The sequence below is a fragment of the Sphingobacterium puteale genome (genome assembly GCF_003627955.1).
In the GTDB taxonomy this organism is placed as follows: Bacteria; Bacteroidota; Bacteroidia; order Sphingobacteriales; family Sphingobacteriaceae; genus Sphingobacterium; species Sphingobacterium puteale.
Window position 1 is genome coordinate 346,029 of sequence record NZ_RBWS01000004.1, and the last position, 45,245, is coordinate 391,273.

Below are 45,245 nucleotides of genomic sequence, written 5' to 3' on the forward strand. Positions count from 1 at the left end.
TTTTGTCTCCGAAACTTTTAAATCCCTTTATTTCTAGTTTGGTTAACTGCATTTATACCAAATTTGTTTGTCGTTATAAGCTTGCGAAAATAGTAAATTAAACTAAAACTTTTTTCTTTCTTTACTCACATTTTCCGGTTTCAGGATCACAAGAAGATCCATCTTCGCCTCGTTGCTGCAGTGGGGTGACTTGGCTGGCCAAACATTCTTGAATCGTGTTGTGAAAAACTTCCATGGGTTGCGCGCCCGGAATCACGTATTTCCGGTCAAACACAAAGAAAGGTACGCCGCGGAGGCCGAGGTTGACTCCTTCCTGAATGTCCTGACTGACATCATAAGCATAATTGTCGGAGGCCAGAAGTTCCCGGACACCCTGCTCTGGCACGCCTGCAAGTCTGGCAAGCTCAATTAGGGTAGGATTATCATTGACATCCAGACCATCGGTAAAATGTGCTTTAAATAATGCTTTTTTTAATGTTGTTCCCTTGCCTTGTGCCTGTGCAAAATGGAGAAGGCGATGTGCTTTTTTGGTATTCACAACGATTGCTTTATCGAAGTTTAACGCAATACCTAGTTCTTTCCCCTGCGCACTGAGCTGTCCTGTCATTGCCACGATATCGTCCATGCTCATTCCCTTTGTCCGGACAAGATAATCGTATGTTGGCATTCCTGCAGCATCTTCCGGAAACTCAGGATTGAGCTGATAGGATTTCCAGGTCATTTCTGTCTGAACCTCAGGCGCAGATTCCTGTAGTGCCAGCTCCAGCTTTGTCAAACCAATATAACAAAACGGACAAATGATGTCCGACCAAATTTCTATTTTCATAATTCTTAATTTACTCCGTATATTGTAATCAAAAATACATATTATAACGATGATTATCGGATTACATTGTTGGGCCAATGTCAACATCATTATAATGCAGGTTTAAGCATATGTCAGAGAAAGATTTTTTGAACCGCAAGGTAACACTCGTCCTGGGCGGTGGTGGAGCAAGAGGATTGGTGCATATCGGTGTTATCCGTAAATTGGAGGAAATGGGCTTTGAGATAGATGAGATTGTCGGTTGCTCTATCGGAGCACTGGTGGGAGGGATCTATGCCCAGGGAAAGATGGATGTACTGGAAGACTGGATGCATAATCTCACAAAAAAATCAGTTTTCAATATGATGGACTTCAGTTGGAAGGGATTGGGAATGATGAAAGGTATCAAAGTTTTCAATGCGTTGAAATCGGTGATTCCCGATGCAAATATTGAAACGTTTCCCATTTTATTCAAAGCTGTCGCGACAGACCTGAACTATGAGGAAGAAGTAGTCCTGGATTTTGGGAGCATGTATGATGCGATTCGGGCCTCCATTGCCATACCAGCTGTATTTACTGCTGTCGAGGATGATACCCATGTCTATGTGGATGGTGGAGTGCTCAATCCTTTGCCGATTAACCATGTCACAAAAAAAGAGAATTTAATTATCGCGGTCAATCTGGAATCGAAGCCCGATAAACAATATTCTGTTATCAAAAAGCTGGATACCAAGACCTCAAATTCCCTGGATATTCTTCAGACATCCTATTATGTCATGCGCCGAAAAATGAGCCGTATGATTATTGATCTCTACCGTCCGGATGTCGTTGTTGATATTCCTTATAACATTTGTAACTTGTGGGATTACCACCGTGCCGAGTTTTTAGTTGAAAAGGGTAGGGAGTATATCGATAAGGCCCTTAAAAATAAAACCAAAATAAAGTAGCCATTGGCATTGTACTGCTTTATTTTGGTCTATGCAATTTAAATCGCCGTCTATTTCATACGGCGATTTGTTGGGCCATTAAAATATCAGGATTTTAAAAGAGATTCGGATAATCACTGATTATTCCGTCTACCTTCAGTACTTTTAGTTGTTCTATCTCCGCTTTTGTATTTACCGTCCATGGAATAACTTTAACATTTGCTTTGTGGTATTGCTTGACAAAGTCGCGATTTACCAACTTATACTGTGGGCTGATGATGAAAGGTGTAAAGCCCAACGCTTCGATTGTCTCCGTTGCATTTTTTGCATAATTGGCATCAATCAGATACGACACTTTTATTTGAGGGTAAGCTTTATTTAGATACTTGACTGCTCGAATATCAAAGGACTGAATAACAGTGCGGGCAGCAATCTTTTTCTCAGTAATCACCTGTACCACTAAATCAACAAATTCTTCCACTCTAGGGTGATAAATACCATCCTTGTTTTCGCTGCTTTTTACTTCGATGTTATAAAACAGGGGGGCATTACGCTTTTGAAGGGCATAGGCTTCTGTACTATCGATGAGGTCAGCGAGTTTTGCAATGCGCGTGACTTGTTTTTTTTGCTCAGGAAATTCTTTGTAAAACTTCGAACCGATATCATACTTAAGGAGATCTTTATAGTTTATTGCGAAAATTTTCAAGGATTTGTCCTTCTCCGCGAGCTCACTGCCATCTGGCTTCAGTACAAATTTTGGATTGAGATAGTCGTCGTGAAAAACAACAACTTTACGGTCTTTGGTGATATGGCAGTCCATTTCCAGTGTCGTTACTTGTGGTAAGTCAATGGAATTTTTCATTGCAGCAATGGACTCCTCGGGGTACAGACCTCGCCCTCCACGGTGGGCTTCCAAACTAAGTTTAGGGAAGCTATTTTCTGTTTTTGCTGGATCTTTCATAACTGAACAAGAAGCAAACGGTAATAATAGGCCCAAAATGGCTATTCTAAGAAAAAATATTTTCATTTATTTATTGTATTTAAAACAAAATAAGGGTAAATTATCCCGTTTTGAATAGGCGAATATACATAACCTATTTTATTTTTGACGATTTTGAATCACTGATTCATTCCCTTTTAAGTGTTTTCGAAAGAGAATAAACTAAAATGAATGGTCGAAATTGTTGAAATGAAAAAAGCGATGTTTTTGAAGGTCTGTTAATATCTTTTCTTAGAAGAGGTAAGAGGCTTAGAGGACGATTGTAGCGTGACTGAGAATAATACAATACACATATATATAAGGAGGAAATCTATTTTTTTTGTCTTTTTTGCAAGAAATTATTGTCATTCCTTTTAGAATTCCCTTTATTTGCACAAATCTCAAATTAGATGGCGAAAAATTTATTGATAGTTGAGTCTCCCGCGAAAGCAAAAACGATAGAAGGATATTTAGGAAGCGATTTTTTGGTAAAGTCGAGTTACGGGCATATCCGTGATTTGGTGAAAACCGATGATGCGATTAATACAGAGAAGAATTTTGAACAGAAGTATGAAGTTCCCTCTGATAAAAAAGCAGTCGTGAGTGAGCTGAAGAAATTAGCTAAGGCAGCGGAAACTGTTTGGCTTGCATCCGATGAGGACCGCGAGGGAGAGGCTATTTCCTGGCATTTATTTGAGACATTGGGATTGAAAGACGAAAGTACAAAACGCATTGTGTTTCATGAGATCACCAAACCAGCGATATTGAAAGCTATCGACAATCCCCGTAAAATAGATTATAATCTTGTCAACGCACAACAGGCGAGACGAGTTTTAGATAGATTGGTAGGTTTTGAACTGTCTCCGGTTTTATGGAAAAAGGTGAAACCTTCTTTATCGGCAGGTCGTGTACAATCTGTTGCAGTTCGATTAATTGTAGACCGCGAACGTGAAATTAATAAGTTTGAACCGGAGGCGGCTTTTAAGATTGTTGCGTTTTTCCATACGGGCAAGATTAAAGATAGTTTTAAAGCCGAGCTTCCGCAAAGATTTGCGACGGAAGCAGAAGCGACACGGTTTTTGGAAGATTGTAAAGCAGCGCTGTTTGCGGTTAAAAATCTGGAAACAAAACCGTCAAAACGCTCACCGGCTGCGCCATTTACCACATCTACTTTACAGCAGGAAGCAAGTAGAAAACTCGGCTTCTCGGTCGCACGGACGATGCAGGTTGCTCAACGTTTATATGAGTCGGGGCGTATTACTTATATGCGTACGGATTCCGTCAATTTGAGTGATACGGCTATTGAAGCGGCGGAAAAAGAAATTAAATCGGCTTATGGCAATCAATACCATAAAGTAAGAAAATATAAAACAAAAACTTCTGGTGCGCAAGAGGCACACGAGGCTATACGTCCTACCTATTTTTCAGAACATACCATTGAAGGTGATTCGGCAGAAAAGAGACTATATGAACTGATCTGGAAGAGAGCAATTGCTTCGCAGATGAGTGAAGCAGAATTTGAACGTACACTGGCGAAGATTTCCATTTCTACACGTCCGGAAGATCTGAATGCTTCAGGAGAGGTGATGAAATTTGACGGTTTTCTGAAAGTATATATGGAATCCGTCGATGATGATCAGGAGACAACACTGGATGAAGATAGCGATAACGCCATCCTTCCACCATTGACCGTCGGATTACAACTGACATTGAAAAGCATGTCAGCGACGGAACGCTTTACAAGACCTCCGGCACGTTATACGGAAGCGGCATTAGTGAAAAAATTAGAGGAACTAGGTATCGGTAGACCGTCTACTTATGCGCCAACCATTTCTACAATTCAAAATCGTGGTTATGTTGTTAAAGAAGAACGAGAAGGAAGAGCACGCGACTATCGGGTATTGACCCTCGAGAATGCCGAACTGAAAGCCGTTACAAAAACAGAAATTACAGGTGCCGAAAAAGGGAAAATGTTCCCCACTGATATCGGTATTGTCGTGAATGATTTCTTGGTAGAGCATTTCAATGGTATTGTTGACTTTCACTTTACGGCGAATGTCGAGAAAGAGTTTGACGATATTGCGCATGGATTGACCGAGTGGACAAAAATGCTTCACGATTTCTATGGCCCTTTTCACTCCGAAGTTGAAGATACGCTGGAAAATGCTGATCGTGCCAATAATGAACGTGAACTGGGTATAGATCCAGTTTCCGGAAAACCTGTTTCCGTGCGTATCGGAAAATTTGGGCCTCTGGTTCAGATCGGTTCGCCAGATGATGAGGAAAAACCTCGATTCGCATCTTTACGCAAGGGGCAGATGATTGAAACGATTACCTTTGAAGATGCCATGGAATTATTTAAACTTCCAAAAAAAGTTGGTGTATTTGAAGATAAAGAAATGACAGTTGCCATCGGTCGATTTGGACCTTATATCCGTCATAATTCCGCTTTCTATTCCTTGCCAAAAGGAGTAGATCCATTGGACGTTACCGAAGAGGAATGCATTCAGATTATTCAGGAGAAACGTCAGAAAGATATTGAAAAAGTGATCCGTGTTTTTGATGAAAATCCGGATGCTCAGATCGAACAGGGCCGTTGGGGACCATTCATTCGTTTTGGAAAGCAGAATCTGAAAATTCCGAAAGGAACAGAAATTGAAAAGATCAGCTATGAAGATGTGCTGAAGTGGGCGGAAGCGGATGCACCGAAAGGTAAAACTTTTAAAGCAAAAACTGCTGAAAAGAAAACAGTTGCTAAAAAAGCACCGGCAAAGAAGGCTCCAGCAAAGAAAACGACAAAGTCTAAATAAGGATGAAAGCAGATTTGCCAGAAAATATAGTAAAAGATATTATGATTGCCGTGGTTTTGGAAGGCGAGACCGTGGAGACGAAAAACTGGACAGTGTACGTTATTAACGATAAAAATGTAGCAATACAGAACGTGCTGATCAGTTCAAAAGGCTACGGTGAAAAAGATGGTCGGCAAGTAACCACCACCACTTTGCGGCATTTCATCGGAAATATCGAAGCAAAATCCTTTGATCGGGTGGAGGCAATCGACGAGCAGGTATTTGGCCTGACCAATGAATATTGGTTGAGCTTTTATATTGACAATATTATTTACGATAAAAAGTATATCTTTTTGCCCGAAAGCATAGTCGATGGTAACCTGACTAAGGTTCCCTTGGTAAATAAACCCGGTGTCATCATAGGAGGAAACGAATAATGAGCACAAGACACAATTTTATCATTGCCATAGATGGTTTTTCTTCCTGTGGAAAGAGTACGCTGGCAAAAGCTCTGGCTAAAAAATTAAAATTTGCCTTTATTGACAGTGGAGCAATGTATCGAGCCGTAACGCTCTATTTTATACGCCATCATATTGCTTTGGACGATCAGCAAGCGATTGATAATGCTCTAAATGATATTCATATTGACTTTATTCCAAACGCTCTAAAAACGGAGATTCACCTGAACGATGAGGATATCTCGGAAGAGATTCGTCAAATGTATATTTCCGATAAGGTGAGCGAGGTCAGTGCGATTAAAGCGGTGCGTACCGCCATGGTTGCGCAACAGCAAAAGTTAGGCAGCCGCCGAAATATCATTATGGACGGTCGTGACATTGGTACCACAGTTTTTCCGGATGCCGATCTCAAGATCTTTATGACGGCTGATCCTAAAGTTAGGGCTGCCAGGAGATATCTGGAACTAACGGAAAAAGGGGAAGATGTAACACTTGAAGAGGTGGTGGAAAATCTTGCCAATCGGGACCGAATTGATAGTACCCGTGCAGAGAGTCCTTTGCGGCAAGCTGAAGATGCCATCGTGCTGGATAACTCAAATTTGACTCCGGAACAACAGCTGAATTTTGTCGAAGAAGAATATCTGAAAATTAAAGCAGCCAGGATACAAGCATAAATATGTGCAAGAAAAAAGATGCCGATTGAAAAATCGGCATCTTTTATATTTTAGCCCCAGCTATTTAATACTATTGATTTGCTGTTGCTCCAGTAATTTGTTTACATTGTTTTTCTCTCCAAACTCTGCGGTCTGCTCTTGAAATGATTCCAGTAGCGTTTTGATAGCCTCTGAATTATCCGCTGTACGTTGATAAATCTCAGGAATTGTCTTTTCAATATTCTTATCTCCAAGTTCGATGTTATCTACTTCGATTTTGCCTATTTTTTCTAAAACAGCTTGTTGACTGTTTCTGACATCTTCTAACTCTCTTGCTATTTTTTCCATCAATTGGAACTTCTTCAATTTATCCATATGCAATATCTTTAGTTATACTGTAATAAGAACAATGCTGTTCGAAACTTTGTTTTGTTTTTTTTCAAAACTAAAAAAAACAGGCTGTATCTCTTGGTATGATACAAAAAAAGCCAGTCCTTATTTTGGGCTGGCTGCAAGCAAAGTTACGCTTTGCTTTTTAATTTGTTCTTCCGGGATATATTTCTAACGCTTTCTCCAGACAGATCAATGCGTTTTTAAGATCATTCTGATTTAGTACATAAGCTAAGCGAACTTGATTTGTTCCGGCACCTTCTGTACTATAGAAGCCAGTTGCTGGCGCCATCATGACTGTTTCATTATTGTAAGAAAACTCTTCCAACATCCATTGGCAAAATTTATCCGCGTTATCGATGGGCAGCTTGGCAACCACATAGAATGCACCGCCGGGGTTAGGAGAGTAAACGCCTTCAATTGCATTTAATCCATTGACTAAGACGTCTCTTCTCGCTGTATATTCTTTGGATACTGCTTCAAAGTAGCTATCTGGTGTATCTACAGCAGCTTCTCCCGCAATTTGACCTTCCATCGATGGACTTAAGCGCGCCTGCGCAAATTTTAATGCAGTCTGATAAAGCGCTTTGTTTTTGGTAATGATACAACCAATACGAGCACCGCATGCTGAATAGCGTTTTGAAACGGTGTCAAAGATGACGACATTATTTTCAAGGCCCTCCAGATGCATAGGGGATATAAACTCCCTACCATCGTAACAGAATTCGCGGTAAGCCTCATCCGAAAATAGATAAAGATCATATTTAAGGCAAAGTTCACGCAGAGCTTCCAGTTCTTCTCTCGAATAAAGGTAACCTGTCGGATTGTTGGGGTTACAGATACAGATTGCTTTTGTTTTTTCTGTAATTACTTTTTCAAATTCAGCTATGGAAGGCAGTGCAAATCCATTTTCGATGTAGGACATGATCGGTTTGATCACAATATCAGATGAGCAGGCAAAGCCGTTGTAATTCGCGTAAAAAGGTTCCGGAATAATTACTTCTTCACCTTCATTCAGACATGCTTGCATGGTAATTGTGATTGCCTCAGAGCCACCATTGGTGACCAAGATGTCCGTAGGTTCAATATTGTAATTTAGCTTGTTATAGTATTCGGCTAATTTTTTACGGTAGGAGGCCGTACCTTCAGAAGGTGTATAAGCCCATACTTTGAAATCAATATTTTTCAAAGCATTAAGCATAATTTCAGGTGTCTGGATATCAGGTTGCCCGATATTTAAATGGTATATTTTTTTACCGTCTTTTTTTGCTTGATCAGCATAAGGCGTCAGTTTTCTGATTGGTGACGCAGGCATATTCAGCCCTTTTTCTGATATTACTGGCATTATAGTTTTTTTAAAATTAGTTGTGCAAAGCTAACCAAAATAAAACGAAAAAAGCCACATCAGGATGTGGCTTTTTTCGTTTTATCTGTCGGATTTTTATTCTACAATCCCTTTAATATAAAGTGTCTTTACAGGTGTTTTTGTATTTGATTGTACCGTAAAACTTTTGGTAAAAGGTGCTTTCGCCGCAGCGTTATAAGTAACCTTAATTGTTCCTGTTTCTCCCGGCTTGATAGGCGTTTTGGTAAATTCAGCCACAGAACAACCACAAGTAGGGACTACGTTTGAAATGATAATAGGCTCACTGCCTGTATTTGAAAATTTAAAATTATATGATACAGGTGTTCCGGCCGGAATTTTGCCGAAATCATGTGTCTCTTTTTCGAATTTAAATTCCCCTTGACCTGCCTGCATAGATGATAAACCGATAAAGGAAATGATCACTGCTAAGATTGTTATATACTTTTTCATGCTTCTAAGATATTACTTTGTGATTAAAATAGTACAACTGATATGCCAAATGTAGTATTTATTGCGAATTTATTACTCATCTAACAACTTTATTACAGTTAGATTATACCTTCTTTGAGCAGGTCTTGTATATGAATGACGCCATCATAGTTCCCCTGATCCGCTACCAGCAATTGGGTGATATTGTTTTCCCGCATGATATGGAGTGCATTGGCAGCAAGTTCGTTTTTGTCGATCACCTTTGGCGATTTGCCCATAATATCTGCTGCGCTGATTGTCGCCAGATCAGTGTGTCTCTCGAGCATACGGCGGATATCACCATCGGTAATAATACCTTGAATCTGTGTGTCCTTTAAGACAGCCACTGCTCCGAGCCTGAAGTGTGTGATAGTGATGATGATATCTCTGACATTTGCATTCAATTGTACGCTCGGTTTGCCGTTTTGATCAGATAGGTCTCTGACTTTTAGGTAAAGTTTCTTGCCCAGGGCACCTCCGGGATGGTATTTTGCAAAGTCCTGGTCTGTAAAATCCCGGCATTCCTGCAGGACAACTGCTAAGGCATCACCCATGGCCAATTGCGCTGTTGTACTTGACGTTGGCGCTAAATTGTTTGGACAGGCCTCTTTCTCCACCGTGGTATTCAGGATATGATCCGCATTTTTGGCCAAGTAGGATTCTGTATTTCCTACCAAAGCCACCAATGTGTTTTTCGTTTGCTTCAGAAATGGAACCAGCACCTTGATTTCTGGGGTATTGCCACTTTTGGATATGGCAATAATCAAATCATACTGTTGAATAATACCTAAATCTCCATGGATGGCGTCGGCAGCATGCATAAAGATGGACGGTGTTCCTGTGGAGTTTAAAGTTGCAACAATCTTTTGTGCTATGATTGCACTTTTTCCAATACCTGTGACGATTACCCGGCCCTGGAGATGGAGGATTTTATTTATCACGGTAACAAAATCATCATCAATATATTGAGCCAGAGCAGCTACTGCTTTTGCTTCTTCCTGAATAGCCTGAATAGCTATATTTTTTATTTCGTAGTTGTTTTTCACAAAAAATACTCTTACTTTTATCTATTAGAATAGATTGCAAAAATAGATTATTTTTCAGGATTATTTCTTCATTTATCTATCTTATTTTTGCCCAAGGCGCAATGGAAATAGAAAAATCACTTTTCGACAATTTACAGGATTTTTTTGGTTTTGATACTTTTAAAGGAGATCAAGAGGCTATTATAACCAGTATTCTTCAAAAAAAGGATACGTTTGTTATTATGCCAACCGGGGGAGGGAAATCAATTTGTTATCAACTGCCAGCACTCATGAGTGAGGGAACCGCAATTGTAATTTCCCCGTTGATTGCTTTAATGAAAAACCAAGTTGATCAGCTTCGTGCATTCGGTGGCGAAGATAGTATCGCTCATTTTTTGAACTCCTCACTGAACAAGAGTGAAATCACTCGGGTAAAGGAGGATGTGCTTGCGGGCAAGACCAAGTTACTGTATGTAGCTCCGGAATCACTTGCAAAGCAAGATAATGTCGAGTTTTTGCATCAGATAACGGTGTCTTTTGTGGCCGTGGACGAAGCGCATTGTATCTCCGAATGGGGGCACGACTTTAGACCGGAATATCGCAAAATACGTCAGGTTATCAATGAGATAGGAGCGAATATTCCCATTATTGCCCTGACAGCAACTGCGACTCCGAAAGTACAATCCGATATTCGCAAAAACTTACAGATGAATGATGCTGTATTATTCAAATCATCATTTAATCGAAGCAATTTATACTATGAAGTACGTCCCAAAAAAGACGTCGTCAAAGAAATTGTACGGTTTATCAAGACAAAATCCGGTAAGACAGGTATCGTCTATTGCCTGAGCAGAAAAAAGGTGGAGGAAATAAGCGAGGTATTGAACCTGAATGGGATCAAAGCGCTGCCGTATCACGCAGGACTTGATGCGAAGACCAGGGCTGATACACAAGATAAATTTCTGATGGAAGATGTAGAAGTGATTGTTGCCACAATTGCTTTTGGAATGGGGATTGACAAGCCGGATGTCCGCTATGTTATTCACCACGATATTCCAAAATCCATGGAAGGTTATTACCAGGAAACTGGCCGGGCGGGTCGGGATGGAGGAGATGGCTACTGTTTGGCTTTCTACTCAGAGAAAGATGTGGAGAAGCTGACGAAATTCATGAAAGATAAACCTGTGGCCGAACGTGAGATCGGTACACAGATACTCAAAGAAGTTATTGATTATTCCGAATCAGCGGTCTGCCGCCGTAAACAGATTCTTCATTATTTCGGTGAAAATTTTGACGAACAGGGCTGTAGCAACATGTGCGACAATTGCCGTTCGGAAAAAGAATATTTTGAAGCCGAAGAGTCCTTGAAAGACATATTAGGCTTCATTAAGGAACAGGGTGAGAAATTTGATGATCATCATGTCATCAATGTGATGATCGGCCAGAACAATCAACCTGTATCTTCCTACAAGCATGACGAACATCGCTTGTTCGGTTCAGGAAAAGACAAAGGCGTTATTTATTGGAAATCTTTGGTAAGACAGGCTGTGTTGGATAATTTCATTGAGAAAGATATTGACCATTATGGCTTACTGAAACTGACCGACATCGGCCGACGTTATCTGGACAATCCATATCAGTTAAAGTTTGTTTTAAACCGGCCTATTGAAGGCGGAGAGAGTACAAGTGGAGAAGATGCCGGTCATGGTACCGGAGCGCTTGATACCACTTTACTTGGTATGCTCAAAGACTTGCGTAAAAAGATTGCCAAGAGTAAATCCCTGCCACCTTTTGTTATCTTTCAAGATCCTTCTTTGGAAGAAATGTGTACACATTATCCCGTCAATATTGACGAATTAAAACAGATTCAAGGTGTAGGAAATGGTAAAGCGATTAAATTTGGCGCTTCCTTTATTGCGCTGATCAAAGACTATGTGGAGGAAAATGAAATCGACCGTCCTGTAGACCTGATTATCAAAAGTACAGCAAATAAATCCGCACTGAAAGTAGCGATTATCCAAAATATTGACCGCAAAATTGCGCTGGATGATATTGCTGCAGCAAAAGGGATTACCTACGAGGAAATATTAAAGGAAATCGAAACGATCGTTAACGCCGGTACGAAGATAAATATCAATTATTTTATAGATGAGATTATCGATGAGGATCGTCAGGATGAAGTATACGATTACTTTAAAACAGCTGAAACTGATTCGATCAACGATGCGCTCAAAGAATTGGGAGGAGACGATTATACGTATGAAGATCTCCAATTGATGCGTATCAAATTCTTATCTGAATTGGGTAATTAAAATTTTTATATAATTTATATGATCAATAAATACATTCCTGAAATAAAGAATGGAACCTCGCAGAATTTCTTTTTAATGGCAGGACCATGTGCGATTGAGGGAGAGGAAATCGCTTTGCGGATTGCTGAAAAAATTGTTACTATTACAGATAAACTCGATATTCCCTATATTTTCAAAGGTTCGTACCGTAAAGCCAACCGTTCGCGTTTGGATTCTTTTATGGGTATCGGTGATGAAAAAGCGTTGAAAATTTTGGACAAAGTAGGGAAGACTTTCGGTGTTCCGACCGTAACGGATATCCATGAAAGCCATGAGGCAGAAATGGCAGCGGCCTATGTCGATGTCCTTCAGATCCCGGCATTTTTATGCAGACAAACGGATCTATTGGTCGCTGCGGCAAAAACCAATAAAGTCGTTAACGTAAAAAAAGGACAATTTTTAAGTGCCGGGTCCATGAAGTTTGCAGTGGATAAGATTTTGGAGTCTGGCAATGAGAAAGTTTTTTTGACAGATCGTGGGAATACCTTTGGCTATCAAGATCTGATTGTTGATTACAGGGGGATTCCTGAAATGCGTTCTTTTAATGTGCCGACAGTAATGGATTGTACACATTCACTTCAACAACCGAATCAGACATCCGGGGTAACAGGCGGAAAACCAGCATTGATCGAGACCATTGCCAAAGCAGCGATTGCTGTCGGTGCTGATGGTCTATTTATTGAAACCCATCCTGATCCTGCAAACGCAAAATCCGATGGTGCAAACATGTTGCACCTTGACCTACTCGAAGGACTGATGGAAAAATTAGTACGTGTTAGACAAGCTATTTTATAGTATAATAAATAAATCGTAATAGAAAGGAGCCAATAGGCTCCTTTTTTAATCAATTCAAACTCAAATCTAAATTACGGTATGTTTTTAAAAGCTTCTTTCATGGCACTCATGCTGTTCTCGCTTTTGATTGTTAAAGGACAGCAAAAATATACCTGGTTTTCTCCGTTTGAAGATAAACACGTCGAAGGCCGGCTTGACTACCAAAAGCTGACCGCTTTTAACCGACTTCCGGATGAACCGGAGAAGCAAGTCCGTAAGCCAGTATGGGATCGGGCAAATGCTGCCGGAGTCTACATTGATTTTCAGACATCGGCGTCAGAAATAATAGTGCAATATCAAGTTACTGGTATCCAACAACCCCGATCATCTTAACACAGCACAGTTCGGGAAATATTCATACGTTTTTAATGAAGATAAAAATAAAGAATACCAACAAAGCAGCCGTGTACTAAAGCAACATTTGAAAAATTACAGTCTCAGGGTGTTCGCCAGCTTTTTATGCTATCTAGTAGCGAATTGGAGCTGGACTTAAATTCTACGGTAGATTATGCCCACCCGAATGATCAGGGGATGGAACGTATTGCCAATGCTTATATTAAGCTGCTGAAGAAAGTGCTAAAATAAAACCTTCATGCTTTCACAAGCATACAAGTGATGAGAAAATCGACTGAAGGTTTTTTATCCCCCAATAAGCCAGTTGTAGTGAGCTCATGGATACCTTGAATGAAAAATACGACTCAAATAATAAAGACATTTGCGTAAAAAAGGGAAGTTTTTAGCTTCCCTTTTTTATTTCTTTTTTAATTTCATCGTCATCTTTGCTTTTTCACCCCCGCCATAATTGAAAGTTTTGGCATTGCTTTCCTTCTTTTGATGAAATGCACCACCACGGGAACTGTCTTCCTGTTCGTCCTTGGTTGCTTTTTTCTTTTTATCATTTACAGGATTGTAAATCTGAAGATCCTCTGGCAGATCCAATACGTCCATTCGCTTGCCAACTGCCTGTTCTATTTTTCGGACCATAGGAAGTTCCAGATCCGTCGAAAATGTCAAAACCACGCTATCCTCATTCTGTTCATTTTTGACTAAATGATTTAAAAATTCCTCCTTTTCATTTGGTAATTCAAATTGAAAAATAAAAGGAATATTTGCGAGATCAAATGTATTGGTGTTTTCTCGGGCAATGATCAAAACGCGAGTTTGCTCACTCTCTATGAAATCTGCCGTTGTTTCAAAACCAAAATCATCATAAAACAGTGGGTTTAGAATAGCGATTTCCTCTTTCTCTTGTTGAAATAGGCTAGTAGCAAGTTTTTGTGCTGTAAGCTTCGAGTTTACAAAAACAATTACCTTTTGAAAAACTTCTTTATCCCGTAAAAGATAATTCAACAAATTGATCTTGGTAGTGAAGTTGGGTAGCTGATATAACAAAAGATCCAGCGTGTCAATGGCTTCGCTTTCCAGTTCATCGACTTCTACCAATGCATAATCTTCATTTAGGTGCGTATCTATCATAGCATATAGTTTCTGATGCGCAACGGTACTGAAGACCAGGTGTTGTACTTTACCACAGCTTTCGGCCAATTCTCTTACAGGATTTTGCATGCCCTGTTTGATGATTTCTTCTGCATCATCGATAATTAATGTTTGGATACGGTTTAGATTGAGAGCTAATTTGAGATAGATTGCCCGCGCACGGTTGGGAGTTGCCACGACAATATCCTTTCCGGCAACTAATTCTTCTATTTCCTCTTCCATACTTCCGCCAGCCCGTAAGCCGATGATGCGAAGATCTCTATTTTTGCTGAGTTGATAGAATTTTTCGACAATCTCGTCGATGCGTTCTTCATTGGGAGCAAGAATTAAAAACTTAGGTGCTTCATCATTTGTGAATTTTAATTTCATCAAGGTCGATAATACATAAGTTGTAGTCTTGCCAGCTCCCTCAGGAGCAATCGCAATTACATCTTGTCCGCCAAGAATTCTGGAGATACACCTACTCTGAATTTCCTTTGGAGCCAAATAACCGAGCTCGGTCATTGTGGCAGTCAATCTTTTGCTTAATTTTAGTTTCTCTAACGACACGTATCCTATAGTTTATGTAAGCTGCAAAAATACACATTTAGTTTTGAGATCAGCTAATGTGCGCCCATTTTTGAGAATACATTAATAATAATAACCCCAGCGACAATCAGTGTCATTCCGATCACTGCAGCAGTATCTGGGATCTGTTTGAATAAAATCATACCGATCAATGTGATGGCAACAATGCCAATGCCCGACCAGATGGCATAGGAGATACCCACCGGTAAATACTTCAATGTTATGCTCAGGAAATAAAAAGCGATAATATAGCCAATGATGCAGACGAGGGTTGGTTTCCATAAACTAAACCCCTCGGACTTCTTTAAAAAAGTGGTGGCAAAAATTTCAGCGGTAATCGCTAGGAATAAGTATATATATATCATCTTTAAGGAGTTTTTGTAATTTCTAGCATTTTTTTTTGCGATGTAGCAACTTTATACAAAGCTACACTTTTTGCTTTTTACTTGTTCCCAACGGCATGGTGTTTGCGAAATTGGAGCTATTGAAGTGGTGCAAATGACGCGGATCTATGTGTTTCTGGCAGATTTTGGCAGCAATTATAATTGTTTATAAAAGTAAATTTATCTAAGTTTGACTAATCCACTAATGGGAATTAATAGACTTTATGGGGTGTGTTCATGTTTTTTTTAAAACCTTTATTATATGCTTAGCTTTTCTATTCTCTTGTAGTCAGCTGTATGCACAGGAACAGTTGCAGGAGCTACAGAAATCATATTATAACCTTCCCTTAGGAAGTAAAGAGCGTTTTCTGCTGACCGGAAAATATGCGCAGGCGCTATATTTCGCGAATGAGAAAGCATTGGCAAGTCAGTTGCTCAACGATAATATTCAACTGGCCAAAAATTATCCGGATAAACAGTACTACGCTTATTTAAATTGCATTGCAGCAATGAACAGCTACAATGATCATCTCTTTGAAAAATCACGCTTTTATCTGGAGCATGCAAAGTCCGTTCTGCCCATTATCAATGACAACAGTACCAAGGGGTATGTTTATTATTGTGATGGCTGGATTATGACAAGACAGAGCAAAGAGGATCAGGCGGTTTCACAGTTTCACAAAGCAATTTCCTTTTTGGAAAAGGCGCCACAGACAGATGCCAACATTGCGCGGAAATTGGCTATTTATAAGGAGTTAACAGCTATTTACGCCAATCAACGGAATTATGATTTTCAGGAGAAGTACACAAATCTTCTGCTAGAGACAGCCAAAGCCGGCCGAAACGTAAATAGTTTGTTCGATGCCTATATGCAGGCAGGTTATCTGTTTGAGGAAGAATATCGGTCAGATCGAACGAACCCAAACGTATTGAAGAAAGCCGAGGAACATTATCTCGAAGCTTACCGAATTGCAAAGAATAATCAGAAGAATCTTATTAACCCAACGGATATGGCCTATGTTTCCGTTAATTTAGCGAATCTATATCACGAATTCTATCCCGAAAATTCGGCTAAAAAAGCTACATCATTTGCTCAACAAGCCTTGCAAATTGCGCAGGAGACTGGACAATATGCACTTACTGTACCAGCTTATGGCATATTGGCTGATGAAGCATTCAAAAATGGACATCGGGATCAGGGAAAAAAGTATCTACAGCAGGCGCTTTATAACTTACAGCGGGAACCACATTACGATTACCAAGTAGGGCTCAGTCTTTACAGTAGACTTGCTGAAGTGAGCGTCGAAGAGGGTAGATATGAGGAAGCATTTCAGTATCAAAAGAGTTATATCAAAGTTTTCGAAGAGGCTTTCAATTCAGATAAGCTGGATAAAACCAAACAACTTGAAATTAAATATGAACGGGAACTGCAGAACCAAAAACTAATGCGGTTGCGATTGGAAGGGGAGAAAAAAGAACAACAGATCAAGTTGATGAAAGCCCTTAATGACCGACAAAATCAATTGGTCGAGAATTTAAAGTTAAATGAACTAAATCGGACGCAACAGTTGAAAGTACTTCAGCTGGAACGGGACAAAAAGGAAAAAGACCTGCAGTTAAGCCGCCTGGAAAATGAACAGCGATTGCAGGAACTTGATGTTTCCAAACAGGAAATTGCTTTTAAATCGCGCATGAACTCGATCTATATCTGGTTATTTATTAGTTCTTTAATTGCTGTTATCTTGCTTTTTTATGCCTATTGGCAGCGTTCCGACACGTTGAGGCAAAAGGAGCATCTACATGGCCTCGAAATCGAGAAAAATAACCAGCAGCATGCCATCAAAAATCTGACCGCCATGCTGGCCGGTGAAGAGAAAGAGCGGACACGTTTAGCTCGGGATTTACATGATGGTTTGGGGGGATTATTGTCGAGCACAAAACTTGGGTTGTCCTCGCTCAGCGATAAGGGAGACAATCAGCCCGCAGTTAAGGAAGGTATTACGCGGAGTATTGAACTATTGGATGATGCTGTCGATGAGCTGCGTAAACTCGCACATAACCTGATGCCGGATCTGATTGTCAAATACGGTTTACAGGAAGCCCTAAGGGATTATGCGGCACGGATGAGTCAGCCTAATTGTCAGGTAGAGTGCGAATTTCTTCAGTTTGAATCCAATTTAAGTGTAGAGCATCAGATCTCGCTGTATAGAATCATTCAGGAACTTGTGAACAATGCATTGAAGCATGCCGAAGCAAGCAGTATCTTCATACAACTTTCTGTACATAATGAGCGTTTACATATAACAATAGAAGATGATGGCAAGGGATTTGATACCGAAAAGATAGATTTGCAACATTCCGCAGGAATGCACAACATACAGTCAAGGCTTTCTTTTCTACATGGCGATATGAAGATTATGTCTTCGCCGGGTGAGGGAACTACGATAGAAATTGAGATGCCTCTTGTTTAATTAAAGTGTAAAATGATAAAGATAGCGATTACGGATGATCACCCTCTTTTACTGGAGGGACTAAAAAATATTATTAATACCCATGAAGATTTTGAGGTGGTGGGTATGTATGCAAGTGCTGTGGACTTATCCAAAAACATTGCCTCGGATGCGCCGCTTGTATTGTTACTGGATATCAATCTTCCCGATGCAAATGGAATTGATCTGGTAAAGGGATTGAAAGAGAGCTATAAAGAGCTAAAAATTATAGCTTTTAGTGTTCATAACGAACTAGCGGTAATCAATAGTATATTAAATGAGGGAGCAGATGCTTATCTTCAAAAAAATGCCACCGGCACGGAGATCATTGCCGCCATATCTGATGTTTTGATCGGTAAGCGCTACATCTGTGCCAAAACCCAGGTCATACTCAATAAGAAGACGGAAGCAGGACTGAAACAAGTTCCCAAACTTACCCGTCGCGAAAAGGAGATACTGACCTTTGTGGCTAAAGGAATGACAACCAATCAGATTGCTGAATCCTTATTTATCAGTTCACATACCGTGGAAAGTCACCGTAAAAATTTAATGGAAAAATTTCAGACAAAAAGTGTGACCGCGGCGGTGAAATCTGCCATAGAATATGGTCTGATACGAGAAGCTTAAAGGAAATCCTCGAATTACCTGAATTCAGGGATGAGAATAGCCTCTTGCATTTGATACTTTTGATGCGATAGATAAGTAGTAGAAAGTATCAATGTATGGTCATATCAAATTTTTTGTTGAGTTATCGGGGAAGAAAATTGCTTCGTTATGGTTTTGGTGTAGTATTGTGCTTAGGAGCTGGTTTCGGTACCGTTTGTGCACAGGGATCATTGAGCAAAATACCCGATGGATCGAATACAGTAGTAGCTATTAATTTAGCTAAGCTCGTTGAATCCGCTGAGGCTGCCACATTGAATAATTTGTTGGATCGTATCGGTTTTTTCAAATACTTTGAAAAGAAAGACCTTGATCTGCAGAATGATTTTCAGCAGACTGGCGTCGACGCAAAAGGTATTGCTGTATATTACAGAAATAATAGGGATAGTTTGCTGTATGGCGAGCTGATTCTCCCGATCGCTGATATCGATCACTTTGATAGATTGCTTAAGATGGAAGGGACTTCGCTTCCGGCCTTTAACGGTTATAGCCGATTTAGAACGGCGGATGGTCAATTGCTCGCTTGGACTGCAAAGGAGCTTAGGGTGCTGAAAGGAGAGGTTGGACCAACTTATTTTGCCAACGATTCTATCGCAGGAGTATATGGTATTGAAAATATAGATTATGCCGCCGCTGCGGTATCTGCCGCTACTGCGGCAGCAGACGAGGCCGAGGCTGCTGCTAATTGTGCTGATTTTGTATTAACGGATTCCACCACAATGGAGTGGGAAGCATTTGACTTTGATACATTGCAAACTGAGGTACAGCAGGAGGAAGAAGAACCGTTGGAGATCTATGACAGTGTGCAGGACGCCGATACAAATGTCTATGACAATCATATCAACTATGATTCACTTGATGCGACTTTTGAGGACGTGAATAAACGAAATGATTCCATTAAAAATATATTGTTGGAAAAATGGCTGCTGCATGAACAGGAGCAATTATTGAGCAGTAAATATCCATGTATAAGCGCGCAGGAGCAGGCTCGATTAGAAAAAAATATCGATCTTGTGCGTGTGTGGCTACCCAAAATTGACAGCTTTTATAATGGGCTTCATTCTGTACGCTCGATTGTGGACGCTTATTATAATACCAGTAGTTTTTCTTTGGAAAGTGGATATAGGGACATGTTTTTTGATCTGGTCCAGCAACGCAATAAAATTATGCTGAAAACCACCGTGACTTTGGGAAAAGACCTGATAAGCCTAACCAAAAAATTGTACGCCAGGAAGCCAAATCCAAAGTTCGCTAAGTATTTAACTGCGGAAACATTCGGATATTTTAATGTCAATGTGAACACTGCTGCGTACCTAAAGGAAATACCAGTATTTTTTACAAAAAACCTGAAAAAATACTTTGGAAAAGAAAATGAGGTACTTGAGCTTATGGCCCTTGGACTTGAAATTGCACTGGATGAAAAGGCTATCGCTAAAATTATTCCCGGCGATAATTTGGTTGTTGTCAATGGAATAACCAATTTAAAGATCGACTATGTTGATTACGATTACGACGATAATTACGATGTAAAGGAGGTTCATATGACCAAGGAGGAGAGGGTGCCATCTTTTATCTGGATGTTTACATCCGAAGATCAAAGGATTTTTAAAAAGGTATTGGATGTCGCGGTATCAAAAGCCGATGCAACCTTTGCTGGGGGTATCTATAAAATCAAACAAGGCAATGGCAAAGAATTTCCTTTATACCTGATGTTCCATGAAGATCTAGTGATGATCAGCAACGATAGCCTGCAGCTAAACAAAATTTTGTACAAAAGGTATCCGACCAAATCCAATACATCTTTTGTTAAGCTTATGAAAGGAAGTAAGTTTTCTGCGGCTTTCCAAACAAAGAAAATACCAGCGTTGACAAAAGATTTGAATCTTGTATTGGGCAATAGTTGGCGTGCGAAATTAGAGGAATTGAATAATTATGGTAATTTTACGTTGAGTTCTAAAGGAATTGTTGGTGATAGATTGGAAACAGATTTGCAACTTGAGTTACCGACAAAGGCAAACAATGCGATGCAGTTTGTTATCAACCAATTGCTAGAAGGAATTGTGCCGGATGAACAATCCGACCTGGATGAACCAATTGATGTAACAGACAATGATTAAAAAAGGAATAATTTGGACTTTAGGGATTATCGTAGGATTAGCGATAATAGGCTGGGGCATCTATATCGTTCGACAGCAGCAGTCGTATAAATCTGTCGTTCATAAAAAGAGCAAGGCATTATTAACCATTTCGTTGGATGATATCTTGCTTAACCAACTCTTTGATAATTGGCAGACGGCACCGAAAGGGGGGCAGGACTTCGCTAAAAAATTGACTAAGCTAAAGGATAATGGAATCGATATCAAGGCCAATGTATTTCTTTTTTCCCTTGAAGATAGCGCGAAGAACTTCTATGCGTTTTTGGATCTGAAAAATGAAAAGCAATTTCTGACCTTTTTAAAAGAAGGCCTTTCTGTGGATTCCATTGAAAATAATGCTGCTCCGGGAGTAAATTACGCGTACCATAATGCGAATAAAATAGCATTTGTCTGGAAAGGTGACGCTCTATTGGTAGGACTAGGCTTTTATCTTGACAAAAAGAAGGAAGAAATGCTCCGCTTGATCCAATCAGACACTGATCGTATCTCCATTGAAAATTTCATTAATCATCCGGGTGAATTAACACGTAAATCGTTGCGTTATAGCGATATTTCAACAAAAAATTTCGTTGAATTTGACCTGAAAGGCAACCGCATTGAGATTATGGGGGAGCTTCAGTCAAATACATGGAATTTTCCGCAAGAATATCTTGTCCGTGAGCTGGTCGATGCGGATTATATTGGCAAAGGCTGGGTCAATTTCCCGGACAAACGTTTGAAAACACTGATAAAGGATATACTTGTTGATCTACCATTAGCAGCGGACTCGATTATGGCGCATGCAAATGGGGATTATGTTGATATTGAAGTGTTGAATAATCAAGTTGTACAAACGGATACCATTATTAATTATGCCGTCAACGACAATTTTGAAACCGTGGAGGAGAAAACCCCTTATGAAAGTAAAGTGCCTAATGTTAGGTTGAGCGTAAGGGGTGATGCAGGATTACCAAAATTTTTGCCCAATAAGTTATTTTACCAATGGTTTCAGAAAAGAGATGATCAGGTCAGTATCTTATCTACCGCCCCAACGATAGATAAATTACAGTCAAAATACGCGAAGACCAATAGTCTTTCGCACCTGGCGATTCATCTGGCAGACTGGCCGAATGGCCTCAAAGTGGCTCCGGTTTTAATGCTAAAGGCTTTTGCATCGGATATGGATCTGAGTTTAAAAGTGGTCAGGTCCAATCAGCTTATTCTTCAGGGGACTATTCGGGACTACTCGTATGAATAACAGGGGGATTTGCCAGTAACTTGGCAGCGTTTCTTCGTAAATCCAAAACATTCTTTGCCAGTAGGTGGTTTATTCATATTAAAAAAGACCATCAATATGGATATAAGGACTAAAAGTCGAAGTAAAATAAAGACCTACTGGCGAATTTTGAAGAGTTCAGTTTCTGGGTTTCTGAATGAAGATTCCATGAAATACAGTGCCTCCTTATCTTATTATACCGTTTTTTCCATTGGCCCGATACTCGTGTTGATCATCGCGCTTGCGGGTATATTTTATGGCGAAGATGCCATTGAAGGCAAGGTGTTTATGGAGTTACGGGGTTTAGTTGGTAACAGTGCCGCCAAACAGATTCAGGAAGTTATTCAAAATCTCGAACTATCGGGCAAATCCAATATGGCCCTGCTGATCAGTAGTATCACCCTGATCTTAGGGGCAACAAGTGTATTTGGGGACATCCAAAATTCGATCAATAAAATCTGGCATGTACGGGCCAAGCCAAAGAAAGGCTGGCTGAAGTTAATTCAGGATCGTTTGTTGTCTTCTTCCTTAGTCATCGGCCTGGGGTTTTTACTGGTGGTTACCCTGATTATCAATGGCATAATTTTGGCATTGACTGGACAGTTACAGCGCTATTTTCCTGACATGACAGTTATGTTGGTTGATGGAATCAACTTTGCATTATCGTTTGGTATTATATTCGTGCTTTTTAGCATTATCTTTAAGGTTCTTCCCGACGTCAATATTCAGTGGCGTAATGTACGTGCAGGAGCCTTATTTACCTCCACCTTATTTGTGCTGGGCCGCTACCTGATCGGAATATACCTGGAACATTCGGCAACTCAGGACACTTATGGTGCGGCAGGCTCCTTTGTCCTGATTTTACTATGGGTGTATTATACGGCTGCTATATTATATTTTGGAGCGATCTACACCAGAGAGTATGCAACTGTGATGGGTATTCCGATTGAGCCGGCTCAATTTGCGGTACATGTCGAAACTCAGGAGATCGAACGCTCGGGTGGTGAGATTCCTCCAGCCCCGCTTACGCAGGAAGAGAAACAGGTCATATCTGACCAGCCATCTGATTCTGGAGCTAGGACGCCATGAGGTAGGCGAAGGATTATCCATCGCTTTACCTTTACTGCTTGTCGGGCGGGATCTGCTAAATTCCTATGGAGAAACCGTTTCTTCGGTGTCTATGATATTCTGCTCACGATACAATTTTCTGCCAATAATGCCTTTGTCGCCCAAGGCCCGTCCCTTAATAAGCCATGAAGTACCAAACAGAAACAGTGAAACTGCTTCAAAGGTCAATGTGGCATACTCAAAAAGCTCAAATGGGATTAAAGTAATACAAACGATTATACCATAGCCGCAGAATCTGTAGATGTTATTTTCATTGACCATGCTGATTGGAATTGCTGTATTGAGCGCTTGGCCAATCGTAAATACGTGAATAGAAAGGAAGGCAAACGTGAGAAAAAGCACTGCAGCAAATCCATAATGCAGTTCCTTTAAGCCAAAAGAGATCAATGTACATTGTGTACAGCTGGTGCCGGTCGGATCTGTCGGTATAAATGCAACTCCAATAGCCATGAATCCCGCTAGGTTTGTGAGGTAGTTATCATTCTTCCAGAAGACTTTATTGCCATTACCTTTATAACAAATTAAAAATAGACCTACAGCACATAATGTTCCGGTAAAAATTTCTCGCAGGTTTGAGAAGTAATAGTGACTTATGGAAGGTTGAATACCAGTACCGAAAAACTTGAATAGCGAAAGTAATACTAAGATAATGGGTAAAAAAATACCCAAATAACCGATCGCTCGGCGTAATCTTCGATAAGCAAAAAGATTTTGGTGCTGAATTTTATTAAAATGCATAGATAATGATAACTAAATAGTTTAAGAACTCCTTTTTGTAAGTTGGCAACCAATGATAAGACAGGCTAAGCCAGCAGAGGCTTACATTTTTATTGTTTTCTGACCTCGTTATACAACCTGTCAACATCTTTCTTTTGAAAGAGCGCAGTTCCTTCAGCCATTGTGGTGGCCGAACCGCAGGCAATTCCCATACGAAGTATTTCTTCAGTTGTGCCCTGGTTGACCAGGACGGATACCATTCCGGCAACCATACTATCTCCGGCACCAACAGTACTCCGTATCTTTACAAGTGGTGGTACCATCTGAATTTTTTCTGTCGCGGTGTACAATACAGCGCCTTGGGCGCCCAACGAGACGACAACAATGTTGGCTTGACCTTGCATAATAATCTGTTGAGCAGCGTGATCTAAATCGGCGTTTTCCAGTTCCTCTTTTCCAACAAGGGCCGCCAGCTCACCGGCATTAGGTTTCAGCAAAAATACTCCTTCTTTAAGTGCAACTTTCAGTGCATCGCCTGATGTATCGACGATTACCTTACTTCCTCTCGCTTTATATTTGTAGATAAAAAATCCAATAAAGTCAGCGGGAACATCGCCGGGGAGACTACCGCTAATGACGACAAAATCCGGTGCTGGGCTTATTTGGTCGATAAGAGCCAGAATCTCATCTTGTTCATTTTTCGAAAAAGTCTCACCAGGAAATCCAAATCGGTATTGTTGATTCGTGGTCTTGTCTACTACGATAAAATTTTCCCTTGTTTCACTCCCTAAATGCACTGGTAGGATATCGAGTTCTTCCTTTTTCAATAAATTCTCGAGCATACTGCCCGTTTTTCCGCCAGATGTGAAAAGTGCATCTGAAGGTATGTCAAGCCGCTTGAGCGCCCGACTTACATTAATGCCGCCGCCGCCAGCTTCATACTTTGGGCGATCACAGCGCAATTTCTTTTCGGGAACAATATTTTGAACGCTGGTGCTCTTGTCGACCGAAGGGTTTAGTGTTATGGTTAAAACAGTTTTTTTCATCCGATTGCTTTTATTAAATTTAGGATTTTCTTAGCATATTATCGCCAGTAACAAGCGATAATAGTGCAATGCTGATGCTCACGTTATATTCTGTAAACGGCCATCGTCGAGAAACATGTCCACCAATAGCAAGTCTACTGATTTGGCACGAAAAAGATCAGTAAACGGCGAAACACGCAAGACGCCGGCAACTGTCGCATCGGAGAGATTTTTTTTGGCCATGGGCTGTCATCTAAAATGGCTATAATCAGTTTTTTATCGCACATAAGTCTCAATATTTACTGAGGTGCCGTGTTCGGGCGTACTATCGATTGACAACTTCCCTTTAAGAAAATTAACCCGATTCTGGATATTCTTGAAGCCAATTCCAGACGCATTTGCAAGTTTGGTCGGGTCGAATCCTTTGCCATCGTCATCTACCGTGATTAAAATACTGTCCTTTTCTTGAATAAGTTGGATAAGAATATTTTTAGCCTCGCCATGCTTGATCGCATTCGTTAATAATTCTTGAACAATACGGTAAATATGAACGGTATTATTCGGACAAAGATCAGCGAATAAGCTATTGGACTGAAACTCTATCTGCACTTCTGAGCTTATTCTATCCGCACATAAGTCATGCACGGCTGTTGCAAGTCCGTTTTTTAGTAGATTTTCGGGCATCATCCCCCTTGCGGTTCTTCTGAGCTCTCCAATAGCGATGCCCAATTGCTCATTTGCATTCTGCACCTTAATTGCTTTATCTCCACTTGGATCGGAAAGTTTCAGTTTTATGCCACTCAAGGTTCCGCCAATGCCATCATGTAAGTCTCGGGCGATTCGCATGCGCTCACGGTCTTCACCTTCCAGGAGAGCCTGTGCTATCTTTAATTCTTTATCTTTTTCAATTTCTTCCAGCCGTTTTTTATTATTTTTTTTATTTGTTCTTAACACGTAGAAAAGAAAAAACATGATCACTAAAAGTGCCGATGCGCCAATGCCTAAAACTAAATTAAGCAAAACCTGATTTTTGTTTTTCAGTGTGGCCTCCCGTTTCTCATTTTCCAATAAAGCTATCCGCTTCTCTTTTTCTGCTGTTTGATAGTCAATTTCCAGATCCTGAATCTCAACTTCCATATTTTCAAATTTCGTGCTATCTGAGATATCCGAATATTTTTTCTGAAAGTCATAGGCTGTCCTGTAATCACCGGACATGCTAGCCAGGAGAGCAACATCCTGCGCATGTTTTGCTGCGACTGACTTCCGATCGTCTTCTTTTGCCATCTCATATAATGTGAGTGCAGCTCGTTGCGCTTTTTTATACTCTCCAGCAAAATAGGCAAGCTCATATTGGGAATTGTAAAAATCATAATAATTGGTTCTGCTTTTCAGCTTATCGAGCGCTTTTTCCGCCTGTGTAATAGCCTCCTTTGCTTTATTTAGATCCTTCTTTCTTACATAATACCAAGTCAGATAAGAATAATACCGGCCTGAGTATAATGTAGTTGGGCCGACCTGCGCCAAATAAGATTTCACCTGATCCAAGTGATTTTTCATCAATGAAAGATTGTTCTGGCCATAGGCAATCAAACTGGCTATGAGATAAGTGCCAATTTTATGTTCTTCATCAAAATTATTCTTATTCAGAAAATCGATTCCCTTTTTAATATAAAAGGTCGCTTTCTCGTAGTCTTCCAGTTCATTAAAGGTGGCAGCGATATTCTCTAAAGTTACATGGTAAAGCCTATTATCTTTTATTTTTTCAAATATAGGGAGGTTGTCAATTAATAACTTAGCTGACTTTTTAAGGTGTCCGGTGACCTGATAATTGGCGGCTAAGTTATTTTTCGCATAGGCGACAACCCGCATTTCCTCATTGGATTTTGCATTTTTTAAGATCTGGATAACCTGATTGTTATAGTATTCAGCGCTGTCCAGGTGGATCAATATCGTATGCAGATAACCCATGATCTGTCTGCCCTTTGCCCGATATAACGGGATCTTCGTTTTTTTGGACAGTGCTAGCGATCTATAGCCATATTGAAAGGCAGAACTACTATCTCCGCGCATAAAATATTCCCGGGTGAGCTTATTCGAGAGTGAAAGTTTAGCGGTGTCGGATTCGGCCGCCATAAATTCATTTCTTAGACTATCTATCGCACCAGTCTCTTGACTATATACTAGAGGTAGCGATAGTATCGAATAGATTAAATGGAAAAGGAGTTTCTTCATTGGGAGCTAGTAATTATGTGCTGATCAGTGTTTTAAAATGACAAGCTCTATCCATTGACAAACATATTAAGTTTTGGCAACTATCGCAATACAGATAAACCACTAAATTTCCCCTCCCATTTTTAGGAGGAGAAAGTCTTTTTAGGATAAAACACTTCGTTTTTTTGAACCATTCGCGAATAGGTTGGTCATACCATTTTAAACTGATTTAGAATAACAAAGTAATGCTGGTTAGGGTAAGCAAGACATAAGGCCATGTTAGTGTAAAGGTCGCTTGATGATGGCCTCCCCAAAAAAGCTGATCAAAAGATTAGTTTTTTTTGGAACTGATGCTATAAAACTTAACCGTGTTACAAAACAGATTTTATTATTGGGTTGCGATAAATTAAAACTGAAATTAGAAAGCCTTAGAGGATTGGATAGAAGCCGTTTCTATCTCCCGCACTCAATTATACTTGAAATTTCAGTTTCAGTTTCAATTAACCTGTTAAATTTGAGCCCAGCTCTTTCGATGATTATCCTAAATTCACTCAGCGTCCGTTCTTGTCCCGTAGTCATCGCTAGAATATTGATGTCTAAAAGTTTTCCTGCATGAGGACGATTTCTAGAATCATCTGGAATGACGGAATCTATGATTAATAATTTGGCATCAGGGTGCATGGCTTTTTGTATATTTTTTAAGATAATAATAGCTTCATCGTCATTCCAGTCATGGATGACCCATTTTGTCATGTATAAATCTGCTCCGAATGGAACCTCATCAAAAAAGCTGCCTCCTATGGTCGTACATCTGTTGTTTAATCGCTCTGGGATCAGTTTTTTCGTTTGATCAATCACATATTGCTCATCAAAAATAATTCCTGTACTTGTGGGGGTTGCGTCCAGTACGGCAAACATAAGGGCTCCGTTTCCGCCACCGATATCAACCATTTTTTTGTATGGATTAAAATCGTAGGCAGCAATAATAGTTTTAAGGACAGCACCTGACATTCCGGCCATTGCCTTTGCGAGATTGGCTCCACGTACCGGATTATCTTTATAATATTCCCAAACAGGTTTTCCATGCGCATGTTCGAATGGCACCTTTCCTGTTTGCACGCCATATGTTAACGCGCCGAAAGCAGGATAATGTTCTCCCATATTTGCTAGTGCCCATGGCTTTACCGAACCGGGAACATCAGTAAGTAAAGTTGCTCCAAAATCATTCAGCTCAAAGGTACCGTCCTCCTTCTCTGTAAAAATTCCAACACTAGTAACAGCTCTTAATAGGCGACTTAACGATTTTGTGTCTGACTGTGTTTCTTCAGCGAGTTCTGCTAGTGTTTTGGAACCCTTTAGTAGTATATCCGCTAAACTTAATTGTGCTACGACATGTATACAACATGCCACCCAGTACCCGCTGATCAATTCATACATTTTAAAGGTCAGTTGTGGTTGTTCAATTAATCTTTCCATAAAAAAATAATATAATTAAATTCAATAATATGTGAATTTAATTGTTTTTTATTATAATTTTATGTTACAACAAAAATAAATGCCATAATAAATCAAAGTAAACAAAATGTTAACACAAAAATCGTCAGTTTTATCTTTATTTGAAACTTCAGCAAGTCTCAATCCCAAAAAAGTAGCTATTATTTCCGAAGGAAACAAAATTTCGTTCTCAGAGTTAGAAGCGCGATCGAACCAGATTGCAAACTATTTGAAGCTTCGGCAGATATCCACCAATATCCCTATCTGCTTTTGTCTTAACCAATCCATTGATAAGGTGATTGTTATGCTTTCGATCTGGAAATCCGGCGGCGCTTATGTTTCACTTGATCCGTTATATCCCGAAACAAGACTTACACATATATTAGAAGAAACAAACAGTCCAGTACTTTTTACAACAAAAGAATTTTCTGAAAAATTTAAATTTTATAAAGGAAAAATTATTTTTATTGACCAACAGCGGAGTGAATTCGAAAAAATAGAGCCAGCAAAAATAGATCGTTCTACTGAAAAAGGGATCGCCTATCTAGCCTATACGTCCGGAAGTACGGGCCAGCCAAAAGCTGTTATGGCAGAACATATCGGCCTGGAAAATTTTATTAGATCATTCGGTAATTTTCTAAAGGTAGGGGAAGAAGATGTTGCCCTCAATATTTCCTCTTCAAATTTTGACGGGATTGTTTTGGATTTATGGGTTCCCCTTTCATTGGGAATTACAGTATATCTTTATCCCGACAACAGAATTATTGGTGAACCACTTTTAGAATTCATCTGCAAGAATAAAATAACTATCCTGCCTTATTTGCCAGTTTCCATATTGGCAACTCTGCCGCAAGATAGACCTATAGGAAACCTAAAAAAAATCTGTACGGGTGGCGAAGCTCCGATTGCAAACGTTATAGCATATTGGAAACAGCAAGTTGAACTAATTAACATTTATGGCCCCACAGAGACAACTGTTGTTGTCTGTGGATTTAAATTTGATGATGAACATCCTATAAATACCATCGGAAAACCGCTTCCTAATGTTGATTTTTATATTTTAAATGAACAGATGGAAACCGTTCAGCCCAATGAAATTGGAGAGCTATACATTGGTGGTATACAGGTTTCCAGGGGATACTATAATCAACCCAAGCTGACATCAGAAAGGTTTTTACATTATATTACCCCAAATGGAGAAGCTGTAAGGGTCTATAAAACAGGAGATCTCGTTCGCGGATCGGCGGACGGTACGATTGAATTTATTGGAAGGGCTGACCAGCAGGTCAAAATAAGGGGCTTTAGAGTCGAACCTTCAGAAATTGAAGAAAATATCCGTCAATCCGGACTTTCAGAAAACAGCGTAGTGATTGTTAGAGAGGAACTAGGTGAAAAGCAATTGATATGTTATTATAAAAATTTCCCGAACAAGAATACGTTGGCTCACGATCTAAGGAACTATCTCTTCGAAAGGTTACCTTCTTACATGATTCCATCCAAATTTTTGGAAGTAGATGCTTTTCCGCTCACCGCAAATGGAAAAATTGATAAATCTCTTTTAAAAGAACTGAAACCGACTGAAGAAAAGAGAAATTCTTTCGTTGCTCCCATCAGCGAATTTCAGCGGCAGATCGCATCAGTCTGGAGCGAAATTTTAAAAACGAAATCCGTTGGCATTCATGACAATTTTTTCCAATTCGGAGGTAACTCCATTTTTGCATACAGATTGACAACAAAAGTTCGTCAAAAATATGGTCTCCACCTTGATGCCGCGGACCTCTTTTTACATCCAACCATTTACGGGCTAGAAGAATACATGGGCAAGAAAAAAAATAATAAGAATGAGGCCGTTCTGTACAGCGGTACCTTTGATAGGTTGTCCATTCAACAGCAGAGTCTCCATTTCTTGGACAAGTTGCGCGGAAGCGTTGCGTATCATGTGGGGGCAGTTTATACCTTAGATGAAAAGATCTCGTTCGGAGTTTTAGAAAAGGCTTTTAGACAATTGATCAGAAAGCATAGTATTTTAAGAACGGTTATAAACGAAAAAGATTCAACGAACCTTCTGTCTCTAATGACCGAAAAGAATTGGCTACTTGAGAAGTTACATCATCCTGATGATGTAAAAAAGATCGTTAGAATCCCTTTCGATCTAGAAAGAGATTACATGATTCGTGCCTCTGTAATTTATAAAGACAATAGGCCAGTATCATTATTTTTGATGATTCACCATATCGTTACAGACGGGTGGTCCATGCCTCTTATTGTCGAGGAGCTGAATGACCTCTATCAGAAAATCATCGATGATCAAGATTTTGAGGCGATAACAAATTATGAATATAGAAATTACGTACACTGGCAATCCAGACAAAATTTTGCGGAGGGCATCGAGTTTTGGAAAAATTACCTAGATGGAGTCCCCATCCTTCAGCTTGCGCATGATTTTAGAGGGCGATCAGTTGATACAGATGAAGGAAAGCAATATCACTTTGAGCTGGGTGAAAATCTAATTCATAAGTTACAAAACCTAGCGCAGGACAATAATACTACCTTATACACTACACTACTATCCGCTTTTGGTCTCCTGATGCAATATTACAGTGGCCAATCGGATATTTGTATCGGGAGCCCAACGGCAAACCGTTTTTATCCTTTTGACAGAGCGATAGGGTATTTTGCCAACATGCTTCCCATACGCATGAAAATTGAGAATAACCCCAAATTTTCAGAACTGTTAAAACTCAATGCGACAATAATTTCCGAAATCTTTAAGCATCAGTCGGTTCCGCTGGAAACCATCGTCAATCATGTCATCAAAGACCGTTTCGCCGGGCACAATCCCTTATTCCAGCATGTTTTCGTACTTCAGACCCCACCTGAGGAAACAGAAAATATCGCACCTGTTAATCCCAAAGGCTTTCAATGGGTTTTTAACGGAAAGTCTAAGTTTGATCTACAGTTTGAAGCTATTCCAACAGAAAAAGGAATAGCTGTTAATATCGACTATAATAATGCTCTATTCAAAGAAAAGACAATCGGGGAAATGGCGACGGCATTTATATTTATCCTCGAATCAATCGCCATAGATCCAAATCAGAAAATTGGAGAAATCAAGCTGGGATCTTTATTATCTGATTTGGAAATAAGATCAGCACAGCTCACGGAAAAGCCCCAAAAATTGATAGCACTCTTTGAGGAACAAGTAAAAAAAACACCCGCTAAAAATGCACTTATTATTTCTGGCCAAGCTATTTCTTATCATGATCTTGACCAAAAGTCGAGTCATGTTGCCAATCAACTTATTGCTTTCGGAGTTCGACCGAATGACTTTGTCGCATGTTTCCAGGAACAGTCTATCGAAAGGATCATTTCTTTGTTAGCCATCATCAAAGCCGGCGGAGCATATGTTCCATTGGATATAAGCTATCCACTGGAAAGGCTCGGATTAATTCTTGCGGATGTAAAACCAAAGGCGATCATTGCCTCAGAAAACCATTCGAAAAATATTACTGAATTACAATACGATATTTTCAGTATCGAGCAGTTGTTAGCTACCCCTTTCGAATTGATAAATCGAAGCTATTGCGATACCCATAATGACGAGGATCTCGTCTATGTAATACACACATCCGGAACCACTGGTACTCCTAAAGGAGTTATGATAGCACATCAGTCCTTAGGAAATTTTATTACAGAATACGGCAACCTTCTGGCGCTGGGAAAAGAAGACAGCACATTGCAGTTTTCAGCATATAATTTCGACGGCTCTATGATCGATCTTTGGATCCCCTTAACAAAGGGCGCAACGATCTATTTATATCCAAACAACAAACTTCTTGGTACACATCTTGCCGAGTTTATTTCGCTGCATTCGATCACTGCACTCCCTTTCATTTCACCATCTGTACTCTCTACCATACCCCAGGACTTCAAGCTACCGTTATTAAAGACCATTGGTACCGGGGCGGAAACCTGTCCACCGAATGTCAGTCAATATTGGAAAAAGCAGGTGAAATTATTTAATATGTATGGGCCGACGGAGGCTACCGTAGCTGTAAATCAGTTTACGTTTGATGATATTCATCCACAGAATACCATCGGTCGTCCGATCAATAATATGCATTTTTATGTCCTGGATCAATATTTAAGGCCTGTTCCCCCAAACGTTGTCGGAGAGCTTTACATTTCTGGAATTCAATTGTCGCGCGGATACCTGAATAATCCTGAACTGACCGCCGAGAAATTTATCCAAAACTCAATTGTTGAAGAAAAGTCCAGCCTTTACATGAGAATGTATAAAACCGGGGATTTAGTTAAATCATTAGAAGACGGGATGATAGAATTTGTAGGTAGATCTGATCATCAGGTTAAGATCAGAGGTTATCGGATTGAATTGTCAGAAATAGAGAAATTGATCTGTCAGACGAAAGGGGTAATAAACGCGGTCGTCCATGTTCATCAGTCTTCAGAAGATGTGAAATTGTTACGTGCTTTTGTGACAGGGCAAGCCCAAGCTTCAGATCTTAGAAATGAATTAAGCAAAAAACTTCCCGCGTATATGATACCGAATGAGATTTACCACATTGAAAACTTGCCCTTGAAAACAAATGGTAAAATTGACTGGCAGGTGCTTTCTTCAATAGCCGAAGATAGGATTAAAGAAACAAAAGATCTGGATGAAGATAGCCTAAATCAGTATGAAAAAACAATAAAGAAAATCTGGAACGAGGTCCTTGAATCCAAAATAACGAGTCTGGAGGATGACTTTTTCCATCTTGGCGGCCATTCACTCTTACTTACCAAACTTTATAATAAACTATATGCAGAATATCCAAATAAGCTCACGTTAGGTGAACTCTATTTAAACAGTACGATCAGAAAGCTAGCGGATTTAATAGAAGAAAGGGATGCAAACCCATACATTCACGAATACGGTTTAGGAGAAGATCCGTTGAGCGGTGAGATTAAAAAAGATGCAACAGTACCTTCTGATTTTTTTATGTTTAATACCGTAGAGAAAGGAGATTTTGAAAACCCTGATGCTATTCTGCTGACCGGTGTAACGGGTTTCGTTGGAGTCAATATTTTAATTGAGCTGCTTAAATCAACCACGGCCGACATATATTTATTAATTCGTGCTGAAGATAAAAAACAGGCCAAAATTCGTCTGTTAAAAACCATGACAGACCAGCATATTTCATTAGATAGTTACAACCAAGCACGTATCAATTATTTATGCGGAGATCTCGCAAAACCGTTTTTAGGACTGGATGCCGGCGGTTATGACCACTTGACCAAAATCATTGATGTAGTATACCATGCTGGTAGTTCCGTGAATTTTATACAACCATATTCGTATATGCGGGCAGCAAATGTTGACGCATTACATAAATTGATCAGATTTGTGACAACCTACAAATTAAAACAGTTGTCCTTGCTATCGACCGTAGGTGCTTTTAGCTGGGAACATTATTTTACCAAACCAGCTCTTCTGAAGGAAGATACCGACATAAAAAGTGCTTTTAAATATCTGAGCCGCGACATGGGGTATATCCAGAGTAAATGGGTCATGGAGCAAGTTGCACAAGAAGCGATCAAACAAGGTGTTCCTATCATCATTTTCCGGCTTGGCTATGTTTTTTGCCATAGTAAGACAGGTGCAACAGCGAGTTATCAATGGTGGTCCCTCTTGATCAAAACATGTATTCAGTTAAAAACATATCCAACGTTGGTCAATCAGAAGGAAGAGCTGATTATGGTTGATTTTGTGAGTAAGGCAATTGCACATATTTCCAAAAATCCAGTATCTATAGGACAGGTTTTTCATTTAAGTCCGGAACCGAAAGATAACATGACAGTAACGGAATTTTTTGAAATGCTTAGACAGGAATTTAAATTTGACTTACAGCCAGTCCCTTATCAGGATTGGTTGGCACTTTGGGAAGCAGATGAAAACAGTCCTCTATACCCGCTCCTCAATTTATTCAAATTCAAGGCTTATGACAACAAGTCGCTTATAGAGATTCACCAGAATACGCCTGATTTTGATATAAGCAACACCAAGCGCTTTATAAAAAATAGCGATATAGAGATTCCCAAAATTAATCGCAACAGCGTGGAGGCATTCTGTAAATATTTAGGTGTGCTATAAAGTGAGCGTAAAGATATTTTACACCCGATTCAACGCGGAAAATATGCCAGCCATTCTAATGCAGTGGCTGGCATTTCTGCCCGTTAAATTTCGAGATATCATTTCACGATATAAGCTGGAAGAAGACAAAACAAGAAAATTACTTGGTAGATTATTGTTGATCGAGGGCATGCGAGATTTCGGAATACCAAATATATCTCTTGATGAGGTGAAATATACCCCTTTTGGAAAACCTTATCTGTATGACCATATTGACTTTAACATAAGTCACTCAGGTAATTATATTTTCTGCGCTATAGCGGAAGGATTGAAGGTTGGTATTGATATTGAAGAGGTAAAGCCAATCAATTTCTCAGAAATGCATCAAATCATGAATGCAACGGAATGGCTACACATAAGGGCAGCAGTTGACCCATTGCGAGAATTTTATAGAATGTGGACATTAAAAGAAGCAGCTTTAAAAGCTGAAGGAACAGGGTTCCTAACCGATCCGGACAAAGTTTGCGTAAAAAAAAATATTGTTTACATTGGAAATAACAACTGGTTTTGTCATGAACTATTTTTTGATACGGATTACTCAGGCCACCTAGTAAGTTCAGAAATGCAGCATGATTATAAAATGATTAAACTTGACTTTATATGATCTGCCCCCTTTTCGAAAAATGTATAAATAAAGATTAACAGGACCTATTGGCATCCCTTTTTCAATAAATTAAGAAAAACTGTGGCTTAACTTTAGCTACATAGTTCAAACAGTTGGTAAATGATGATAACGTTACTATTAAGACAAAATAAAATCTTGCTCTACCCAAAAATGCAGAAGCTTTTAGATGAAATTTTTGGCAATGAATTTGTGGGGGAGTAAATTTAAGGAAAAAATTAAAAGTCATTGAAGTTAGCGGAATAATTTATAATCCTATTAGAAACCAATAATAGCTGTAATAACACTAATTCAAAAATTTTAAAAATCTCAGGTAAACTCATGACGGTGGTATGAAAAAATTGCTTTTCATTTTATTATTATGCGGTTCGCAATCTTTACAGGCGCAAGAGAAGGAAATCCCGGAAAACATTAAATCTATTTTTGCTGGGATTTGGGAGTATAGGGATAAATACCAGAGTAATACGATTGAAATCACATTTAAACTTGGTAAAGAGTACACAGTTCTAAAAGATAAGGGAAATGGAATGGCAGCTGCTAAAACATTAATACGTTGCATTGGACAAATATGAATGCTCAAGCGGATATTGACAAAGAAGCGTTTTTTCTCATTTTTGACAAAAGAATTTTTAAAGCGAAACCTACATTTAATAATTGAATAGATATAGCTATGGAAACCGACAAGAACGAGCTCGACAGGATAAGAGCCATTATCGAAAACTTCTATGTTGCAAAGTTTACAAGCAGTGAGGAAGAATGCAAAACGAAATAAAAGATTCCCTTACCGGAGCCTTTGCTTTTATAGACCAGGATGCAGCCACTTATAAACTTAAGATATTAGGCCGGGGCGAAGAACTGTTTTTTCAAAAAGGTGATGAAGCCTTGATTTGTGATATATCGGCCAGATTCCCGCTCATAGACCCTGCCAGCATTAAAAGATGGGATAATCGGCGTAAAATTACTGAAGATGAACGGATAGACATATTATCAACAATCATCGGGCTATATAAGCAAGCTTATAAAGATGATCTAGAAATTTAAAAAAAATGACACTATAACTCCTATTATATATCAACAACTTTAACCTTAATTATGCTCACTAACGAGATTGAACGAGAATTATTGAAAGCTATGGACAACTACAAAACCATTGCCCAATTGCTTATTGACAAGTTAATTAATGAAACAGACCAACCTGAGAAAGCAGAAATTCAAGCGGGACACTATTTTGAAATACAAAATGCAGATTTATTCAATGGAAAAGAAAATCTATCTGACAATTGGTGGTTTGATGTTCATGGCGAGCATTGTATGTTTAAGAATTTGACAACAGGACAAATTCTTGAGGTTTCACTTGGAGATAAAGAAAGTGTTGCTAACCTTGACCCTTATTTCTTCTATAATTTCCTTGAAACGACAACTGATTTGAAACATCTGACAAAATATTTCAAAAATCCATTTAATGATACCTTGAACTTTTTTGAAAAGCTAGAAAAAGAACAAAAAATAATTAATATCTATGGAGTGAATTTTAGAAAATTAAACACCACTAAATAAAATTTTAAGCGATATAAGGCTTCATCTTATGCCAAAATTTTGGCAAAGACTTTGTTGTGTTAATCATGGAAATAACCAATTGATATGATATAAATGCTATTCCCGACTCTTGCTAACTTCTATAGAGTTTGTCAATTAAACAACAGTAAATAATTATGGAGCAAACAACAGATAAAAATTACATAGACCAACTGGCAGGTTATTTTCAACAAAACCCGAATAGTTACGGCTGGATATTGTTTGTTGTAGGCATTATATTGTTATACGGTTCCATCAGGCGCTGGAGCTGGTTGTTTGAAGGAGGTGAAGGATTATTCAATATTGCCTGGATTGAAGAGACCTTTGGTTGCCGAACAGCGCTGATCCTATTCATCCTGCTTTCTCTGGTATTTATAGGGGCGGGCATAACATGGGTGTTCTTATATAAGTAACTTTATAAATGGATGAAACAGATATTGCATACGCCACAGTCCTACACCCGCAAGAGGGATTGACCACAAAAAAGACCAAAAAGCATATCACCAAACCGTAAAAGATGCTTTGTCAGGATTAGTAAAGCGGATTTGAAATCCTCAAAATCTTCGCTTCCAGATGCCTTTCAGAACATCTGGAAGAGATAAGTGGAAATGCTGGCTACAAACGAATAAGCGGGCAGGAATTCTGAACAGATGACGATACGCTCTATTTTGGACTGGTGATCCAATACAAAGAGGATGGTAACGAACATGGATTCTATAAAGTGAGCATAACCGAGGAGAATAAATGATAAAGCAAATGAAATGAAAAGTTTATTATATCCATTTTTAATGTTCCTGTTCCTTTCGTGTCGGACATCGATAAACAATTTCTACCAGGGAAAGGTGCTCGATGAACACGGTAAGCCCCTCTTCCACCCAAAGGATAAAACCATAGCAGTAAATACCTATGGCGAATTTGGAGATGGTATGTCCGCCATTCAGGATCTGAAGATAAGCAATTCAAAATGGAATGTGGAAAATAGTGTATTGAATTTGAAATTCGACTATAGTGATTATTTGGGACAGCACCACCTCGAAAGCACGTACAGTATAGAAAGAACAGACCAGCAACTGATTTTAAAAAAGGTAAAATGAAAAATCTAAGCCTATTATTTTTTATAACAGCATTTCTGCTCCAATCCTGCACCAGTGAGGACAAGCACCCGAACGTACCTATCTTGGAAAAACTAATTAAAAACGGAGAAGTTGTTTTCGTTGAGAAAAAAGATTCGGTTTCATTGCAACCTTTTATCACGTTTGTAAATGATTCGGTTTATGTTGTGCAAACTCAACAACAGGTTTCTGCCGATACCAAAAACATAAAAAGTAACGAAAAAGCAGTTACAGACGTTGTTATAAAAAACAGCATTGCAATTAAAAATGTAATCAGCGGAAAAACGTATCTTTCAGAAACGGTAGATTCAAAATATCCTATACGCATCAATGAAAAAAATGACGTGATCATAAATGATGCGATGTTTTTAGCACCTGGGTACACCACAAAAGTAAAAGCGGATACCACTTTTGCCAAGAATATTACAGATATAAATGTGGACGAAAAACTAAAAAAGCTAAAGGAATTTGGCAAAAGCATTACCACAAAATGGACCAATACCAACAGACTGGGAACGATGCACAAACTGTTTTATTACCAGCTTGGCGAAAGGAAATTTAAGTCTGCATCAGAATGTTATCTGATTACAGAAAATGGAAATTATTTCTACAACGGCAAACTGGGAATACTTAAAATCAAATAATGAGTAAAAAAATGAATATAATAGACCCGCTCATTACAAGGAGAATCGGTAATTGTCGCGAAAAATTTCAGCGATTTATTGATATAACTTTACCAAAATAAAGGACAACATTGGCATTGGCTGCAAGACAATTTTGAAAAATTGGGAGACGCTTATGACAAACCAATAATATAAAGAAATACCCAATCACGCAGATTTGTAATCCGTGTGTATAAATAAGCAAAGCCAGGGATTACAAATCCGCGACATCGGGTGTGACGGCTATACGCCACTGTCGTAAATCAGCCGAAGCAAGTCAAATAACTAATCAGAATAGATATGACAACCAAAACATTCAAAGAAGATTTTCGAAAGAAAACTAAAAGCATAGCTAACATTATGATTGAAGCTATGTTCAGTGACTATATTTTGTATAAAAATGGGAAGCGAATTGGTGTACTTTTCGATAACAAACTGCTGTTGGTTTCTACCGAAAACCTGAAAAAATTATTACCTGATGCACCTGAAGAAACTTCTTTTGATTGGGGTTACTATAAATTAATCTGCATAGAAGGTTTGGAAAATATAGTGCTTTTGGAACAGGCCATAAACACCACTTACAACGATTTGTATTTTGAGCAAGAGTTTGTGGCAGACATAGCTGCTATGATAGAAAGCTACGCCAGTTATCCCGATATTATGACAAAATTATATAACCACCATACTACTTTTCTGCGCTTTTGCTACGAAAAGAAACTGCTTAAAAAACAGCCAATCGATCAGCTGGGACGCATCATTCGGATGTATTACACCAACAGTGATTTAACTGAAAATGGCATAAAAACATTTGAGCATTTGTACGAAAAATGGCTTAACTATAATGATAAAAACGATGATAAATCTGAAGCAAGGACGGTAGATACAAAAACGTTGGAAAAATATTACACCAAAATTCTTGCAGAGCAAGGTATAGTATAACGAAATACTCTCTGGCTTTAACTCAATGAATCTGCTGTCCTTAATATGAAAAATAGGTTTTACCTTTATTAATTTTTAATTTAAAGCAGCAGATGGAGCTTTTTTATCCAAGATAATACGTCGCGATCTTTTATATTTAATATTTATTACACCAGTACAAACTTACGATATATAATTTGACAGCAACGGCTTAAAAAGAAAAGTAAAATGAAAAAAATTATTACAATATGTTTAGCAACCGCATTTCTTTTCACTGCCTGCAACAGCAAGACTGAAAGGAAAGCTACGGAAAGCGTTGCAAAAGACAGCATTCCTGCAAAAGCAGATAAAGAAATTTCCATTGCTAAAACGGACTTGTTGGCAAATCTTCCCGAACACAAATTTCCGATAACGGACAGTACCACGTTTGATAATTTTGAAAAATTAGGGACGCGTGACAATGGTTTTCTGAAACGGATCAAGTTTGACCCGAAACGTAAGGATGCAACCAATTTCCGCATAAACTACAAAATGCCTTTCTCCGAAAACTTTACCTCGGTTGCCGTTACCTATCAGGGCGGTGAGAACGAACTGTTTACGATATTACTTACTGTAGATAAAAACAACAATATAATTGACAAACTGGAAATTGCCTACGATGAAATTGCGGAATCCGCCTTCGGCAAAACCAGCAAAATAGAGAAAGACAAAATAGTGGTAACCAGTTCAAATTGGATGAATGAAGCAAAGCCAATTTTTAAAGACGAAAGCTACGTTTTAGACAAAACTGGGAAGTTCGAAAAACTGAAAGACTAATGATACATTCTTGATAGTCATGACGGTGTAGTAATTATTAATATGAATTATGTACAACAAATCAAAGAAATCATCACCGGAGCGTATGAATTTACGGATAAGGATAAAATCATTTATAAATTAAAGCTACTGGGCAGAGTGTAATGTAGCGGAAAAGGGAGAGATTATTGGTTCGTCCTTTCCCGAAAAACTATATTTTGAAGATGATGGCTTTCGAACCGAGAGAATGAATGAAGAAGTTGTGTTTATCTATCAGGTTATCAAGGATTTAGAACGTCAAAAAAAAGGACAAGCGATTGTAAAATTCGCTTGTCCAATATGGTGATCCCGCTGGGATTCGAACCCAGGACCCATACATTAAAAGTGTATTGCTCTACCAGCTGAGCTACGGAATCGTACTTCTTTTTTGAACTATCGTTCCTTGTTTGAAGTGATGCAAAAGTAGGGCTTTAATCCTATTCCTGCAAATTTTTTCGGCTTTAAATCGTACTCATCAGCTTAAAAAGCTGATCTTAAGCAAAAAAAATTAATCATTTTCCAATTCCATAATTTGTTCAGCCAATTGCTCCCATTGTTCCTGATAATGGGTTAACTCGGCCTTGGACGAATTGTATGCTCGCGTAGTTTCCTGTAACTTAGTCGCATCCGAATAAACAGTTTCATCCGCCAGCTTCTGTTCAAGGTCCTTGACCAATATTTCCTGTTCTTCGATCTTTTTTTCCAAGGTCGAAAGCTCCTTGTTCTTTTTGCTCAACAGTCGGGTACGGTCTTCAGATGGCGCTTGTTTCTCTTTTTTAACTTTTGGCTCTTCTTTGACTTTTTTCTCCGGTTTGACCTCTGTTTTTATAAGACGCTTTGAAGCCCATTCCTCATACTCTTGATATGTCCCCGGATATTCTTTGATCTCTTTGTCTTCGATATACCAAATTTTATTGGCCACATGATCCAAGAAATAGCGGTCGTGGGAAACAACAATAAAGGTGCCTTCGAATTGCTGCAGTGCCTGAATCAAAATATTGACCGATTGCATATCCAAGTGGTTGGTGGGCTCATCGAGTGCCAGGAAGTTGGCATCAGCAGTCAATGCCTTAGCAAGAGCTACTCGGGACTTTTCACCTCCGGATAATACCTTGATTTTTTTGAAGGCATCGTCGCCCGTAAATAGGAAACAGCCCAATATCGAACGTAATTCGGTCTCCGTATGCTTTGGTGCAAAAGCCTGCAGTTCGGCCAAGATCGAGTTTTCGAGGTGAAGTGCTTCGAGCTGATGCTGTGCAAAGAACGTTTGCGACACATTATGCCCATGTTCCGATTTTCCTTCAAATTGATTATCTGTGCCAGCCACAATACGGAGTAGGGTAGACTTACCTTTTCCGTTTGCACCGATCAACGCGATCTTATCACCTTTTTCAATGATTGCAGAGGTATTTTTTAATATTTCTAAATTCGGATAAGATTTAGAAATATTGTCTAAAGTTACCACATGACGGCCTGAAGGTTTTGAAAACTTGAAGCTAAAGTTGACCGTTGGATTATCATCATCCACATCTTCAATTCGCTCCATTCTATCCAGTGCCTTAATCCGCGATTGCGCCATTTTTGCTTTGGAAGCTTTGGCACGGAAACGTTCGATAAGTCGCTCTTCCTGTTTGATCTTCGCTTGCTGATTTTTGAACTGGTTGGCCTGTAATTCGTTTCTTAATTCCTTTTCTTCCAGATAAAAACTGTAGTTGCCCGCATAAAGTGTTAATTTCCCTTTTCGTGATTCAACTGTCTTTTTGATGATACGGTCGAGAAAATACCTATCGTGTGATACAATGACGATTGCCCCATCAAATGCCTGTAAATAATTCTCTAGCCATTTGATCGAAGGTAAGTCCATGTGGTTGGTCGGCTCATCCAATAATAGGATATCAGGAGTTTGCAACAGGATTTTGGCAAGCATCACACGCATACGCCAGCCTCCTGAGAATGTCGCTAGCGGCCTTTTTTGTTCCTCTTCTGAGAAACCTAGACCGGCCAGGATTTCGTGGGCCTTGAATTCCACGTTGTAACCGTCCAGCGCTTCAAATTCCAATTGTCTGTCACTGAGTTTATTTAGAATATCGTCCGAATAATCTGTTTCTAATTTAGCAAGTAAGTCCTCGATCTCGGCATGTAATTGATTTTGGCGTTCAAACGCTTCCATGGCTACATATAGTATGCTCTTATCGGAGTGATAGGACAGTAAGTCTTGGTTGAGGTAACCGATCTTAAGATCTTTTGCCATGGAAATCGTTCCCGAAGTTGGGGTGTACTGTCCAACGATCAACCGCAATAAGGTAGATTTTCCGGCTCCATTGGCGCCAATCAAGCCTACTTTATCACCCGGTTTAATGTGCCAGTTTGCCTCGTCATACAACGCACGGGATCCTATTTCAAATGTTAAGTTATTTATTGATATCATTTCAGATGCAAAAGTACAAAAGTAATGAATATTTCTTCTTGTTTGAGTAACTTTGCGATTATGTATAAATTAGTCAAACCTATATTCTTTACCATGAATCCGGAGACGGCTCACCACAAAGTGACCAGCGGATTGAATGTCTTCTCTAAAATCTGGGGCGCCAAGCAATTATTGAATGCTATTTTTACCGTAGAAGATCCTCGCCTGGAACGTGAGGTATTTGGATTGAAATTTAAAAACCCGGTAGGCCTGGCTGCGGGCTTTGATAAAAATGCCGAATATATATCCGATATGACTAATTTAGGATTCGGTTTTATCGAAATTGGAACAGTTACACCAAAGCCTCAGCCCGGAAATGATAAACCACGAATGTTTCGTCTGGTACCGGATGAAGCCCTGATCAACCGTATGGGGTTTAATAATCAGGGGGCGGATGTCGCTGCTAACCGACTGAAGAACCTAAAAGACCGAAAAGGACTTCTAATCGGCGGTAATATTGGAAAGAACAAGGTTACTCCGAATGAAGAAGCGGTAAATGACTATATCTACTGTTTCAATGCCCTTTTTGAGTATGTGGATTACTTTGTTGTCAACGTCAGTTCGCCGAATACGCCGGGCTTAAGGGATCTGCAGGAAAAAGAACCGCTAAAAAAGATATTGAACACACTTCAGGAACTGAATAAAACGAAATCAACCCCCAAACCTATCTTGCTTAAAATCGCACCTGATCTCACCGATAGCCAACTGGATGATATTGTGGAAATTGTCATGGAGACTCAGATCGCTGGGGTTATCGCGACAAATACCACGATTTCTAGAGAAGGATTAAAGAGCCAGCAAGAATTGACCCGGGAAGCGGGTGGAGTAAGCGGACGCCCATTGACCAAACGTTCTACCGAAGTAATCCATTACTTAAGCGAAAAATCCAATAAAGCATTTCCGATTATTGGTGTTGGGGGCATTCATTCTGCAAAAGACGCTATTGAAAAGCTGGATGCTGGCGCTAGCCTTGTTCAGGTTTACACCGGATTTATCTATGAGGGGCCGGGTTTGATCGCAAATATTTGCAAAGGAATATTACAGACAGGACGATAGATCGGGGTAATGGCCGTAGATTTTAATTTAAAAGATTTTTTGGATAAAAAGGTTGATGAATATAATCAGCCTAATTTTATTCCCAATGATCCGATCTCCATTCCACATCAATTTTCTAGCAAGAATGATATTGAAATTATGGGATTCCTGGCAGCTATTATGGCTTGGGGACAACGTAAAACGATTATTAATAAATGCAATGAATTGATCGAAAGAATGGATGGTGCTCCTTATGATTTTATGATGAATCATCGAGACCAAGATCTTAAAAGCCTGCTTGGTTTTAAGCACCGTACGTTCAATGATACGGATATACTCTATTTTGTCGCTTTTTTTAAGCATCATTACCATCACTTTAACTCTTTAGAGGATGCTTTTTTGGTGGGACAGGAAATGCGCTCAGAGGTCAATTTAGAACAGGCGCTCAATGCATTTAAGACATATTTCTTTTCCCTGCCCGACTATCCGCAACGTACGCGTAAGCATATCAGCAGCCCAGCACAAAAATCCACTGTCAAGCGCATCAATATGTTTTTGCGTTGGATGGTCCGAAAAGATAACAATGGTGTTGACTTTGGTATCTGGAATCGGCTATCTCCAAAAGATCTGATCTGTCCATGTGATGTCCATGTTGAACGTGTCGCACGAAAATTTGGACTGATTACCTTGGAAAAAGTCAATTGGAAGACGGCACAGGAGTTAACGGCCAATCTTCGGCTACTGGATCCAAATGATCCGGTAAAGTATGATTTTGCACTTTTTGGCCTGGGGGTGGAAAGGGAACTCTAAAGCCCTTCCAGCTGTCTTACTTAGGCATAGACTATTACACATATATCACGACACTATCCCAACAACAGGACATACAAACAAGGTATACTACTGGGCAATGGATACTATTCTTAAAGATATAAATAGGGATATTCAGTAAATGTTATAAAAAATGGTGATGAGAATAATTTCGGTCACCATTTTTTGTTCTGGTATCCGGATCTTTGTAAGATTTTTCCGCTGGTTTAAGCACCCCATTGCCAAAAAGCTGCTTTTTCGTTTTTTTGGGCATAGCTGTCCCCTGAACACCCGTCTTTCCACCTATTTTCTGTGATCTTTTAAGCCGCTTTTTCCTGCTGGCCCTGCATCTTGGGGATCATCCGCACCGCATTTGCTGTATGGATGCCAAAGA

39 protein-coding genes and 1 tRNA gene (1 of these 40 only partly in view) are annotated in these 45,245 nt (G+C 39.4%); 25 read left to right on the forward strand and 15 right to left on the reverse strand.

Going from position 1 to position 45,245, the window contains the following annotated elements:
• Together smc and D7322_RS05495 are read right to left on the reverse strand one after the other, a co-directional pair.
• Nucleotides 1-52: the start of a chromosome segregation protein SMC gene (gene smc / locus D7322_RS05490; protein WP_121122021.1), read on the reverse strand. 3,491 nt of this gene lie to the left of the window's left edge; only the first 52 of its 3,543 coding nucleotides appear in the window; the start codon lies at nucleotides 50-52; its stop codon lies off the left edge, out of view.
• Nucleotides 53-121: 69 nt separating this feature from the next.
• Nucleotides 122-826, reverse strand: coding sequence for a DsbA family oxidoreductase (locus tag D7322_RS05495; RefSeq protein ID WP_183078608.1), 705 nt, complete (start codon nucleotides 824-826; stop codon nucleotides 122-124).
• Between the two features lie 110 nt (nucleotides 827-936).
• Here D7322_RS05495 and D7322_RS05500 point away from each other — a divergent pair, with 110 nt between their 5' ends.
• Complete coding sequence (locus D7322_RS05500; RefSeq protein ID WP_121122025.1) at nucleotides 937-1,752, forward strand: patatin-like phospholipase family protein; 816 nt, start codon at nucleotides 937-939, stop codon at nucleotides 1,750-1,752.
• Nucleotides 1,753-1,846: 94 nt separating this feature from the next.
• On the opposite strand, the gene D7322_RS05505 is transcribed toward D7322_RS05500, so the two are convergent.
• Nucleotides 1,847-2,692 (reverse strand): glycerophosphodiester phosphodiesterase family protein, encoded by an 846-nt coding sequence (locus D7322_RS05505; protein ID WP_245971259.1) that lies wholly within the window; start codon nucleotides 2,690-2,692, stop codon nucleotides 1,847-1,849.
• A 428-nt stretch (nucleotides 2,693-3,120) separates the two neighbouring features.
• Here D7322_RS05505 and topA point away from each other — a divergent pair, with 428 nt between their 5' ends.
• The 3 genes from topA to cmk are packed head-to-tail and all read left to right on the forward strand — an operon-like array spanning nucleotide 3,121 to nucleotide 6,631.
• Nucleotides 3,121-5,520 (forward strand): type I DNA topoisomerase, encoded by a 2,400-nt coding sequence (gene topA / locus D7322_RS05510; protein ID WP_121122029.1) that lies wholly within the window; start codon nucleotides 3,121-3,123, stop codon nucleotides 5,518-5,520.
• Between the two features lie 2 nt (nucleotides 5,521-5,522).
• Nucleotides 5,523-5,936 (forward strand): hypothetical protein, encoded by a 414-nt coding sequence (locus D7322_RS05515; RefSeq protein ID WP_121122031.1) that lies wholly within the window; start codon nucleotides 5,523-5,525, stop codon nucleotides 5,934-5,936.
• The gene (cmk, locus tag D7322_RS05520) at nucleotides 5,936-6,631 is read left to right on the forward strand and encodes a (d)CMP kinase (protein ID WP_121122033.1); all 696 of its coding nucleotides are present in this window, start codon (nucleotides 5,936-5,938) and stop codon (nucleotides 6,629-6,631) included. The genes D7322_RS05515 and cmk overlap by 1 nt, the downstream gene beginning before the upstream one ends.
• Nucleotides 6,632-6,691: 60 nt before the next feature.
• Here the strand turns inward: cmk and D7322_RS05525 are convergent, their stop codons facing one another.
• From D7322_RS05525 to D7322_RS05540, 4 genes are all read right to left on the reverse strand, one after another.
• A complete protein-coding gene (locus D7322_RS05525; RefSeq protein WP_121122035.1) occupies nucleotides 6,692-6,985 on the reverse strand; it encodes a hypothetical protein in 294 nt (97 codons plus the stop codon).
• A 160-nt stretch (nucleotides 6,986-7,145) separates the two neighbouring features.
• Nucleotides 7,146-8,345 (reverse strand): pyridoxal phosphate-dependent aminotransferase, encoded by a 1,200-nt coding sequence (locus D7322_RS05530; RefSeq protein ID WP_121122037.1) that lies wholly within the window; start codon nucleotides 8,343-8,345, stop codon nucleotides 7,146-7,148.
• Nucleotides 8,346-8,441: 96 nt separating this feature from the next.
• The gene (locus D7322_RS05535) at nucleotides 8,442-8,816 is read right to left on the reverse strand and encodes a DUF1573 domain-containing protein (protein WP_104382153.1); all 375 of its coding nucleotides are present in this window, start codon (nucleotides 8,814-8,816) and stop codon (nucleotides 8,442-8,444) included.
• Nucleotides 8,817-8,914: 98 nt separating this feature from the next.
• On the reverse strand, nucleotides 8,915-9,880 hold the full coding sequence (locus D7322_RS05540; protein ID WP_121122039.1) for a KpsF/GutQ family sugar-phosphate isomerase: 966 nt from the start codon (nucleotides 9,878-9,880) through the stop codon (nucleotides 8,915-8,917).
• A gap of 101 nt (nucleotides 9,881-9,981) precedes the next feature.
• On the opposite strand from D7322_RS05540, the gene recQ reads away from it, so the two are divergent.
• From recQ to D7322_RS29080, 4 genes are all read left to right on the forward strand, one after another.
• Complete coding sequence (recQ, locus tag D7322_RS05545) at nucleotides 9,982-12,171, forward strand: DNA helicase RecQ (protein WP_121122042.1); 2,190 nt, start codon at nucleotides 9,982-9,984, stop codon at nucleotides 12,169-12,171.
• An 18-nt stretch (nucleotides 12,172-12,189) separates the two neighbouring features.
• Nucleotides 12,190-13,005 carry a 3-deoxy-8-phosphooctulonate synthase gene (gene kdsA, locus D7322_RS05550; RefSeq protein ID WP_121122044.1) on the forward strand — a complete coding sequence of 272 codons (816 nt, stop codon included), beginning with the start codon at nucleotides 12,190-12,192 and terminating at the stop codon, nucleotides 13,003-13,005.
• A gap of 99 nt (nucleotides 13,006-13,104) precedes the next feature.
• On the forward strand, nucleotides 13,105-13,377 hold the full coding sequence (locus tag D7322_RS05555) for an SGNH/GDSL hydrolase N-terminal domain-containing protein (RefSeq protein WP_183078609.1): 273 nt from the start codon (nucleotides 13,105-13,107) through the stop codon (nucleotides 13,375-13,377).
• Between the two features lie 54 nt (nucleotides 13,378-13,431).
• Nucleotides 13,432-13,629 carry an SGNH/GDSL hydrolase family protein gene (locus tag D7322_RS29080; protein WP_121122048.1) on the forward strand — a complete coding sequence of 66 codons (198 nt, stop codon included), beginning with the start codon at nucleotides 13,432-13,434 and terminating at the stop codon, nucleotides 13,627-13,629.
• A gap of 165 nt (nucleotides 13,630-13,794) precedes the next feature.
• Here the strand turns inward: D7322_RS29080 and D7322_RS05565 are convergent, their stop codons facing one another.
• Nucleotides 13,795-15,090, reverse strand: coding sequence for a DEAD/DEAH box helicase (locus tag D7322_RS05565; protein ID WP_121122050.1), 1,296 nt, complete (start codon nucleotides 15,088-15,090; stop codon nucleotides 13,795-13,797).
• Nucleotides 15,091-15,143: 53 nt separating this feature from the next.
• Nucleotides 15,144-15,473 (reverse strand): DMT family transporter, encoded by a 330-nt coding sequence (locus D7322_RS05570; RefSeq protein WP_121122052.1) that lies wholly within the window; start codon nucleotides 15,471-15,473, stop codon nucleotides 15,144-15,146.
• A 242-nt stretch (nucleotides 15,474-15,715) separates the two neighbouring features.
• Between D7322_RS05570 and D7322_RS05575 the strand changes: the two genes are divergently transcribed.
• The 5 genes from D7322_RS05575 (at nucleotide 15,716) to D7322_RS05595 (ending at nucleotide 23,143) form a co-directional block, all read left to right on the forward strand.
• Nucleotides 15,716-17,962, forward strand: coding sequence for a tetratricopeptide repeat-containing sensor histidine kinase (locus tag D7322_RS05575; RefSeq protein WP_121122054.1), 2,247 nt, complete (start codon nucleotides 15,716-15,718; stop codon nucleotides 17,960-17,962).
• Between the two features lie 12 nt (nucleotides 17,963-17,974).
• A complete protein-coding gene (locus tag D7322_RS05580) occupies nucleotides 17,975-18,607 on the forward strand; it encodes a response regulator (protein WP_121122056.1) in 633 nt (210 codons plus the stop codon).
• 95 nt (nucleotides 18,608-18,702) lie between these two features.
• Nucleotides 18,703-20,760, forward strand: a complete 2,058-nt coding sequence (locus D7322_RS05585) for a hypothetical protein (protein WP_121122058.1) — start codon at nucleotides 18,703-18,705, stop codon at nucleotides 20,758-20,760.
• Nucleotides 20,753-22,036, forward strand: a complete 1,284-nt coding sequence (locus tag D7322_RS05590) for a hypothetical protein (protein WP_121122060.1) — start codon at nucleotides 20,753-20,755, stop codon at nucleotides 22,034-22,036. The genes D7322_RS05585 and D7322_RS05590 overlap by 8 nt, the downstream gene beginning before the upstream one ends.
• A gap of 96 nt (nucleotides 22,037-22,132) precedes the next feature.
• Nucleotides 22,133-23,143: a YihY/virulence factor BrkB family protein gene (locus D7322_RS05595; protein WP_121122062.1), complete on the forward strand. Its 1,011-nt coding sequence runs from the start codon at nucleotides 22,133-22,135 to the stop codon at nucleotides 23,141-23,143.
• A gap of 63 nt (nucleotides 23,144-23,206) precedes the next feature.
• Here D7322_RS05595 and D7322_RS05600 read toward each other — a convergent pair whose 3' ends face one another.
• The 4 genes from D7322_RS05600 to D7322_RS05615 form a co-directional block, all read right to left on the reverse strand.
• Complete coding sequence (locus D7322_RS05600; protein WP_121122064.1) at nucleotides 23,207-23,920, reverse strand: hypothetical protein; 714 nt, start codon at nucleotides 23,918-23,920, stop codon at nucleotides 23,207-23,209.
• 89 nt (nucleotides 23,921-24,009) lie between these two features.
• The gene (locus D7322_RS05605) at nucleotides 24,010-24,945 is read right to left on the reverse strand and encodes a 1-phosphofructokinase family hexose kinase (RefSeq protein ID WP_121122066.1); all 936 of its coding nucleotides are present in this window, start codon (nucleotides 24,943-24,945) and stop codon (nucleotides 24,010-24,012) included.
• Between the two features lie 255 nt (nucleotides 24,946-25,200).
• On the reverse strand, nucleotides 25,201-27,156 hold the full coding sequence (locus D7322_RS05610; RefSeq protein WP_121122068.1) for a sensor histidine kinase: 1,956 nt from the start codon (nucleotides 27,154-27,156) through the stop codon (nucleotides 25,201-25,203).
• Between the two features lie 432 nt (nucleotides 27,157-27,588).
• On the reverse strand, nucleotides 27,589-28,611 hold the full coding sequence (locus tag D7322_RS05615; RefSeq protein WP_121122070.1) for a methyltransferase: 1,023 nt from the start codon (nucleotides 28,609-28,611) through the stop codon (nucleotides 27,589-27,591).
• Between the two features lie 106 nt (nucleotides 28,612-28,717).
• Here D7322_RS05615 and D7322_RS05620 point away from each other — a divergent pair, with 106 nt between their 5' ends.
• From D7322_RS05620 to D7322_RS05665, 10 genes are all read left to right on the forward strand, one after another.
• Nucleotides 28,718-34,780, forward strand: coding sequence for a non-ribosomal peptide synthetase (locus tag D7322_RS05620; RefSeq protein ID WP_121122072.1), 6,063 nt, complete (start codon nucleotides 28,718-28,720; stop codon nucleotides 34,778-34,780).
• Between the two features lie 43 nt (nucleotides 34,781-34,823).
• Nucleotides 34,824-35,423 (forward strand): 4'-phosphopantetheinyl transferase family protein, encoded by a 600-nt coding sequence (locus D7322_RS05625; RefSeq protein ID WP_121122074.1) that lies wholly within the window; start codon nucleotides 34,824-34,826, stop codon nucleotides 35,421-35,423.
• A gap of 350 nt (nucleotides 35,424-35,773) precedes the next feature.
• Nucleotides 35,774-36,013 (forward strand): hypothetical protein, encoded by a 240-nt coding sequence (locus D7322_RS05630; protein ID WP_121122076.1) that lies wholly within the window; start codon nucleotides 35,774-35,776, stop codon nucleotides 36,011-36,013.
• A gap of 184 nt (nucleotides 36,014-36,197) precedes the next feature.
• Nucleotides 36,198-36,482 (forward strand): hypothetical protein, encoded by a 285-nt coding sequence (locus D7322_RS05635; RefSeq protein ID WP_121122078.1) that lies wholly within the window; start codon nucleotides 36,198-36,200, stop codon nucleotides 36,480-36,482.
• Between the two features lie 51 nt (nucleotides 36,483-36,533).
• The gene (locus D7322_RS05640) at nucleotides 36,534-36,998 is read left to right on the forward strand and encodes a DUF6896 domain-containing protein (protein ID WP_121122080.1); all 465 of its coding nucleotides are present in this window, start codon (nucleotides 36,534-36,536) and stop codon (nucleotides 36,996-36,998) included.
• Between the two features lie 155 nt (nucleotides 36,999-37,153).
• On the forward strand, nucleotides 37,154-37,429 hold the full coding sequence (locus D7322_RS05645) for an immunity 17 family protein (RefSeq protein WP_121122082.1): 276 nt from the start codon (nucleotides 37,154-37,156) through the stop codon (nucleotides 37,427-37,429).
• A 348-nt stretch (nucleotides 37,430-37,777) separates the two neighbouring features.
• Nucleotides 37,778-38,110, forward strand: a complete 333-nt coding sequence (locus D7322_RS05650) for a hypothetical protein (protein ID WP_147430293.1) — start codon at nucleotides 37,778-37,780, stop codon at nucleotides 38,108-38,110.
• Complete coding sequence (locus D7322_RS05655) at nucleotides 38,107-38,772, forward strand: hypothetical protein (RefSeq protein WP_121122086.1); 666 nt, start codon at nucleotides 38,107-38,109, stop codon at nucleotides 38,770-38,772. The genes D7322_RS05650 and D7322_RS05655 overlap by 4 nt, the downstream gene beginning before the upstream one ends.
• A 318-nt stretch (nucleotides 38,773-39,090) precedes the next feature.
• Nucleotides 39,091-39,729, forward strand: coding sequence for a hypothetical protein (locus D7322_RS05660; RefSeq protein ID WP_121122088.1), 639 nt, complete (start codon nucleotides 39,091-39,093; stop codon nucleotides 39,727-39,729).
• A 207-nt stretch (nucleotides 39,730-39,936) separates the two neighbouring features.
• The gene (locus D7322_RS05665) at nucleotides 39,937-40,524 is read left to right on the forward strand and encodes a hypothetical protein (protein WP_121122090.1); all 588 of its coding nucleotides are present in this window, start codon (nucleotides 39,937-39,939) and stop codon (nucleotides 40,522-40,524) included.
• Between the two features lie 319 nt (nucleotides 40,525-40,843).
• Here the strand turns inward: D7322_RS05665 and D7322_RS05670 are convergent.
• Both D7322_RS05670 and D7322_RS05675 read right to left on the reverse strand, forming a co-directional pair.
• A tRNA-Lys gene (locus tag D7322_RS05670) sits at nucleotides 40,844-40,919 on the reverse strand.
• 131 nt (nucleotides 40,920-41,050) lie between these two features.
• Nucleotides 41,051-42,970: an ABC-F family ATP-binding cassette domain-containing protein gene (locus D7322_RS05675; RefSeq protein WP_121122093.1), complete on the reverse strand. Its 1,920-nt coding sequence runs from the start codon at nucleotides 42,968-42,970 to the stop codon at nucleotides 41,051-41,053.
• 60 nt (nucleotides 42,971-43,030) lie between these two features.
• On the opposite strand from D7322_RS05675, the gene D7322_RS05680 reads away from it, so the two are divergent.
• Both D7322_RS05680 and D7322_RS05685 read left to right on the forward strand, forming a co-directional pair.
• Nucleotides 43,031-44,065 carry a quinone-dependent dihydroorotate dehydrogenase gene (locus D7322_RS05680; protein WP_121122149.1) on the forward strand — a complete coding sequence of 345 codons (1,035 nt, stop codon included), beginning with the start codon at nucleotides 43,031-43,033 and terminating at the stop codon, nucleotides 44,063-44,065.
• A gap of 9 nt (nucleotides 44,066-44,074) precedes the next feature.
• A complete protein-coding gene (locus D7322_RS05685; RefSeq protein WP_121122095.1) occupies nucleotides 44,075-44,854 on the forward strand; it encodes a TIGR02757 family protein in 780 nt (259 codons plus the stop codon).
• The last annotated feature ends 391 nt before the right edge of the window (nucleotides 44,855-45,245 follow it).

Coding starts and splice junctions, on each gene's coding strand:
- D7322_RS05495 (WP_183078608.1), bottom strand. CDS start 826: ATGAAAATAGAAATTTGGTCGGACATCATTTGTCCGTTTTGTTATATT.
- D7322_RS05500 (WP_121122025.1), top strand. CDS start 937: ATGTCAGAGAAAGATTTTTTGAACCGCAAGGTAACACTCGTCCTGGGC.
- D7322_RS05505 (WP_245971259.1), bottom strand. CDS start 2,692: ATGAAAGATCCAGCAAAAACAGAAAATAGCTTCCCTAAACTTAGTTTG.
- topA (WP_121122029.1), top strand. CDS start 3,121: ATGGCGAAAAATTTATTGATAGTTGAGTCTCCCGCGAAAGCAAAAACG.
- D7322_RS05515 (WP_121122031.1), top strand. CDS start 5,523: ATGAAAGCAGATTTGCCAGAAAATATAGTAAAAGATATTATGATTGCC.
- cmk (WP_121122033.1), top strand. CDS start 5,936: ATGAGCACAAGACACAATTTTATCATTGCCATAGATGGTTTTTCTTCC.
- D7322_RS05525 (WP_121122035.1), bottom strand. CDS start 6,985: ATGGATAAATTGAAGAAGTTCCAATTGATGGAAAAAATAGCAAGAGAG.
- D7322_RS05530 (WP_121122037.1), bottom strand. CDS start 8,345: ATGCCAGTAATATCAGAAAAAGGGCTGAATATGCCTGCGTCACCAATC.
- D7322_RS05535 (WP_104382153.1), bottom strand. CDS start 8,816: ATGAAAAAGTATATAACAATCTTAGCAGTGATCATTTCCTTTATCGGT.
- recQ (WP_121122042.1), top strand. CDS start 9,982: ATGGAAATAGAAAAATCACTTTTCGACAATTTACAGGATTTTTTTGGT.
- kdsA (WP_121122044.1), top strand. CDS start 12,190: ATGATCAATAAATACATTCCTGAAATAAAGAATGGAACCTCGCAGAAT.
- D7322_RS05555 (WP_183078609.1), top strand. CDS start 13,105: ATGGCACTCATGCTGTTCTCGCTTTTGATTGTTAAAGGACAGCAAAAA.
- D7322_RS05570 (WP_121122052.1), bottom strand. CDS start 15,473: ATGATATATATATACTTATTCCTAGCGATTACCGCTGAAATTTTTGCC.
- D7322_RS05575 (WP_121122054.1), top strand. CDS start 15,716: ATGGGGTGTGTTCATGTTTTTTTTAAAACCTTTATTATATGCTTAGCT.
- D7322_RS05580 (WP_121122056.1), top strand. CDS start 17,975: ATGATAAAGATAGCGATTACGGATGATCACCCTCTTTTACTGGAGGGA.
- D7322_RS05585 (WP_121122058.1), top strand. CDS start 18,703: ATGGTCATATCAAATTTTTTGTTGAGTTATCGGGGAAGAAAATTGCTT.
- D7322_RS05590 (WP_121122060.1), top strand. CDS start 20,753: ATGATTAAAAAAGGAATAATTTGGACTTTAGGGATTATCGTAGGATTA.
- D7322_RS05595 (WP_121122062.1), top strand. CDS start 22,133: ATGGATATAAGGACTAAAAGTCGAAGTAAAATAAAGACCTACTGGCGA.
- D7322_RS05600 (WP_121122064.1), bottom strand. CDS start 23,920: ATGCATTTTAATAAAATTCAGCACCAAAATCTTTTTGCTTATCGAAGA.
- D7322_RS05605 (WP_121122066.1), bottom strand. CDS start 24,945: ATGAAAAAAACTGTTTTAACCATAACACTAAACCCTTCGGTCGACAAG.
- D7322_RS05610 (WP_121122068.1), bottom strand. CDS start 27,156: ATGAAGAAACTCCTTTTCCATTTAATCTATTCGATACTATCGCTACCT.
- D7322_RS05615 (WP_121122070.1), bottom strand. CDS start 28,611: ATGGAAAGATTAATTGAACAACCACAACTGACCTTTAAAATGTATGAA.
- D7322_RS05620 (WP_121122072.1), top strand. CDS start 28,718: ATGTTAACACAAAAATCGTCAGTTTTATCTTTATTTGAAACTTCAGCA.
- D7322_RS05625 (WP_121122074.1), top strand. CDS start 34,824: ATGCCAGCCATTCTAATGCAGTGGCTGGCATTTCTGCCCGTTAAATTT.
- D7322_RS05630 (WP_121122076.1), top strand. CDS start 35,774: ATGAAAAAATTGCTTTTCATTTTATTATTATGCGGTTCGCAATCTTTA.
- D7322_RS05635 (WP_121122078.1), top strand. CDS start 36,198: ATGCAAAACGAAATAAAAGATTCCCTTACCGGAGCCTTTGCTTTTATA.
- D7322_RS05640 (WP_121122080.1), top strand. CDS start 36,534: ATGCTCACTAACGAGATTGAACGAGAATTATTGAAAGCTATGGACAAC.
- D7322_RS05645 (WP_121122082.1), top strand. CDS start 37,154: ATGGAGCAAACAACAGATAAAAATTACATAGACCAACTGGCAGGTTAT.
- D7322_RS05650 (WP_147430293.1), top strand. CDS start 37,778: ATGAAAAGTTTATTATATCCATTTTTAATGTTCCTGTTCCTTTCGTGT.
- D7322_RS05655 (WP_121122086.1), top strand. CDS start 38,107: ATGAAAAATCTAAGCCTATTATTTTTTATAACAGCATTTCTGCTCCAA.
- D7322_RS05660 (WP_121122088.1), top strand. CDS start 39,091: ATGACAACCAAAACATTCAAAGAAGATTTTCGAAAGAAAACTAAAAGC.
- D7322_RS05665 (WP_121122090.1), top strand. CDS start 39,937: ATGAAAAAAATTATTACAATATGTTTAGCAACCGCATTTCTTTTCACT.
- D7322_RS05675 (WP_121122093.1), bottom strand. CDS start 42,970: ATGATATCAATAAATAACTTAACATTTGAAATAGGATCCCGTGCGTTG.
- D7322_RS05680 (WP_121122149.1), top strand. CDS start 43,031: ATGTATAAATTAGTCAAACCTATATTCTTTACCATGAATCCGGAGACG.
- D7322_RS05685 (WP_121122095.1), top strand. CDS start 44,075: ATGGCCGTAGATTTTAATTTAAAAGATTTTTTGGATAAAAAGGTTGAT.